The sequence below is a fragment of the Dyadobacter sp. CY261 genome, from assembly GCF_021440085.1.
In the GTDB taxonomy this organism is placed as follows: Bacteria; Bacteroidota; Bacteroidia; order Cytophagales; family Spirosomataceae; genus Dyadobacter.
The window spans coordinates 403,700-461,370 of sequence record NZ_JAKCPW010000003.1; the positions used below are offsets into that span (position 1 = coordinate 403,700).

General features: G+C 49.2%; 48 protein-coding genes and 3 riboswitches (2 of these 51 running past the window's edge). Of the genes, 17 read left to right on the forward strand and 31 right to left on the reverse strand.

The window, feature by feature from the left end; translation table 11 throughout:
• Window positions 1–218, forward strand: the end of a protein-coding gene (locus tag LZD49_RS11685; RefSeq protein WP_234667530.1) for an error-prone DNA polymerase. It extends 3,013 nt beyond the left edge of the window; the window shows 218 of its 3,231 coding nt (coding positions 3,014–3,231); its start codon lies beyond the left edge, outside the window; its stop codon occupies window positions 216–218.
• Here the strand turns inward: LZD49_RS11685 and LZD49_RS11690 are convergent, their stop codons facing one another.
• The 3 genes from LZD49_RS11690 to LZD49_RS11700 form a co-directional block, all read right to left on the reverse strand.
• Window positions 219–983 (reverse strand): oxygenase MpaB family protein, encoded by a 765-nt coding sequence (locus tag LZD49_RS11690; RefSeq protein ID WP_234667531.1) that lies wholly within the window; start codon window positions 981–983, stop codon window positions 219–221.
• Window positions 984–985: 2 nt separating this feature from the next.
• On the reverse strand, window positions 986–1,360 hold the full coding sequence (locus tag LZD49_RS11695) for a DUF2809 domain-containing protein (RefSeq protein WP_234667532.1): 375 nt from the start codon (window positions 1,358–1,360) through the stop codon (window positions 986–988).
• Window positions 1,361–1,572: 212 nt separating this feature from the next.
• Window positions 1,573–2,226, reverse strand: coding sequence for a hypothetical protein (locus tag LZD49_RS11700; protein ID WP_234667533.1), 654 nt, complete (start codon window positions 2,224–2,226; stop codon window positions 1,573–1,575).
• A 185-nt stretch (window positions 2,227–2,411) separates the two neighbouring features.
• On the opposite strand from LZD49_RS11700, the gene LZD49_RS11705 reads away from it, so the two are divergent.
• Window positions 2,412–2,708: a DUF1330 domain-containing protein gene (locus LZD49_RS11705; RefSeq protein WP_234667534.1), complete on the forward strand. Its 297-nt coding sequence runs from the start codon at window positions 2,412–2,414 to the stop codon at window positions 2,706–2,708.
• A gap of 5 nt (window positions 2,709–2,713) precedes the next feature.
• Here the strand turns inward: LZD49_RS11705 and LZD49_RS11710 are convergent, their stop codons facing one another.
• Together LZD49_RS11710 and LZD49_RS11715 are read right to left on the reverse strand one after the other, a co-directional pair.
• Window positions 2,714–3,328 (reverse strand): c-type cytochrome, encoded by a 615-nt coding sequence (locus LZD49_RS11710; protein ID WP_234667535.1) that lies wholly within the window; start codon window positions 3,326–3,328, stop codon window positions 2,714–2,716.
• A 464-nt stretch (window positions 3,329–3,792) separates the two neighbouring features.
• Window positions 3,793–4,539 carry a metallophosphoesterase gene (locus LZD49_RS11715; RefSeq protein WP_234667536.1) on the reverse strand — a complete coding sequence of 249 codons (747 nt, stop codon included), beginning with the start codon at window positions 4,537–4,539 and terminating at the stop codon, window positions 3,793–3,795.
• A 213-nt stretch (window positions 4,540–4,752) separates the two neighbouring features.
• On the opposite strand from LZD49_RS11715, the gene LZD49_RS11720 reads away from it, so the two are divergent.
• On the forward strand, window positions 4,753–5,721 hold the full coding sequence (locus tag LZD49_RS11720) for a DUF1080 domain-containing protein (RefSeq protein ID WP_234667537.1): 969 nt from the start codon (window positions 4,753–4,755) through the stop codon (window positions 5,719–5,721).
• Between the two features lie 19 nt (window positions 5,722–5,740).
• On the opposite strand, the gene LZD49_RS11725 is transcribed toward LZD49_RS11720, so the two are convergent.
• Entirely contained in the window at window positions 5,741–6,511 is a 771-nt protein-coding gene (locus tag LZD49_RS11725) for a DNA alkylation repair protein (RefSeq protein ID WP_234667538.1), read from the reverse strand.
• 124 nt (window positions 6,512–6,635) lie between these two features.
• Between LZD49_RS11725 and LZD49_RS11730 the strand changes: the two genes are divergently transcribed.
• Window positions 6,636–9,143 (forward strand): phosphocholine-specific phospholipase C, encoded by a 2,508-nt coding sequence (locus tag LZD49_RS11730; RefSeq protein WP_234667539.1) that lies wholly within the window; start codon window positions 6,636–6,638, stop codon window positions 9,141–9,143.
• A gap of 85 nt (window positions 9,144–9,228) precedes the next feature.
• Here LZD49_RS11730 and LZD49_RS11735 read toward each other — a convergent pair whose 3' ends face one another.
• Complete coding sequence (locus LZD49_RS11735) at window positions 9,229–9,633, reverse strand: DoxX family protein (protein ID WP_234667540.1); 405 nt, start codon at window positions 9,631–9,633, stop codon at window positions 9,229–9,231.
• 244 nt (window positions 9,634–9,877) lie between these two features.
• Here LZD49_RS11735 and LZD49_RS11740 point away from each other — a divergent pair, with 244 nt between their 5' ends.
• Window positions 9,878–10,180 carry an RNA polymerase sigma factor gene (locus LZD49_RS11740; RefSeq protein WP_234667541.1) on the forward strand — a complete coding sequence of 101 codons (303 nt, stop codon included), beginning with the start codon at window positions 9,878–9,880 and terminating at the stop codon, window positions 10,178–10,180.
• Between the two features lie 18 nt (window positions 10,181–10,198).
• Entirely contained in the window at window positions 10,199–10,543 is a 345-nt protein-coding gene (locus tag LZD49_RS11745) for a hypothetical protein (RefSeq protein WP_234667542.1), read from the forward strand.
• Here the strand turns inward: LZD49_RS11745 and LZD49_RS11750 are convergent.
• The 7 genes from LZD49_RS11750 to LZD49_RS11780 are packed head-to-tail and all read right to left on the reverse strand — an operon-like array spanning window position 10,540 to window position 15,791.
• A complete protein-coding gene (locus tag LZD49_RS11750; RefSeq protein ID WP_234667543.1) occupies window positions 10,540–11,112 on the reverse strand; it encodes a DUF1572 domain-containing protein in 573 nt (190 codons plus the stop codon). The genes LZD49_RS11745 and LZD49_RS11750 overlap by 4 nt on opposite strands.
• Before the next feature lie 54 nt (window positions 11,113–11,166).
• Window positions 11,167–11,691 carry an alpha-ribazole phosphatase family protein gene (gene cobC, locus LZD49_RS11755; protein WP_234667544.1) on the reverse strand — a complete coding sequence of 175 codons (525 nt, stop codon included), beginning with the start codon at window positions 11,689–11,691 and terminating at the stop codon, window positions 11,167–11,169.
• Window positions 11,676–12,467: an adenosylcobinamide-GDP ribazoletransferase gene (locus LZD49_RS11760; RefSeq protein ID WP_234667545.1), complete on the reverse strand. Its 792-nt coding sequence runs from the start codon at window positions 12,465–12,467 to the stop codon at window positions 11,676–11,678. The genes cobC and LZD49_RS11760 overlap by 16 nt, the downstream gene beginning before the upstream one ends.
• Window positions 12,468–12,490: 23 nt before the next feature.
• Window positions 12,491–13,522, reverse strand: a complete 1,032-nt coding sequence (gene cobT, locus LZD49_RS11765) for a nicotinate-nucleotide--dimethylbenzimidazole phosphoribosyltransferase (protein ID WP_234667546.1) — start codon at window positions 13,520–13,522, stop codon at window positions 12,491–12,493.
• 2 nt (window positions 13,523–13,524) lie between these two features.
• Window positions 13,525–14,037 carry a bifunctional adenosylcobinamide kinase/adenosylcobinamide-phosphate guanylyltransferase gene (locus LZD49_RS11770; RefSeq protein ID WP_234667547.1) on the reverse strand — a complete coding sequence of 171 codons (513 nt, stop codon included), beginning with the start codon at window positions 14,035–14,037 and terminating at the stop codon, window positions 13,525–13,527.
• Complete coding sequence (locus LZD49_RS11775) at window positions 14,034–14,618, reverse strand: cob(I)yrinic acid a,c-diamide adenosyltransferase (protein ID WP_234667548.1); 585 nt, start codon at window positions 14,616–14,618, stop codon at window positions 14,034–14,036. Before LZD49_RS11775 ends, LZD49_RS11770 begins: the two co-directional genes overlap by 4 nt.
• Complete coding sequence (locus LZD49_RS11780) at window positions 14,619–15,791, reverse strand: ABC transporter substrate-binding protein (protein WP_234667549.1); 1,173 nt, start codon at window positions 15,789–15,791, stop codon at window positions 14,619–14,621.
• A 29-nt stretch (window positions 15,792–15,820) separates the two neighbouring features.
• Window positions 15,821–16,053, reverse strand: a riboswitch (cobalamin riboswitch).
• A gap of 50 nt (window positions 16,054–16,103) precedes the next feature.
• On the opposite strand from LZD49_RS11780, the gene LZD49_RS11785 reads away from it, so the two are divergent.
• The gene (locus LZD49_RS11785; RefSeq protein WP_234667550.1) at window positions 16,104–16,988 is read left to right on the forward strand and encodes a hypothetical protein; all 885 of its coding nucleotides are present in this window, start codon (window positions 16,104–16,106) and stop codon (window positions 16,986–16,988) included.
• Here the strand turns inward: LZD49_RS11785 and cbiB are convergent, their stop codons facing one another.
• From cbiB to LZD49_RS11815, 6 genes are read right to left on the reverse strand one after another with little or no spacing between them, the layout of a single operon-like run.
• Window positions 16,989–17,921, reverse strand: coding sequence for an adenosylcobinamide-phosphate synthase CbiB (gene cbiB, locus LZD49_RS11790; RefSeq protein ID WP_234667551.1), 933 nt, complete (start codon window positions 17,919–17,921; stop codon window positions 16,989–16,991).
• Window positions 17,900–18,922 carry a histidinol-phosphate transaminase gene (locus tag LZD49_RS11795; RefSeq protein WP_234667552.1) on the reverse strand — a complete coding sequence of 341 codons (1,023 nt, stop codon included), beginning with the start codon at window positions 18,920–18,922 and terminating at the stop codon, window positions 17,900–17,902. The genes cbiB and LZD49_RS11795 overlap by 22 nt, the downstream gene beginning before the upstream one ends.
• Before the next feature lie 3 nt (window positions 18,923–18,925).
• Window positions 18,926–20,401, reverse strand: coding sequence for a cobyric acid synthase (locus LZD49_RS11800; protein WP_234667553.1), 1,476 nt, complete (start codon window positions 20,399–20,401; stop codon window positions 18,926–18,928).
• Window positions 20,402–20,406: 5 nt separating this feature from the next.
• Complete coding sequence (locus LZD49_RS11805; protein ID WP_234667554.1) at window positions 20,407–22,251, reverse strand: magnesium chelatase subunit D family protein; 1,845 nt, start codon at window positions 22,249–22,251, stop codon at window positions 20,407–20,409.
• Window positions 22,252–22,275: 24 nt separating this feature from the next.
• A complete protein-coding gene (locus LZD49_RS11810) occupies window positions 22,276–26,580 on the reverse strand; it encodes a cobaltochelatase subunit CobN (RefSeq protein WP_234667555.1) in 4,305 nt (1,434 codons plus the stop codon).
• On the reverse strand, window positions 26,553–27,932 hold the full coding sequence (locus LZD49_RS11815) for a cobyrinate a,c-diamide synthase (protein ID WP_234667556.1): 1,380 nt from the start codon (window positions 27,930–27,932) through the stop codon (window positions 26,553–26,555). Before LZD49_RS11815 ends, LZD49_RS11810 begins: the two co-directional genes overlap by 28 nt.
• 56 nt (window positions 27,933–27,988) lie before the next feature.
• Between LZD49_RS11815 and LZD49_RS11820 the strand changes: the two genes are divergently transcribed.
• The 3 genes from LZD49_RS11820 to LZD49_RS11830 all read left to right on the forward strand — a co-directional run bounded on the left by LZD49_RS11820 (window position 27,989) and on the right by LZD49_RS11830 (window position 31,986).
• Window positions 27,989–28,207, forward strand: coding sequence for a hypothetical protein (locus LZD49_RS11820; protein WP_234667557.1), 219 nt, complete (start codon window positions 27,989–27,991; stop codon window positions 28,205–28,207).
• A 381-nt stretch (window positions 28,208–28,588) separates the two neighbouring features.
• Window positions 28,589–28,745: riboswitch (cobalamin riboswitch) on the reverse strand.
• A 75-nt stretch (window positions 28,746–28,820) separates the two neighbouring features.
• A riboswitch (cobalamin riboswitch) is annotated at window positions 28,821–29,046 on the forward strand.
• 103 nt (window positions 29,047–29,149) lie between these two features.
• Entirely contained in the window at window positions 29,150–29,794 is a 645-nt protein-coding gene (locus LZD49_RS11825) for a hypothetical protein (RefSeq protein WP_234667558.1), read from the forward strand.
• Between the two features lie 2 nt (window positions 29,795–29,796).
• Window positions 29,797–31,986, forward strand: a complete 2,190-nt coding sequence (locus LZD49_RS11830; protein WP_234667559.1) for a TonB-dependent siderophore receptor — start codon at window positions 29,797–29,799, stop codon at window positions 31,984–31,986.
• Window positions 31,987–32,022: 36 nt separating this feature from the next.
• Here the strand turns inward: LZD49_RS11830 and LZD49_RS11835 are convergent, their stop codons facing one another.
• The 4 genes from LZD49_RS11835 to LZD49_RS11850 all read right to left on the reverse strand — a co-directional run bounded on the left by LZD49_RS11835 (window position 32,023) and on the right by LZD49_RS11850 (window position 39,042).
• The gene (locus tag LZD49_RS11835) at window positions 32,023–33,507 is read right to left on the reverse strand and encodes a SusD/RagB family nutrient-binding outer membrane lipoprotein (protein ID WP_234667560.1); all 1,485 of its coding nucleotides are present in this window, start codon (window positions 33,505–33,507) and stop codon (window positions 32,023–32,025) included.
• Window positions 33,508–33,518: 11 nt separating this feature from the next.
• Window positions 33,519–36,734 (reverse strand): SusC/RagA family TonB-linked outer membrane protein, encoded by a 3,216-nt coding sequence (locus LZD49_RS11840; protein ID WP_234667561.1) that lies wholly within the window; start codon window positions 36,732–36,734, stop codon window positions 33,519–33,521.
• A gap of 138 nt (window positions 36,735–36,872) precedes the next feature.
• Window positions 36,873–37,799, reverse strand: coding sequence for a nuclear transport factor 2 family protein (locus LZD49_RS11845; protein ID WP_234667562.1), 927 nt, complete (start codon window positions 37,797–37,799; stop codon window positions 36,873–36,875).
• Between the two features lie 394 nt (window positions 37,800–38,193).
• Entirely contained in the window at window positions 38,194–39,042 is an 849-nt protein-coding gene (locus LZD49_RS11850; protein ID WP_234667563.1) for a CHRD domain-containing protein, read from the reverse strand.
• Window positions 39,043–39,259: 217 nt separating this feature from the next.
• Between LZD49_RS11850 and LZD49_RS11855 the strand changes: the two genes are divergently transcribed.
• The 7 genes from LZD49_RS11855 to LZD49_RS11885 all read left to right on the forward strand — a co-directional run bounded on the left by LZD49_RS11855 (window position 39,260) and on the right by LZD49_RS11885 (window position 45,471).
• Window positions 39,260–40,336 (forward strand): sensor histidine kinase, encoded by a 1,077-nt coding sequence (locus LZD49_RS11855; protein WP_234667564.1) that lies wholly within the window; start codon window positions 39,260–39,262, stop codon window positions 40,334–40,336.
• A gap of 12 nt (window positions 40,337–40,348) precedes the next feature.
• Window positions 40,349–40,843, forward strand: coding sequence for a copper resistance protein NlpE (locus tag LZD49_RS11860; protein ID WP_234667565.1), 495 nt, complete (start codon window positions 40,349–40,351; stop codon window positions 40,841–40,843).
• 15 nt (window positions 40,844–40,858) lie between these two features.
• Complete coding sequence (locus LZD49_RS11865; RefSeq protein ID WP_234667566.1) at window positions 40,859–41,359, forward strand: copper resistance protein NlpE N-terminal domain-containing protein; 501 nt, start codon at window positions 40,859–40,861, stop codon at window positions 41,357–41,359.
• Window positions 41,360–41,383: 24 nt separating this feature from the next.
• Window positions 41,384–42,091, forward strand: coding sequence for a LytTR family DNA-binding domain-containing protein (locus LZD49_RS11870; protein WP_234667567.1), 708 nt, complete (start codon window positions 41,384–41,386; stop codon window positions 42,089–42,091).
• A 120-nt stretch (window positions 42,092–42,211) separates the two neighbouring features.
• Window positions 42,212–42,400 (forward strand): hypothetical protein, encoded by a 189-nt coding sequence (locus LZD49_RS11875; protein WP_234667568.1) that lies wholly within the window; start codon window positions 42,212–42,214, stop codon window positions 42,398–42,400.
• Window positions 42,393–42,857: a DUF6169 family protein gene (locus LZD49_RS11880; protein ID WP_234667569.1), complete on the forward strand. Its 465-nt coding sequence runs from the start codon at window positions 42,393–42,395 to the stop codon at window positions 42,855–42,857. Before LZD49_RS11875 ends, LZD49_RS11880 begins: the two co-directional genes overlap by 8 nt.
• Window positions 42,858–43,011: 154 nt before the next feature.
• Window positions 43,012–45,471, forward strand: a complete 2,460-nt coding sequence (locus LZD49_RS11885) for an ABC transporter permease (RefSeq protein ID WP_234667570.1) — start codon at window positions 43,012–43,014, stop codon at window positions 45,469–45,471.
• Here LZD49_RS11885 and LZD49_RS11890 read toward each other — a convergent pair whose 3' ends face one another.
• From LZD49_RS11890 to LZD49_RS11920, 7 genes are all read right to left on the reverse strand, one after another.
• Window positions 45,472–47,415, reverse strand: a complete 1,944-nt coding sequence (locus LZD49_RS11890) for a GDSL-type esterase/lipase family protein (protein WP_234667571.1) — start codon at window positions 47,413–47,415, stop codon at window positions 45,472–45,474.
• Window positions 47,402–48,934, reverse strand: coding sequence for a RagB/SusD family nutrient uptake outer membrane protein (locus tag LZD49_RS11895; RefSeq protein WP_234667572.1), 1,533 nt, complete (start codon window positions 48,932–48,934; stop codon window positions 47,402–47,404). The genes LZD49_RS11890 and LZD49_RS11895 overlap by 14 nt, the downstream gene beginning before the upstream one ends.
• A gap of 36 nt (window positions 48,935–48,970) precedes the next feature.
• Window positions 48,971–52,384, reverse strand: coding sequence for a TonB-dependent receptor (locus LZD49_RS11900; protein WP_234667573.1), 3,414 nt, complete (start codon window positions 52,382–52,384; stop codon window positions 48,971–48,973).
• A 38-nt stretch (window positions 52,385–52,422) separates the two neighbouring features.
• Window positions 52,423–53,433, reverse strand: a complete 1,011-nt coding sequence (locus tag LZD49_RS11905) for a FecR family protein (RefSeq protein WP_234667574.1) — start codon at window positions 53,431–53,433, stop codon at window positions 52,423–52,425.
• Between the two features lie 170 nt (window positions 53,434–53,603).
• Complete coding sequence (locus LZD49_RS11910) at window positions 53,604–54,191, reverse strand: RNA polymerase sigma factor (RefSeq protein WP_234667575.1); 588 nt, start codon at window positions 54,189–54,191, stop codon at window positions 53,604–53,606.
• Window positions 54,192–54,345: 154 nt separating this feature from the next.
• On the reverse strand, window positions 54,346–55,710 hold the full coding sequence (locus tag LZD49_RS11915) for an enolase C-terminal domain-like protein (RefSeq protein ID WP_234667753.1): 1,365 nt from the start codon (window positions 55,708–55,710) through the stop codon (window positions 54,346–54,348).
• 18 nt (window positions 55,711–55,728) lie between these two features.
• A protein-coding gene (locus LZD49_RS11920) for a PQQ-binding-like beta-propeller repeat protein (RefSeq protein ID WP_234667576.1) crosses the window boundary here: on the reverse strand, window positions 55,729–57,671 show its 3' portion. Its footprint extends 268 nt past the window's final position; 1,943 of the gene's 2,211 nt are visible here — the last part of the coding sequence; its start codon lies beyond the right edge, outside the window; it ends in the stop codon at window positions 55,729–55,731.

Consider the following 57,671-nt stretch of genomic DNA (forward strand, 5'->3'; position numbering starts at 1 on the left):
AAGAAGGCAAGGTGATCCATGTAGTGGTGAGCAAATGCATCAATGCATCCGGATTGCTACGTAAACTGGCCGCAACTGAGGACCAGGAGCCGCATGTGCTTACTTTATCCCGGGCCGATGAAAAAGATGAATATGATTCGCTGGCCAAAGCGAGAAAAACACAAGCGAGAAAAAATGTGCAAGCCGAGATTTTCCCTTCATCACGGGATTTCCGCTGATCAATGCGCAGCGACATCGAGCTCAACCACTTGTGTTTTGTAGTTTTCAGGCAAAAGTGCATTACGCATCAACACACCAACACCAAGAACTCCCGTAAACTTGTAGAAAGGAAGCAGCACATTGACAAGCCACGCATTACCCAACCCAAGCAACGCATTCACATGTTCGGGAACGAGTCGCATCTGAACTTGCCGCAGCAAATGGTATCGGAACCATCCCAAATGCTTTCGGTATTGTTTGTATAAATCAACCGTGAATTCACTTTTGAGCAGGTTCTCCTGCAAATGCGCGGCGCGCATACGCTCAAAATCCCGCAGATTGGCGGGTAAGCCAGCTATGCCCATTCCATCACCCACTGCATGAAAAACCGCAAACGCTTCCTGTTTTTCGGCTGGTGTCAGCCTCCTTTCAAGCAATTCGAAGGAGCGGATCGAATAGTCGATAAGCATGAAAAGCACGTCGCGGTAGGCGCTGTCCGGTATGCGTGCGTGGCGACTACGTTCGACACCCTGGTGTATGGCGGCGATCTGGTGAATGGCCTGCATGGCATCATCATACTCCGAAAACACGATCTGCCTTGCATAGGCGACGGTCGAAAACAGCCTTCCCAGCGGATCGGCCGGAAGCTTGCCGGTAAAATAGAGCCAGTCGACTGATTTGTTCAAGGCGAATTCCGCCGACGCTCCCGCAAATATGAAGAGGATCGTATCAGCCTTCCCCCAAATCTCCCGCACAATCGAATCTTCATTCACAAACCATTTCATTGTTAATCTATTTTTCCTGACATTTTCTCCAATAACAAAACAATCACCATGCCGACTGCATAAGCCGCCATATCCATCCATGAAAAACTAGTACCTATAACAGTCCGCGCAAAAGCATTTCCCCCCATACCCAACACCCTGACAATTTGCAAATACTGCAAACCTTCCACCAGACAAGCAAATAGCATCACAGAGAACGCCGCTAAAAGCACATTCAGCCGGGTGACACCGCGTAGCAAACAGTATAAGAGTATCACTACCAAGACGTCGCCACCCCAGGGCCGCACAAAGTCGTCATGAACGTATAATGCAATCAACACCTCTGTAAGGAAGATTGTCGATGCGGCAATCAAATATATTTTTTGTGTTAACAACATATTAATTTCAGCGTATAACGGCTCGTGGCTGTGATCATCATTTTTACACTTTCAGTTATAAAAAAGTACTTTGCATAACAAAGTAACTTAAAATTTTTGAAGCAAACAATATCGCTCTTCCATTACGCCTGCGAAAGCACACAGGTATAGACAAAAATAACCCCCGAAAATTCGAGGGTTATTTCAGCAAATCGGAAACCTGACTTAATACCTCATTTCAAATTTTCCAGACGATAACCCAGGTAATCGTCAATAACAAGTTTATAATTCAATTTTTTTCTCGGGCTGCTGATGTGAACACTGTATGCTCCTTTACCTAGCTTCGACATATCGAACCAGCGGCCATAAGTCGAACCACTTGCCTTTTCATAATAGATGGTACGCAAGTCACTATCGATAATCCGGATGTCGTAACTTTCAAGGGTTGGGTTTTTGAGAATGACTTTCATTTTACCATTTTGTACCACATACACATTCGACATCGCCGTTTTCATGTTCACTTCCGAAGCCGGCAAGTGTTCGGGTTCTGACATGCTCCGGAAATCGGTGCGACTATCGGCAACCAGATCATAGGCCCTTACTTTATCGGACAACAACTCGCGGGCCATTAGCTTGACCAGCAGATCATCGAACAACCGGACATTTCGTTTCGTCAGTTTGATGTACTTTCGCGACATCGACTCCTGGTAAAGCAAGTGATTGCCCGCATCAAAAAACTGCACGACGGTGTTGCGGGAGTTCGGATCGGTATGGACCTGCCAGTAACCCTTGTCGGGCTCGACGTACGACTGCGCGGAAATCGGCAGAAGAGATGCCAGCCAGAAGGCGGGCGCTAACAAAAGGGTTTGGATTCTCTTAATTTTCATGGCTATCTGGGGGTGAATAAATGAACATACAACACAAAACCTGCTCAATGGGAAGGACTTTCCCACTCACTTCATTCCTTTATCTTGATGGCCATCAATTTGTTGTAAAGAGAATCATTTGAAAACGAAAGTTGCAGCGAATGTAAATTCTTTTAGAGATTGGGTAACAAAACGAAACAGAAGCTATGGTAACCATTACACAATATGTCTATATCAGGGAAGGCAAAGAGGAGATTTTCCAGCAATTTGAGTCGCTGGTATTGCCATTGATTCCCCAATACAACGGAAAACTGCTCCTGAGGCTGAGATTGAGCCCGGAGCAGTTGATCGAAGGCGAACTGGAAGCGCCTTATGAAGTACATTTAGTCAGCTTTGAATCGGAAGCGGATCTAGCGGCATACATGTCGGACCAGACCCGCGAACAAAACCTCTACCTGAAAGAAGAATCGGTTTTAAAAGTAATTAATGTAAAACAATCCTGAAAGTCTCAGGGAGCTGGCGGAATATGCGACGGCACTGCATTGGAAACCGGTTTAATGGATTTCAAATAAGCAAAAATCGCACGCATATCACTGTCGGCCACATTTACATAATTGAACCAGGGCATTGGAGGCAACAATGGACGACTGTTTTCCAGGCCTTTGAACTTGCCTTTGCGCATCGCGGTATCGAACTGTTCGAACGTCCACGTCCCAATTCCGGTTTCGTCGGGTGTCAGGTTGGCGGCAAACGAAATCCCCCAAGGACCGGCAAAAGCAGTACTTTGGCCATTGAATACGACCCATTCGCCTGTTTTAAGAATATTTTTATCAAATGTACCCAGCGGCTGGCTGCTGTTATAACCCGACAGGAACCGGTCCATATCAGGTGCGGGCCCCTTCGGAGTCATTTTCTTGGGTGCGTGACAGTCAGCACAGCCCATAATAGTCACAAGGTATTCGCCCCTCTTGACAACGTCATCATTCGAAGCGACGATGGCTTTCTGATGCCCGGCTACTGAAACCGGCTGCTTACGAACTACTTGTTCGGAATTTTCGGGTGCGTTTGTAAAGGCACAAATTGACCATAGGGCCGCGGAAACGGCCAGATAAACGAGTTTCATGGTGAATAGATATTTAAGTTAAAACTGGCTCAGGCGAACATCATCTGCTTATCTGGTAGCCTGAAATATTGGAATTCGTCCTGGAAAATACTCGTGGGCACTTTGCCCAATATACGTCATCCACGAGCCGATTGATCTCCTTTCCGAAGCAACTCTCCAAATCGCTAAACTGATCAAAAAGCGGCGCAATAGGCACCTTGAAAAATTCCAGAGCACTCTCTGGGTGTATCCTGACACCAAACTTCCGGCACGAACCAACAGTTTTCCAATGCACCGCATAGCGATATAATCCCACGAAAAATGCCGAAAGCAAAACCTGATAACCTAACTTCATCGTTTATGAAAAAGGGCTTTTTGTATTGACGCTGCAAAACTAAGGCTATTTTCGAAAGTGTGTATTGTAAAAAAGCGATATCAGACGGCAAATTACCTGCAAATCAAGGCATTGGTAAGGAGTCCAGTTATTAACCGGCACGAAAAACGGTTATGTCAAACCTATCCCCATGGTTCAGCACCACCTCAGTCCGCACCGTGTGCCCATCCAGCTCGATAATACGGTAACCATAATAACGACTGTGGACCACAATCTCCAACGGGCTCTTTTCCATCTGCACCGACGCGGCTGGTGTTACGTATTGCATAATATTCTCTTCTTTGGTAAAGTCATCCGTATGATAATGCCCGCTAAAAACAGTAACATCACGACCGCTCCGCACTAACACATTCTTCACCGCATCACGGGTTAGTAATGGGTATTTAAAATCGACTGCCGTAAGCACCTGTAAAACCGGGTGATGTATAAAAAGAAGCACTTTCTTTGTCGTAATCAGTTCGTTTGCGAGCCATTGTAGTTGCGCTTCACCGACAGAATCGGAAGATGAATCGAGAAAAATATATTTAAAATATACGTCCTCTTCGGAATGAAACATTTCGTTCTTAGTGCTCAGGTATGCCGGATGATAATGCGGCTTAATGTCGGCAAACTTGTCATGATTACCGGGTATTACTATAAAATGAAAATCTTTGAGCAATGCAAAAAAACGCTCAAAAGCGTCGGGATGACCGATATCGCCTGTAAAAATTACATCTCTTATCCCTCGCGCGCCAACGTCCTGCAAGATCAGTTTCAGGTTTGTATCTGTATCAGCTCCGTTTTTGGCCGACCATTCTTCCATTAAATGGATATCGGTTATTTGCGCAATGCGTTTCATAGTTTTCTCTTTATTACCTACAAATTTCAAAAGAAATTTGCTGCAATGACGGATCCAATCGGACGATTCTTGCGGTACCAGTAACGAAACGTCGAAACTTCCCAAACGAGTAGATAGGCTGCCTTCCATGTTTCCACAAATGGCTTTTTGATCATTCAAGCAACAGTTGATTTTTATCTCTAACTTTCCCAATCTTTAATACCTAAAAAATTTATGAAGAAAGTATTTCAAACTAACCTGTGCCGGGCATCCCGGAGCCTAATGCTTTCGGCAGGCGCACTGCTGATGGCAACCTTTTCGACAAAAGCCAATCCCGCTCCCCTTGCTTCTCCTATCGAAGGCCGCTGGGACATTTCAGTAGATGCGAATGGCAAAACTTTGCCATCGTGGCTGGAAGTGCGGCACTCGGGCAACAAAACGCTCGTGGGGCAATTTACAGGCTTCTCCGGCAGCGCACGACCAATTTCTGTGGTACATTTTCAAGAAGGCAAATTCGACTTTGCGATTCCCCCACAGTGGGAGCGCGGAGAAAGCGATCTAAAAGTGGAAGGAACGGTGTCTGGCGACGCCATTACGGGCTCACTAACCACCCCCGACGGCAAGACATACAGCTACAAAGGCGTCCGCGCTCCGTCGTTACGCGGAAAAGCGATGCCAGCCTGGGGCGCACCTATCAAACTGACGGCCGGCAATGAAATCAAAGGTTGGCATGCTAGCGGCGAAAACCAATGGATTGCTGAAAATGGCATTCTCCGGAGCCCGAAATCGGGCGCTAACCTGGTTACCGATCAGAAATTCGGCGATTTTAAACTACATATCGAGTTTCGCATTCCGAAAGGCAGCAACAGCGGTGTCTATCTGCGGGGCCGCTACGAAGTGCAGATCACCGACGGCAAAGGCATGGAGCCGTCTCTCGATCAGATGGGTGCTATTTACGGCTTCATCGTGCCAAGCGAAATGGTAGCCAAGGACGCGGGCGAATGGAATTCATTTGACATTACATTGGTAGGCCGCATGCTGACGCTGGTTGCGAACGGCAAAACCGTCATCAGCAACCAGGAAATCCCCGGCATTACCGGTGGCGCGCTCGACAGCAATGAGGGCGAACCCGGCCCACTCTACATCCAGGGCGACCACGGTCCGGTTGAATACCGCAATATCGTGATCACACCCGCAAAATAATCGCTTCGGAAGTCGCACTTCAAAAGCCGCTACCCTGCCCCTTCAAACCCATATAATGACTGCGCAATGGTTTGTCGAAATGCTCGATGGAATACCGCAGCAAGGTCCGGGGCATGGTAGCGGCGTGTTTATCGAGAAATCGTTGTAATTCTGCACGGTTTACCTGGCCTGCGCTTCGTAGCATCCAGCCGGTGGCTTTATGAATGAGATCTTGCTTGTCATTCAAAAGCAGTTTCGCGATCCTAAAAGTATCTGCTATATCTCCTTTTTTGATAAAATACCCTGTCGCGACGATGGCAGTACGACGCTCCCAAATACTTTCCGATTCAGCCAGTTTGTAAAGCACCTCCCGCGGCTCCCTGGAAATGTAAAGGTACCCGCCTACTACATGCGGTGCACAGATGTCCACCAGGTCCCAGTTGTTGATCCTGTGTGTGTTACGCAAATACAACTCAAATAGCAGCTTCCGTTGATCGGCCGTTGTCTTTTTGCTTCTCGCCTGCTTGTCGATAATGCTCAACGCACCCGTCCTTATTTCATGGATCGGATTTTCGAGCATCAATTCGATTTCTTCCAGCGGCATATGGATGTAAGCTTTGGCCAGTTCGAAAATCTGTCCCATGCGCACGCCCATGAAAATATCCCCTTCCCCATATTGCCCCTGACCGGTTTTAAAATAACGCATCAGTTTTAATGCTTCTACCGGCGAACGGAATTTTTCCATGTGTTCGGCAAATTCCTGGGCCGTTGGGTTCGACGGCTTTTCCTTAATAGCCTCGATAGCTGCCATAGATCTGTTGTTGAAAGTGCTTTTCTCAAAGATAATGATATAAAAATGATGAAATCATAACCCTCGGGTAACAGCCGGAGCTGATCCGTGAAATAAATTTGAAGTCCTAAATTCACCGGTATTAATGGATTCAAGAAGAGATTTTCTTAAAAAAGCCGCTCTGCTTGCGGGTACGGGCGCAGTGGCCAATACACTTCCACCTGTCATTCAAAAGGCACTAGCCATCGACCCGGCACCAGGTAGTACTTTTTACGACGCCGAGCATATCGTATTCCTGATGCAGGAAAACCGCTCGTTCGATCACCAACTTGGCATGTTGCAGGGCGTTCGCGGTTTCAACGATCCCCGTGCGATCGAGCTGCCGGATAAAAATAAGGTATGGTTCCAAACCAATAAGGCAGGCGACACTTACGGACCTTTCCGCCTGAATGTAAAAGATACCAAAGTGGCCTGGATGGGTTCCATCCCGCACGGCTGGACCGACCAGACCGACGCCATGAACAACGGCAAATACGACCGCTGGCTCGACGTAAAAGCCCCGCGCAACAAACAATATTCGCACATTCCGCTCACTATGGGATATTGCGACCGCTCGGACTTCCCATTCTATTATTCGCTCGCCGACGCATTCACCGTTTGCGACCACAATTTCTGTTCGAGCATTACCGGCACGCACCCCAACCGCTATTACTGGATGTCGGGCACAGTTCGGGAGAAAAACGAGCCGTCGGGCATTGCACATTTGTGGAATATCAGCAATTATGAATATCCCGAACTCGAATGGAAAACCTATCCCGAACGCCTCGAAGAAAACGGCATTGACTGGAAGGTTTACCAGAATGAAATCACAATGGGTTATGGGCTTAAAGGTGAAGAAAGCGCATGGCTCAGCAACTTTGGCACCAATGTATTGGAGTATTTCAAAGCTTACAATGTGCGTTTCCACGAGGGCGGATTCGCCAATCTTGAAACTAAACGGCAAACAATCGTCCAGACCATTGCCGATCTGGAAAAAGAAGCAGGCACCGATGCCCGCGCCGCCACACGGCTCGCAGCGGCTAAACGGCTTTTGAAGAACATTGAAACAGCACAGACGAAGTTCAATAAGGAAACGCAAGCCCGCCTATCCGACAGGGAGAAAAATCTGAATGACAGGGCGTTCACAACCAACATCAGCGACCCTCATTTCCATGAACTGACGTCGATGCAGTACGCCGACAATGGTACTGAACGGACATTGAATGTACCCAAAGGCGATGTATTCCACCAATTTAGAGAAGACGTAAAAAACGGCACATTACCGACCGTTTCTTGGCTCATGCCGCCGGCGCATTTCTCCGATCACCCGGGCGAGCCCTGGTTTGGGCCGTGGTATGTAAGCGAGGCCATGGAAATCCTTTTGCAAAACCCGGAAGTTTGGAAGAAGACCATTTTCATTGTGACTTATGATGAAAATGACGGCTATTTCGACCATGTGCCTCCATTTACAGTTCCTAATCCTTATCAAGAAAACACTGGTAAAGTATCCGCCGGGATCGATCCAAAGCTCGATTTCGCATTGGCAGACCAGCAAACCAATCCGTCGGCCAATCCTGCCAGCATTCGTGAAGGCTCCATCGGGCTTGGGTATCGTGTACCGATGATCATCGCTTCGCCTTGGTCGAGGGGTGGATATGTCAATTCAGAAGTCTTTGACCATACTTCGTCGCTGCAATTCCTTGAAAACTTTTTAGAAAAGAAGTTTAAGAAAAAAGTCCACGAAGAGAACATTACGCAATGGCGACGGACCATCTGCGGTGATCTGACTTCTGTTTTCCGGCCTTATAATGGAGAAAAGATCGAGAAACCGGTTTTCCTCCAACAAAAGCAATTCATCGAAAGCATTCACCAGGCGCAGTTCAAGCAAGCTCCCGAAAATTTCAAAAAGCTCGACGCGACGGAGCTTGGCGACCTTAACGCAAATCCGGGAAAATCACCGCTGTTTCCGGTTCAGGAAAAAGGGGTGCGGCCGGCTTGCGCATTACCATACGAACCACTTGTAAATGCACAGGTAGGTAACACTGGTAGTGCGCTTCAAGTGTCATTCAAGGCTGGTAACAGACTTTTTGGCACAAAATCGAGTGGAATTCCTTTTCGGGTGTATGCGATGAAACCTTATAAAAACGAAACGCTCCGCTCCTGGGATTACAGCGTGGCCGCAGGCGACCAGCTTACCGACGAATGGCAACTATCTGGTTTTGACAATAATGCTTATCACCTGCGCATTTACGGGCCAAACGGCTTTTACCGCGAGTTTCTGGGAAATGCCGCTAATCCCAAACTCAAAGTGAGTTGCGATTATGAGGTAAAATCTTCGAAACCAACCGGCAATGTCATGGTAACAATTGAAAACCTGGATTCGAAAGCGCATGAGGTGACTATTGAAGATAATAGTTATAAAACAGGTGTTAAAAACAAGTCTTTTGCCGTTGGTGGCAAAGCATCGCTCGTGCTGGAACTAGGCAAATCGTTTCAATGGTACGATTTCAGCGTGAAAGTGAAGGGGTATAAATCATATGAGGAGCGTTTTGCCGGGCATGTCGAAACCGGAGCTGTTACCAAGACGGATCCGTTAATGGGTGGCGTTGTGTAATTTCCTTTGTTGATATAATAGCAAATGGCCGGAATCGATCAATTGTTCCGGCCATTTGCTTTGCTGACGAAATGTAATTTGACGCTTATTTCTTGAATGGAATCATCGCCCGCAACTTCTCGTCACGCAGGTACAACCCGACCCAGACAAGTACGCCAAATACTGCCGCGAAATACAAAGGCTGACCCACACGCACCATGATCGCGATGGCACCGCCGAGGTAACCGGTGATTAAAATAGCGCCCAAAAAAGCGGTACGCGGGATGATATAAAGGATCGTAGAAATCAGCAAAGCTGTTCCAATGCTCTGCACCTGATCCACGGGCCAGCCCAGCGCCGCCGAACCTTCAATCGAATGGGACTCCTTGATTACCTTCATAATGGCATCGAAAAGCAGGAACAAAATGCATAATGCGCTGATGATCTTGCCAGCGAGCACCCCTTTGTTACCCTGGCTTTTTACGTTCGAATTGACGAGTGTAGCTTCCATGATTTCTTTTGGTTTATATAAGTTTTGTTTGACTGATTGGTTGATACAAAACTAATGGGTACCAAAAGGATAGGCGCTGTGTGAAAACGGCATTGTTAGGGGGCGTTTACGCCAGTAACAGAACCATTCTACTGACTTACGGGCAATTACCCTGCATTTATTCCGTTGTTGGTTACAAAAAGTAGAAATTATTAGTAACTTGCTTTTAACTGAGATTCCATCGTAGCCCGCAACAACTGTAAATATGAAAGAACCGATCATGCAGGATGACATCCTTGCAGCAAGCATTCGTAACGGCGACATACCCTCTTTCACAAGGGTTTACGAAACCTACCACGCTTATCTGTTCCGCTTTGCACTTCGCTTCCTGAAATCTACCGAACATGCCGAAGAAGCTGTGCACGATGTATTCCTGAAATTATGGGAAAACCGCGATTGCCTGAACAATGAATGTTCCCTGAAAGGTTACCTGCTCAAAATCTGCAAAAGCCACATTTTCCAAATCCTCACACGAGCGGGCAGAGAGCAAGCCGTACTGCGATTCTGATCAAACCGGGACAGACGCATGGACAAAGAACTTCACATCAGAAACCTCGTTTACAAATACATTTCGAACCAGTGTAATGGTCACGAGCAGGACGAATTGTTCCGGCATCTGCAAACACCGGCAGGCAAATGGGTTTTTGATGAGGTGATGACGTCCGAAGCCGGCAAAATCTTCACAACCGAGGAAGATATCGAACCGGCCGTTTCCAATCGGTTGTTGGGACGTTTGCGTCAAAGCGTACTGCTGGAGCATGATGTCCAGACGCAGCCCGTACCGTTCTATCGCCACAGCAACTTTATTTGGGCATCCGCAGTTGCCCTGGCATTGTTAGTCGGCCTGGTGCTTTATCGTCTTTGGACCTAATACCCTTTCTTTTTGATATACTCGTCTGTAAAATGCATTCTCGCCTTCGGTTGAGCGAATTTTTCGCCATTATAATCTTGTGACTTCCCACGTGGTATTGATAGCGACGACCATTTTTCATTCAACGCCATTTTACCGATAAACACGATCTGGCCTACATGATAAGGATAATGGGCCAATTGCCTGTTAATGGCCTCCATCACTGAATGTCCCTGGTTTCGAATGTAAATGACAGTCTCCCAATTCGACTCATTGAGTGAATCCAATGCATGGAAAAGACGGTTCCAGCCCTCGTTCCATTTCGCGAGGAGATCCTCACGACCATCGATATCATTATCAAATTCGGTATCGCGGCTTCGCCATTCCTTTTCCCCGTCGGTGGTCAGGAAATCGGTCCAGCGGGAAAGCATATTTCCCCATAAATGCTTCACAATGCTGGCAATGCTGTTACTTTCTTCGTTGTATTTCCAGAAAAGCTGGTCGTCGCTTAGCTGCGCGATGGTCTTCTCTCCCAGCATTTTATAATATTCAAATTGTTTTCTGACACTTTCAAGATATTCCTGGTTCATAGCGCGGCAATTTGAGTGGTTTATATAAAATTCAAATTACAAATTGTTGACGATTTAATGAACTTCAACCCGAATCACCTCACCGTAGCTAACGTTAATATTAAATATATCTTGCAAATCGATTTGTCTTACAATGGAAAGGATCAGGCGAATCACTCCGGCGTGCGTCACGATTGCTACCTTATCATAACCCGATTGCCCCAGCTCCTTCCAGAATGCCTCCACGCGCGCATACATTTGCATCATGCTTTCACCTCCTGGCGTACACACGTTCACGAAATCGTCCATCCATGCCTGCAATGCCTGCTGGTCCACAGTATTCCACGTTTTGCCCTCCCAGCCACCAAAATCCAACTCCTGCAAACGAGGATCTGTCAAAACATCGGTGTAAAGCGCCCGGGCAAGTTGAATGCAACGAAGAGCCGGACTTGAATACATGATCTCAAAGTCTTTACCAAGCTTTGCCCGGACAGCTTCCAACTCGGCAGGAAAATCGGCATGAAGCAAAAGTTCTGTACGACCATAAATCATTCCAGGTTCGAAAATGGGAGTCGTATGCCGGATCAGACAAACTTCCATAACACCACAAGCAAAAAGTAGAATGCTATTTCACAAACCTGCTGAATAGCGCCAAGACAATCGCCCGTGTAGCCACCGATCCATTTTCCGAAATAACGTGCGAGCATGGTGGTGATCAATCCCAAGATCGGGATAACAGCGAAAATCAATGGTTGTGCAAGAAGGACCGCCAATGGAAACAGCGGCAAAACGCCAAAAATAATGGCTGCTATCAATACGGAAAAAGGGGGCTTTTCGGCGACTGGCTTCGCCTTGCTATCGGTATCGCGCGAGTAAGGCAGCATATAAATGACGAAAACCGGCATGAGCCTGCTCAGCGCATGCGCGCTCACAAGCGTTGCGATAATCCCAAATTGCGAAGCATGTGCTCCGATGGATTGAAGAAGTGCGAATTTTAGCCCGAGGATCAGAATCAGTCCGACGGACGCATAGGTACCCACCCGACTATCTTTCATGATTTCCAGAATCTTATCCCGCGTCCATCCGCCTCCAAAACCATCGCACGTGTCGGCAAAACCATCTTCGTGGAATGCGCCGGTCAGTAAGATCGAAATGATCATCGAGCAGAGAATAGCTATCGAAGGGTTGGTCAGGTAGTCGGTCAGAAGCCATGCAGCTCCTGCTACCGCGCCTACAATCCAACCGACAAATGGCAAATAGGCCGTCGCGAGACTGAGGTATTCGGGCCGGTAAGCCACCCATGTCGGCGCTGGCAGACGGGTGTAAAATTGCAATGCAGTGAAAAACAGCGTGAGCTGCTGACGGATATGCGACATCTGTTTTCGGCTATAAGCTTTCGTTACTGGCCCTCCATTTTCTGGCTTACGCCCGCACTTTCGAAGCTGGCCATTTCATTCAGGAATGCGACGGCGCATTGTAACAGCGGATAAGCAAGCGCACATCCGGTCCCTTCGCCGAGACGCAGATCGAGTTTCAAAATTGCATCGGCTTCCACGGATTCAAGCAGCAAACGGTGCCCTCTTTCATTGGATTGATGGCAGAAAACTGCGTTTCGTGAGATAGCAGGCTCCATTTTAAATGCAGCTAAATAACTTACCGAGGCGATAAAACCATCCACCAGAACCAACATTCCCAGCTTCGCGGCTTCCAGCATAGCCCCACACATCATCGCGATTTCAAAGCCACCAAATGTCGTCAGCACCGATTCCGGGTCGTCATTTACATCCTTATGACGTTCCAATGCATCGGTTAATACCGCTATTTTTTTCGATAGTTGCGCATCGTTAAGGCCCGTTCCCTTTCCTACACAGTCGGCTATCGGAATATGCAGCAGCCGGCTCATAACCGCCGATGCCGATGAAGTATTTCCAATACCCATTTCACCGAAGCCGATCACATTACAGCCGGTTTGGTAAACTTCCCTGACCAATTCCGTCCCCTTTTCGAGACATTGCCTGCATTCCGCCGCCGTCATCGCAGGCTGTTCAGCAAAGCTTTTCGTACCGAAATTGACCTTTGCATCGATCAGCTTTTCGTTCTTTCCAAAATCATAATCCACACCCGCATCCACCAAAAGCAGGTTAATGCCGTGCTGGCGTGTAAAAACATTGATCGCCGCACCTCCTCCTATAAAGTTGAGTACCATCTGTGGCGTTACTTCCGACGGATAGGCACTCACACCCTGCGCCGCAATTCCGTGGCTGGCCGCGAAGACCATGATATGCGGATTGACCAACTTCGGCGACAAGGTTCCCTGTACAGAGGCGATCTGGAATGCCAGTTTTTCCAGTGCTCCCAGCGCACCCAGCGGCTTCGTTTTCAAATCGATTTTCGCCTGGATTTCCTGTTTGGTTATAGTGGATATATGCATGGTTATTTCATTGATTTTAATGTTAATGGAATACCGGAAACCATCATAATTGCTTCATCGGCAACGGCAGCTACATGCTGGTTTGCCCAACCTTGCAGATCGGCGAATTTCCGTCCCGCCTCAGTTTCAGCATGAACGCCCATGCCTATTTCATTAGAGATTATGATTAATGTCGCATCAATTTTCACGAGTGCATCGATTTCTGCTTTAAATGCAGCCAATGATTTTTCAATATCAAATTCAAAGGCAACAAAAAGATTGGTCAGCCACAAAGTGACGCAATCGATCACCGCCACTTTGCCCGTCAATGGGAGCAAATGAATGTCCTTTTCACTTTCCAGTGACGCCCATTCCGGCCCGCGTTCGTCCTGGTGACGTTTTACGCGTTTCGCAAAATCTTCGTCCCAAATTCTGGATGTGGCTACATACACGGGATGCTGGCTCTTTTGCAATGCCAATTCCATCGCAAAGCTGCTTTTTCCGCTGCGCACACCGCCTGTCAGGTACACGATCATGAAGGCTCCGCGTTTTTGAAACGTTTGTACAGAAATAACTGCCACTTTTCCTCCGCCACTCCCGCTTTATCCATTTCAGCTCGGGCCAATGTAAAAAACAGATCGGAAAGCCGGTTGACGTAAGCCGGAATGGCTTCATGCACCTCGTCTGTCTTGATCAGCGACACCAGCCTACGCTCTCCCCGCCGCATTTGCGTGCGCACCATATGGCATAATGCCGAAACTTCATTTCCCCCCGGCAATAGAAAATAATCCGATGGCGAAGTCATAGCCGCTTCCAGCGCATCGATCCATTCCTCACAAAAATTGGCCCCATCGATCGGCATCGGGTTTTTGTTCTCCTTTTTTGCATCCGACGGACGTGCAAGGTGCGACATCATGTCCATCAGGTCTTTTTGGATTTTATGCAAATTCTGCTGCCACTCGTGTCCGTTCCCTAATTTCACGCGCAACAACCCGATCGTCGAGTTAGCCTCATCGAGCGTCCCGATGCATTCGATCCGAACATCATCTTTGCTTACCCGACTGCCGCCAAACAGACCCGTAGTGCCCTTATCACCCTTTTTGGTATATATTTTCATTTAATTGATTGATTTATAGTAGATCAATTTGTGCTCAGGTAACAGCTCGGGATGGACAATATGGATCAAATCGGCGAGTACCAAATGCGGATTTACCGCACCGGATTCCCAATAATCGTTCGCTCCCTGCGCATTCATGCGGTTATTATAACTGTAAATGTGGTTGTTTTTGAAGGCCTTAAAGTCGGCATACCTGATGTCGCGGGCAAGCACATCCTTCTTGGTCTGAACGTTCCCAATACTCACATTCAGCCAGTAATCTGCCTCCAATGCGACAGGATATACTGTTTCAAAGCTTAACGGCAGGCTTCCGGTCGCTTTTGTATCGGACCAATGATAAGACGCCCCTGCATCCTGAAAAAAACGGTTCACATAGCTATCCCCGTTCGGTACATACCAGGCATCCCTTGAATTCATCCCGATAATGAGGCTTGGATGCGTTTTTACCTGACTCGTCAATTGCATTAGTTTCCTGTACTCCTTTTCAACGAAGGCAAATTTCCGGTTCACAAGATCTTCCTTGTTGATCAACGCGGCCATCAGCTTCACCCATTCCGCGCGGCCCAATGGCGTCGTCTCGACCCATTCCGAATTCACCATGACCGGTATCCCGGCCTGATACAGCGACTCGTACCGGCTCACTTTTGCAATCGGGCTCCCGGTTGCCATGACCAGGTCGGGATGCATACCCACCAGCAGCTCTTCATTCAGCCCCTGATCCTTCCCCACCTCGGCAATTTTGCCGGATTTAATGCGACTGATGACTTTCGGAGAAGAAACATAATTGAGATTTCCCATGCCTGATAGGATATCCTCACAACCCAGGAAACCCACCAGCCCAATGTGCAGCGACGACATGGCCACCATGCTCCGCACGGGAATCTCGATCACCTGGCTGTCTTTATAACCAATGGGCCGTGACGTCCCGCGTTGTACAAGTATATAAGTAAGCGTATCCGCCAGTTTCTCGAACGGGCTCATGATTTTTACCACTTTATAATGCCCGTGATAAGTAATCGTAAAGCCTCTGGCGTGTGCCACCTTAACCTTTTCCGGAAACAGGTCTTTACCCGAATAATGAGAATCGCTTTTCTCGTAAAGCGACGAAGAAGTGCTGCAACCGGCCATCCAGCCGCACAGCAGAAGAACTGCAAGTAGTTTTCTAACAATCATTTAGTCATCGGCCTTTCTTCCGAAAGCCATGTTAGCAAAGTTTTGCAGGCAGGTCTTCTGACTCGTCCAACTCTTGCGCCTTCCCGGAAGTAATTTCGAATAATTGAATAAAACATTCGGTCATTCAGTCATTCGAAACTGATTCCAGTGACATTCTACAAGAGCCTCTTAATGAACTCACAGCAGCGGAGACTGTTCCGGATTCACACCGGATTCCCTTTTAATCACGCGAAATGCGTGTACCTGGTTGGCGGCAAAACTAGCAATATTTTATTGCTTATCATTGCATGCATTCATTTCCACACACGCTGCATGAAACGAGATGACACCCTCTGGAAATCAATTCTGGAAGATATTTTCGACGACTTCCTGCTTTTCTTTGATCCGCAAGCCGACGCGATATTCGATTTTTCGAAAGATTTTGAGTACCTGGACAAAGAACTGGAACAATTATTCCCACCGGAGGATAATTTATACCAAACCCGCTTTGTCGACAAACTTGTAAAAGTGCATTGCAAAAACGGCGACAATGAATGGATCCTCGTGCATATCGAAGTACAAGGCTATCACGATCCGCATTTTAGTCAGCGGATGTTCACATACTATTCACGCATTCTGGACAAGTACAACAAGCCGGTCACGGCGTTCGCCATTTTTACGGATGGAAATGAGGCCTTTCGTCCTTGTGAATATTACCGGGAATTTATGGGAACAAGTATTCTGTACCGATATAATGCCTTCAAAATTCTGGATCAGGATGACGAAATGTTGCGGGATAGCAACAATCCATTTGCGATCGTGATATTGACAGTTAAGACTGCGCTAAAACGCAAATCCCTCAATGAAGATGAGCTCCTTGATCTAAAAATCGAGCTGACCAAAAGTTTACTGGAAAAGAACTTTCTAAAGCATAAAATCAGAAAACTAATGGCATTTCTGCGTTACTACGTGCGCTTTGAAAAGTATGAGACTGTTGCTAAATTTGATCAAGTACTCGATGCATTAACGAAACGAACCAAGAATATGGGAATTGAAGAATTTTTGCTGGATAGAGCCAAAAAAGAGGGCCAATATGAAAAATCCCTGGAAATCATCCGGAAACTCTTGAAAGACAAAGTCTACTCAATTGAGGAAATCGCGAGGGTGGTGGGTGAGCCAATCGACCTTATTAATAAAATACGGCTTGGGAACCAATGACTACCGCGCAACATAAAATAGCATGATCAAAACGGCCATTCCAATGCAAACGAGTTGATTAACAGTGCTTGCCTTTACAATTTCGGCCGGTCCCATAAACCTGTCATTCTCCCCAATAAACGGCTTCTCCACTAGTTTCCCATGATACACATTCGGCCCGCCGAACCTGCAATTCAAGATGCCCGCCAGTGCAGCTTCGGGATATCCGGCATTAGGGCTTTTATGTTTACCTCCATATTTAATTATAAATTTTAGCCCTCTTCTACTTCCCGTCACCAACACCATCAACAGCGCCGTAAGCCGAGCTGGAATAAAATTAGCAACGTCGTCCATACGCGCGGCAAACTTCCCGAACCACTCGTAACGGTCGTTGCGGTAGCCAATCATCGAATCCATGGTGTTGATCATCTTGTAGGCCATCATCCCCGGGACACCCGCAATGGCGTAGTAGAATAATGGCGCAATTACACCGTCGCTCAGGTTTTCGGACATGGTTTCCAGCACCGCAATGCGAATCTGCTGCGTGCTAAGTTGTGAAGTATCTCTTCCAACAATCCGCGAAAGTTGCTTCCTACCAGCTTCCAGACCTTCGGTTTCCAGCACTGAAAAAACCTTTTTGCCTTCGGCAATCAGTGAATGGTTTGCCAGACCATAATAAACCCAGATACTATTAATAATGAGATACAAATAGGGTACTCGGCGCAATAGAAAATCCAATCCCAAAAAGAAAAAAAACACCGCTAAAACCGACAGGAAAGCCAGTGTAGCACCTTTACAAAACCTGAAACTTCCGCGGTTCAGAAGTTTCTCTCCCAACGCAATGGCATTGCCGAAAACACGCACCGGATGGGGCCAATGATCAGGGTCGCCAAGCCACAAATCCAGCAAATAGCCTGCGATTAACGGCAGGATCAATAGTAAAGCGTCTGCCATTCCTTTAATGCATTGACCATCTTGTCATTGTCCTCTGGCCGCTGTGTCGCAAGCCGGAAATGTTGGCGCGTTAAACCACGAAAATTACCGGCGTCGCGGATAAGGAGGCCGTGTTTATCAAGCAGAAATTCCTTCAACTGGGCAGCATTCCGCACCAATGTCCGGGCCAGAAAGAAATGCGTGTCACTATCCATTACTTCGAGACATTCCAGCTTGCATAATTCTTGAACGAACATTCTTTTATCGGACAGCAACTGCTTTATCGGCGGCTGGACCTTATCAAAATGGTCATAAATGAAATGCCCTGCACCTATCGCGAGCGTATTTACTGTCCAGGGTTGTTTGATATTGACAAGTTGCCCGACCCAATCTTCTCTCGCAAGCAGGTAACCAAGCCGCATGCCCGGGATTGCGTAGACTTTTGTCAGTGAGCGCATTACCAACAAGTTGGGAAATTTCGATACCAGCGATAAGACAGCGATTTGATCTTCTGTGAAATCTACAAACGCTTCGTCTACCACGAACAGGCATTGGGGATTCAGTTTCAACCAATATTGCAAATCCTGAAAAACCTGTCCGGTCGGGTTATTAGGACTGCAAATGAATACGAGATCGCTCTTCAGTCTCGGCAATTCCAATGCATCCTGCCAGTTCAGGCTCGTTATTTCATGATCGAATGCCAGGCACGCATCCTCATACTCCGCAAAGGACGGTATGACAATCGTTGTCCGTTTGCCGGTGAACAGCTGGGCGATCAGGTAAATGCTCTCTATCGTTCCGTTACATACCAGAATTTGTTCGGCAGGCACCTGATGGTGACGGGCAATTTTCTCCCGCAAACTTTCGGCGAGAACTTCGGGGTAGCGGTTTACTTCGTTCCAGCGCTCAAAAACATATTCTTTCAATCCGGCAGGTTCGCCTCCGTACCAGACATTTGTACTAAAATCCGCAACAACTTTCGTTCCGTAACGATAACCATCGTCGCCATGGCCGTGTAACATACCTTATTCAGCTATACTTTTGTAAATCAAATCCATATCGATATGCTCGCGCAGTAGATCCGCCAGCTTGTCGTATTGCTGCTCCTTAAATTGCTGATAGTCATAGTGCATTCCCTTCTCGCTGGTGTACGGAGCCAAAATGCTTTCGATCACCACTTCATTATCCAGAATGCCATGCAGATAAGTGCCCCACGTTCGCGCATTGAGATAGTACCCGTCCTTGCGCCCATCGGCTAATGTAGCTACCGCATTACCCGCTTTCAATGCAGTGGTTTCTCCCATATGGATTTCATATCCCAAACAGACTTCACCATTCTCTCTGAAATCAAAAGCACACTGCAATGTCGTTTTTTCAGCTTGCAGAACGGTTTTCACAGGTAACAGGCCCAATCCAGGCATTTCCTCTATTTCACCTTCTATATGGAGCGGGTCGAGAATGTTTTCGCCAAGCATCTGATACCCGCCGCAAATCCCAATCAGCGTCCTACCCGCTCTGTGGGCGTTGTAAATCGATTCTGCAACACCATTGTTTTTGATTGCCAGCATGTCGGCAATGGTATTCTTACTGCCCGGAATGATGATGACCGAGGCTTTGGCAATTTCCGAAGGCTCATTGGTATAATACAAATTCACTCGCGGGTCTTTCTCGAGACGGTCGAAGTCTGTAAAATTCGAGAGGCGTTTCAACAGGATCACGGCTACATTCACTTTTCCCTCTATTGCCGAGCGGTATTTTAATTCGAGCGACACCGAATCCTCCTGCTCAATATGAATATCTCTGAAATAGGGCAAAATACCCACCACAGGTAAACTTGTTAGCTCTTCCAACATTCGCTTTCCTTCTTCGAACAAGCGTCCATCACCCCGAAATTTGTTGATAATAATGCCCTTCATACAGGCTCGTTCCTCCTCCGTAAGCAATGCAATGGTGCCATAAACGCTACCGAAAACACCGCCCTTATCAATATCGGCGATCAGGTAGGTTGCCGCACCCGCGTGCGCGGCCATTCGGAGATTAGTTATATCCCGATGTTTGAGATTTAGCTCGGAAATACTGCCTGCTCCCTCCATCACGATCGGAGAATACCTGGTCGCAAGCCGGTCAAATGCATCCTTTACTGCCGAAAAGAGCTCGCGACGGTCGTTGACCATGAAATACTCGTAAGCCGACTGATTACCAACCGGTTTACCATTCAGGACTACCTGTGATAATTTGTCGCTCGTCGGTTTCAGCAACACCGGGTTCATGTCCGATTCGCAGGGAATTTGTGCCGCTTCGGCCTGGACGGCCTGCGCGCGTCCCAGTTCGAGGCCGTCCGCTGTCACAAAGCTGTTAAGCGACATATTCTGGGCCTTGAATGGCGCTGGTTGATAGCCGTCTTGCTTGAAAATCCTGCAAAAACCGGCTGCAATTACACTTTTGCCAACGTCGGAGCCGGTCCCGACAAACATGATGGGCCGTAGCTTTCTGGTGTCCATTTAATTTAAATAACGATCCGCTCCGAAACGGTTTCCATAACCTGATCAGCTGAAAGCTCCTCCAATGACAAATATTCTGCGCCCAACGCTTCCGCCAAAGTTCTTGCTTTCCCATAACGGACATAACCACTTTCAGTATCCAACACCAGGGCCTGACAATTCAACTCCCGGGCGATTTGCAACGACTGCCCCCATGCGTCGCCGTTTCCTCCTTGCAAAGGTACATTAGCCTTCCCATCGCTCAATATTACCAGGAATGGTTGAATTCCGCCTGCTCCGGGAAGCGCCGACAACATTTGTTCCGCGAGCTGCAATGCATGTGGCAATGGCGTACGCCCGCCAGTCGGAAGCTTTTCCAATGCCTGCTCAGCCAACTCCGTGCTACGTGTCGGTTCGAGCAAAACCGTAGCCTCTACCCCTCGGAATGAAATGACGGCAACCATATTTCGTTTTTGATAAGCGTCTTGTAGCAAATTCATTACACTTCCTTTTACAGCCTCCATACGCTTGCCAGCAGCCATGGAACCGGAGGCATCTACCACAAAAAGGATCAGGTGACCGGTCTTATCATTCCGGATTTTCTGATGCAAATCCTGCCTTTCAAATCCTGCACCATCCGGATCGCGTATTATCGAATGTAGGACGGTTTCAGTAACGGCAATATCCGTAACATGATCACTTTTGATTGCTCTGACCTGGTATCCCTTCGTGGTTTGCTTAGCCTTTACGCTCCGCCCGTTCGAAAGATCCGAGCGTTCGGCAGACATAGTATTGAACAATTCAGGAACGTTTATTCCAGAATAAATACCCACGATCTGTTCGTCTATATCTTCCCCGCACTCTCCGTCGTCGCATTTAGTATGATCATCCTCATGTTCAGCGTCCTCATTTGGGAGAGAAGAACTTAAACTGGATGGCTTGCCCTCTTTCGGGCTCAAATCATCTTGTTTGTCGTCCGAAGATTTATTGGGTTGTGGTGGCAATGCTTTCTTGCCCTTGCGATGCGTTAATACCAGCTCCGCTGCCTCGCGTACATCATCTGGCGTTACAGTCGTGCGATTATTCAATGCCGCAATCGTGAGCGCCGTTTTGTACATGACAATGTCGCCCCGAAGACTGCTCACCCCCCATTCAATGCACAATTGGCTAATTATTTTCAGCAATCCGTCAGCCACTTGCACCGACGGCAGTAGCTGCTGAGCCCTGCTTATCTGCTCCTTGATAACCTCCTGACCACTGACCCACTGATCTACGAACCCCATCGGATCCCGCTCAAATGCGATCCTCCTTCGCACCACCTCCGTTCGCGCGTGCACATCGGTTTGCGCGCTCACTTCGACCATCATTCCGAAACGGTCGAGAAATTGTGGGCGAAGGTTTCCTTCCTCCGGGTTCATGGTGCCGATGAGCACAAACCTGGCCGGATGACTCACCGAAAGGCCTTCACGCTGCACGGTATTTACACCCGAAGCCGCCACATCCAGCAAAACGTCCACCAGATGATCCGCAAGCAGGTTTACCTCATCGATATATAAAATCCCCTGATGTGCCCCCGCGAGCAGCCCGGGCAATAATTTCTTAGTTTTATTGGCAAGAATAGCTTCAATATCCAGACTGCCCAGCACACGGTCTTCCGACGCGCCTAGCGGCAGATCGACAAACGGCACCGACTCACCATGAGAGCCCAAAGGTGGCATTACTGCCGCCAATCCGCGCACCGCCGTGCTCTTCGCCGTCCCTTTATCACCTTTGATCAGCACCCCGCCAATGCCAGGATTGATCGCACATAAAAGCAGCGCCTTTTTCAGTTTCTCCTGCCCAACTATGGCGGCAAACGGGTATAGTGTCATTTCAATTTTAATTACAAATAATCCCTATTCTGCCCTTGATTCAAGCAGCGCCTCACTTTTGAGATACAAATTTTTCAAACCTTCCAGCGCTTCTTCTGAAGGCTTTTCCCAAAGCCCCCGCTGCGCCGCTTCCAGTAAACGCTCGGCAACTGCGTGGAGCGCCCAGGGGCTGTTCTCTTCAAAAAACTGCTGCATGGCAGGATCCAGCGCGTAGGTTTCAGCCACTTTTTCATACATCCAATCGTCGACAACGTGCGCAGTGGCGTCGTAACCGAAAAGGTAATCCACTGTCGCGGTAAGTTCCAGGGCACCTTTATAGCCATGTTTCTTGATGCTTTCAATCCATTTCGGATTCACGACTCTTGACCGGAAAACGCGCAACGTTTCTTCCTTCAAGTCCCTTACAACCGGACGAGCGGGATTTTGAGAATCACCAAAATAATGTCGCGGCTGCTGGCCCGTCAGATTACGGATCGTCGCGATCATACCGCCGTGAAATTGCAGGTAATCGTCGCTATCGAACAGGTCGTGCTCCCGGTTATCCTGGTTATGCAATGCTACTTCGACGCTGGCCAGCCTTTGCGTAAATTCCTTTCGCGCATCCACTCCCTGCACGTTTCTGGAATAGGCATAACCACCCCAGTTGATGTAAACTTGTGCGAAATCACCGTCCGTTCGCCAGTTCTTTTCGTTGATCAGCGGCAGAATCCCGGCTCCGTAGCTACCCGGTGCTGCACCAAAAATGCGGAATGCAGCCCGCTCCTCCGCCTCTTCAATGGGTAAAGAATCATCTTTTTGCAGCTCAGCAAGCTCCTTTAAATAATGCTTTTTAATAAAATTCATTTCCAAAGGCTCATCAGCGGCAATAACCATCTGCACTGCCTCGTCCATCAATTCGATCAAATGCGGGAATGCATCCCTGAAAAAACCGCTGATCCGTGTCGTGACGTCGATGCGCGGCCGCCCTAACTCTGCAATGCCGATCATTTGCAGTCCTGTAATCCGTCGGCTTTCGGCCTGCCATACGGGCTTTACACCCAGCAATGCCAACACCTCAGCCACATCGTCCCCGTGCGTACGCATCGCACTGGTACCCCAAATGCTGATCCCGACACTTTCCGGGTATCGTCCGGTTTCTTTCCAATGGCGGTCGAGCACTTCTTTTGCTAACTGCTGGCCTACTTCCCACGCTGCTTTGGAAGGCAACACCCGTGGATCGACCGCATAAAAGTTCCTTCCTGTGGGCAGTATATGGGCCATCCCACGCGTTGGTGCACCGCTCGGGCCGGCAGGAACATATCCACCGGAGAGCCCGTGCAGCAGATGAATAATTTCTTCATCCGTTCGTGCAAGATTGGGCACTAGCTCTTCTGCCATAAATTTCAATATCGCACGAAGGCCTGCCAACTGTGGCAAAGTCGGATTTTGATTGATCGCCTCGAATATGACACGATCAATGGTTTTGGGATCAAATCTGTGATATTCGAAAAGCCTGATCAGGTGCAAGGCCATTTCATCCAGTACTTCCAACGCGTCGGCATGGGTCGCTACCGGTCTGCCCGCCCATGACGCAAAAGCTTCCGGAAGCACCGGCAATCTTTGTCCTTTTTGTTGATGCAGTGTTTCAATATCAAAACCATGCAATGCAGCCAATGTGGCTTGCATACCTGGCACAGGGCCGTTAGGAAGACGTGTCAGGGATTGCAGCATATCGATTAGCGCATCGCCTACCGGCATTTCACCCAGCGTATGCAAGCCGTTCCGGATCTGTGCAGCGCCCAGCTCACATAAATAGCCGTCGATATCCTCAATCAAATGCGCTATGTCTTTCCCGTCCATCTCCGCGAGGCCCACCGGTACACCTTCTGGCGTCATTTCATCATCCCAATCATGCTTATGGTCGCCGTGATCTCGGCTAAGCATGGCCGAAAGGTCGGCGTCGAGATTCGTTTGTTTGATGAGATCCCAAATTTGCCTTTGCAGCAATGGTAATTTAGAAGGATCGAGGCTTTCGACCTGATAATATTCATCCACGAGTTGGGTAAGCTGCGCGAGCTCGCCATAGCTGTCGGCCGACGTCATAGGCGGCGTCAAATGGTCAATGATGACCGCATGCGCGCGTCGTTTGGCCTGCGAGCCTTCACCGGGGTCGTTAATTATAAATGGGTAAAACAATGGCAAATCGCCCAAAAATGCATCCGGAAAGCAATTTTCAGATAACCCGATACCCTTTCCAGGCAGCCATTCCAAAGTGCCGTGCTTACCCACGTGCACAATCGCGTCGGCATCCCAGCTATCGCGGAGCCAGCGGTACAATGCATAATAATGATGGGTAGGTGGCAAATCAGGCTGGTGATAAATCGCGTCGGCGTCCATGCCATAGCCACGCGGCGGTTGCAAGGCTATAAATGCATTCCCCAAATCGAGCCCGGCGAGTGCAATATGGCCTTCATGCACATAGGTTTCACCAGGCGCAGGCCCCCATTGCTTCAGCATCTTTTGCTGCGCTGCTTCGGGCAACTCATTGAACCAATCTGCATACTGAGCAGCAGGCACCCGCGCGGCAGCCTGAGCGAGTTGTCCGGGCGTCAGGAAGTTCTCGTCATAGGCGCAAAGGTCGATCAACGCATGAATGAGTGCGGTGCCTGTTGGAGGCAATTCATCGATCCGGTAACCTTCGTCCTGCATTGCACTTAGGATATTGAGTAACGAAGCCGGTGCATCAAGCCCGACGGCGTTTCCGATCTGCGATGCTTTGGTATTGGAATTGGTGAGAATGAATGCCACTTTTTTATCGGCATTCCGCAAATGTCTTAGCCGTGCAAAACGGATCGCCAGACTGGTAACTCGCTCAACGCGGTCCTCCAACGGCACATAGCCGCGTGCGTCCCTGCCCTTCTCCTTGAAAGAAACAGGAACGGTGATAATCCTGCCATCAAATTCGGGAATAGCCACATTCATGGCCGTATCCAGCGGGTTAAGGCCCTGCGCCGACCATTCCCATGGCCCGCGGCTCATTCCGCTCGTAATCGCCTGTAACACCGGCACGTTAAAATCCTGCAATACTGTCACAACACCATTCGCATGCCCCGCCGGCTTAATGTCACTCATCGCAAACGAAATAGTATTGATCAGCACATCGATGCCCATTCCGGCTTCACGTTCGAAATATTCGAATGCAAAAGGCTTACCCGTTTCTGCGTCGATTGATTTGAGCGAAGACGTAAATACAGGCAGCGCATTTACGCCACGGTCTTCCAGCGAGCGGATGATCGCGTCGACAAAACCGGTATTGCCACTCAGCCAATGTGCCCGGTAGAATGAAATGCCGATCGTCGCCAATGCTGGATCGCGGTATTTCAGCCAGTCCGACTTGTCGGCAAATTCCGGCAGATCGGGATGGTAAATGCCATGTTCCGGCAAATGCATGGGAGCCCCGGCCCCGAAACCGGTCATCAGCAAATGGTCGGACAGATAGCTTAGCATGGCGATCAGGTTATTGTACCCTCCCGCCTGCAGATAGGCCAGCGTTTCTTGCAAAACAGCGGGTGAAACCGTCGAAACCGCTGCAAACTCCGGATTTAATTCCCCGGTACCGCTTACGACGATCAGATGCTGCCCCCGTTGACCGGCCAGCTTGACCAGCTCATTAAAACCAGGAATGCTGCTCAGCCGCCCATGAATGCGGATAATAATGATCCTTGCCGCCGCAATTTCCCTTTGCAAGAGCTGCTGCATTTGCTCCTCGCTCTTGATCGCCATCAGGCTGATGCCCGTTGTCTTTGGGAAATCATCGGGCAGAAGTTGCAACGCCCGATCGAGCGTCAACAAGTCGGTGTCAGCGTGTGTGAGAAATACGACCCCGTCGGCCGGAACGGCGGTCTGCCCAAGTTCAGTGGAGGTTTCCGAACCTTTCCAGGTGTAAAATTGAAATACATATTCAGCCAGGTCCGAGGGCGGCACCAGGTATCGGTCGGCCTTCACCATACTTTCGATATAATCAAAGATCGCGATGATCTGCCAGTCGTAATTAACGGAATGGAACCACACCGAATGCCCGTCGAACAGCAACGTCACCACATTCGCGAGCGTACATGGCCCAAGGCATCCTCCCTTGGTCATGTGTACGACATTTCGTAGTTTTCTCCGTAACCATTCACTTTTGTATAACTCGACCGGAATCGGTGCATAACCGCGGTCGACGCGCCCGCAGCAGCACGCGTTATAGCAATAGGAAAGATGCCCACGCCGCTGCACGAGGTTAATGGCTTTTCCGTCGGACCGCGTAACGCGCTGACGTTTCATTTTGGGCGATGGGCTGTCTGCCATTTCCTTGCGGTATTTTGAATGGATTTGTTGATGAAGTGTTGAATGAAATCGGGTTTATCGGCCCAGTAGAAGTGTGTATAGGAGGCAAAAGTGTTTTGTTTGCGGAAAAGTTGTGTATCGACCGACATGCCCTTTGCATTGGTCAATCGCGCATTTTCTGCCTGCATCTGGTGTTCTTTCAATGCCGAGTAATGAAATTCGTGGCCATTTATTTCCAGTCCGTCCCAATGCATCGTCCGATAACCCAGCGTCATTCTTGATTGTTGCAACGTAGTCTCGCAATCCAGCACACCAGCCATTGGAAAAACATCGCCGCTGCTGGTAATGATCGACTTTCCCAGATACATCATCCCGCCACATTCGGCGTAGGTCAATCCACCGTTTTCACAATATCGTTTGACGCTTTCCAGCATCGAAAAATTATCGGAAAGTTCTTTGGCGAACAGCTCTGGGTAACCTCCGGGCAGGTATAGCAGATCTGTTTGAGGTAATACACGGTCGTTTAAAGGACTGAACCATTGCACTTTACCAAACTCCTTCAACGACGCTATGTTCTGGTGATATAAAAAGGAAAACGCCTCGTCCTGCGCCACCGTAATCTTCAATTCCAGGGAATTGTTCTCCTGGACTAAGGTGTCTTTTTGACTTAAAACAACCTCATTTTCAAACGGATCAGCCGACGAAGTGATTTCCAGCAACCGGTCGACATTCACCGTCCGAGGGATAATTTCCGCCAGCCTTTCGATAACACGTTCGTAATCAATTTCAGCGGTGATATGTAACCCCAGGTGCCTGGAAGGAATGCGCAAATCCTCGTTTTTAGGCAAATAACCCAACGCCTCCACGCCCGCGTCCGCACAAGCATCCTTTAAAAAGCTATAATGCGATTCGGTATTCACAAAATTGAAAATCACCCCCACCACGCGGATTCCGGGAAAGAAGTTTTTTAACCCATAAATCAGCGGCGCGGCGGAATAGGCCATCGAACCGGCATTGATCACTAACACTACGGGCATATTAAGCAACGCCGCGATCTCCGCGCTGCTGCCCCGCATTTTATCCGCCCCATCGAAAAGCCCCATTACGCCCTCGGTCACGCTCACATCCGCCCGGGATGCGTAATGCGCGTACACTCCCCTCACGTGCGCCTCCGAAGCCATGAAAGTGTCGAGGTTCAGGCCGGGCCTGCCTGCCGCCGTGGAATGGTGAATAGTATCAATATAATCCGGCCCGCATTTGAAAGGCTGCACCCCCAATCCCCTGTTTTTCAGCACACGCAAAAGCCCCAGGGTCAAGGTCGTCTTGCCCGAATTACTCGAAGGAGCGGAAATGAGGAAATTGGATTTTGTCATAGTTCAGGTGTTCCCGGCGGCTATTTATTTAAGCTGAGTGATTGCTACTTTGAAATATGAGAAAAACAAAAACATTGAAAACCAACTATGCGCTTCCAGGTCAGCCCATGGCCGGCGAAGAAGCCAAACGCATGGTAGAAGAAGCTCAACAAGGAAAATTTCATTCTATGGACGATTTAAAACGGAAAATCGCTGAATGGAAGTTGAAATTCGCCCGGCAGTTATCAGCGATCTCGCCATCGAAAGCCTTGAGAACGTTTACCTGTATGGTCTGAAAACCTTTTCCCACTCCTCTGCAACAGTTTTCGTAGAAGAACTCTACACCCGCATCAACCAGCTTTCTTTCTAATATCTTCACCATTCCATTTGTCTTTTCATCCCGACGAAAACCGGCATTTACAGAAACCTGCAACACGGCAAGTACCTGGTCATTGACCGAATCAGGTCGGAACGGATTGAAGTTCTGAACATCATTCATAGCAGTCGCATGCCATCGAAGATTAAAGCCGCGAGAAAATCAGGATTTGACATGCGTTAACCCGCAATCAGAGAAATCAGCAAGAAAAAGAAAGGCATACCCAGGCAGCACCGCCACCCGGCAATCGGGTGATAACCCGACAAATATCCAAACCAGACCCTGCTTCATCCCGCGAAAGCATTGTCAACAAGAAAAGGACCGGTGCTCTGGCTTGGAAATTCAATGAGTGAATGTTCACTCATTGAGCTTCCCTTACAGTTGCGCGACAGCTCGTGATTTTCACACGATTCCCCTGGAATGCGTTGATACGCAATACCTTTTCCTGTTGGAGAAGTATGTTAAAGAACTTTTTGTATCGTAAAGTTAGCGGTATTCACCTATTTTCCGGGTTTATCTCCAACAAAAAACCATAGCTTTGCGCATTCATTGGTTCGCGCCTCCGGCGTGATTAAAAGGGAATCCGGTGCAAATCCGGAGCAGTACCCGCTGCTGTAAGTTCACTAACGATATCCTGGCAAGATGCCACTGGGGATTTTAATGAGTGAATGTGCAAATGAGACACATTCACTCATTATCCCGGGAAGGTGCCATGGATTTGAACGAGCCAGAAGACCTGCCGTTGAAATGATCCGGTTTTGCTTTCGGGAAGAAAGGCAAGAGGAAACGGCAGGCTGCATCGTGGCCGCGCTACTCCCTGCATTCTCCCATAAGTTATTTTCTAATTTATGCGGAAATCCAAATGATTCATTATCTGCTTATTGATTCACTGCTCCTCGGCGTGCAGCATTCCTTCGAGCCCGACCATATGGCGGCAGTTTCGGTCCTTGCGACAGAAGAAAACAAGAGCGCTGTCCAGCGGGGCCCTGCCCTCCGTTGGAAACTTATCTGGCGGTCGTCGCATTGGGCGCTCGGGCATTCACTTACGCTCATTTTGTTTGCCATTCTCGTGCTATTGCTCAAATCCACGTTGTCGCTGCAAATTGCCGATCAGGTGGAAATGCTCGTGGGGCCGCTTATGATATGGCTGGGTATGCTGGCCATTAGTAGAAATTTCAGGAAAAAGATAGTTCCGGTCGATCGGGGGGAGCGTAAAGTCAGCCGTTCGTTCTGGGTCGGGATGGTGCACGGGCTTGCGGGAACAGGCGGGGCTTGCGCAGTGGCGCTTACACTCGCGGCACGCGATGCCATGACAGCCGTTTGGATCATTATTCTGCAAAGTATCGGCATTATCTTCTCCATGTCGGCATATGGCTACTTCTTTGCGTTTTCTATCGGCCGTTTTTCCGGAAAGCGCGAGCGTTTTCTGATGATCGTCAATTACCTGGTCGGTGCATTGTCGATCATTATTGGTGCAATAACCCTTTTTGAATCATTTCCATTTTAATAATGCATTCCCAATTCTACCAGTTCGCCAGCGTGTCCGCAAGGGGGCTGCTTCTTTCGTTAGTCGCATTTCATGCTGCATCTGCACAGGAGAATGTCGCCGACTCTGCCAGCCGCAAGTTGCTGGATCCGGTTGTCGTTACCGCTACCCGTTTTGAAACCAAAAAGGAAAAAATCTCCCAAAAGCTCGACATTATTCCCAAAGAAGATATTCAAAACACCCCTTCCAACGACCTGACCGACATTGTCAGGAAAACTGCGGCTGTGGATGTCATTCAATACCCTAACCTTTCATCTGGCATTGGTATACGCGGTTTCCGCCCACAATTTTCAGGCCTGAACCAACGGACGCTATTGCTGATCGACGGTCGTCCTGCCGGAGCTACCAACCTTTCGCAGATCAACCTGAATGGCATCGAGCGCATCGAAGTGCTGAAAGGGCCCGCGTCGTCGCTGTATGGGTCCCAGGCGATGGGCGGAGTGATCAATGTGATTACCCAGCATTCCAAAGGTGCACCGGGTGGCAATGCATTTCTGGAATATGGCAGTTTTAAAACATTGCAGGCCGGGCTCAATACCGGCGGGAATCTGACATCCAAATTCGATTATGATCTGTCTTTCAGTTATTTTGAAAGGTCAAAGGATTACAAAATCGGCAAGAATAACTGGCTGCGTAATGCATTGGGCTACCAGCACGCACGAAAGAATTACACCGACAGGCCGACCGTCGAAACGGATGAAACTACGGGTGACGGATTACGACGTGCTTTCACGGAGCTGCATTACTATTCCGGTGCATTGCGGCTGGGCTACCAGATTGCAAAAAACTGGCGCATAGATGTGCGCGGGGAACAGTTTCAGGCAAAGGATGTGGAATCGCCTGGCGAGCTGTCGTCGGGAAGCACCGAGGCTAGTACCAAGGATGTCGATCGTCAGGCGGTGGACATTTCATTGTCAGGGCGGTTGGGCCAGCACAGCCCATCTGTGAAAGTTTATGCCTCGGAAGAGAATACTAAAAACTACACTCAAAATGTATCGGGCAAACCCGTTATTCCTTTCCGCTCCGCGCAAGGCCATAATGCATGGAAGGGCATTCAGGTCAAAGATGTATGGAAATTAGGGCAACATTCGGTGATATTAGGCTACGATTATCTCAATGCATCCACCAACAGCCGCCGCTGGACGAACGACACCACCGAGCGTGCTCCTACTCAGCCCGAATATGCCCTTATTTCCAGCGCATTCTTCGGACAGGCATTGCTGAATTTGGGTAAACTCACCCTGCAACCCGGCATCCGCCTTGACCACATTACTTCCGATGTCCGTGAAACGCCGCTGTTGCCTACCTATAAAGCCGGCAAAAAGTCCACCCCTTTCACCAGCCCAAGTCTTGGAATCACCTACGCATTGCTTCCGTCAATTCGCGCTAAGGCGAACATCGGTCGTGCATTCGTTACCACGGATGCATACAGCGTAGCGGGATACAATGAAATCCGAGATTCCAAAGGCCGCATAGCAGTCACGGCCGGAAACCCCGATCTGAAAAACGAAAGCAGCCTCAGCTGGGATCTGGGACTGGAATTCACCAAACCGAAATCAGGCTTTGCTGCGAATGTGACATTCTATACTACCAAAGTCGAAAACCGAATTGCGAAAATTATCAGCGTCGTAAACGAACCATTAGAAAACGGTGACCTAATCACTTCGCGCGCAACGTTCGTCAACGCGGCAGATGCGCACATCACCGGTTTGGAAACCGAATTCTCTTACGATTTTGGTGCGCTGAGTAATTACCGCTACTCATTGAAAGCATTCTGGAACGGTAATTCTATAATCAAAGCTAAAGAACTCATCGTCGGCACCGACGCGTCCGAAGTCCGCCGCGACATTCAGAATGTAGCGCGCAATACGTTTAATTTCGGAATAGCTTATGATAATTTGAAGTGGCTGCAATTAAGGCTTTCCGGAAGGGCGATCGGCACGAGGAAAGATATCGATTACACTGATCCCATTAATCCTGAAATCGAATATCCGCAATACATGGTACTTGATTTCGTAGCACAGTTTAAAATCGCAGGCGGGCATACCATCGCATTGAAACTAAACAATGTGACAGATGAAAATTACTACGAAAAGCGCGGCTACAACCTACCAGGCCGTGCGTTGTCGGTGCGATATTCGAAGAGTTTTTAAACATGTGGCCAGGCTAAATAACCTGGCCACTTTCATTCAGTATTTATCCCACCAATTCTTAGCACCCTTACTATTTCTACCTCCCAGTTTCTCCAAAGCCGTCCGATAATGTGCGCCGTTGAGAGACGCTTCCACGAGCGGATAGCTCATGCGTTTCGAAATATCCGTCACGTCCGGGTCGAGGGAGCCGTCCGCCGGAAGGACAAAGATCGCTTTTCCGGTGTTGGGATCTTTGAAATCAAGGCGGAGGCGTTCGAGCCAGCCCTGAATGCCCTGAGTGTACATGGCGATCCATTTCTGCGAACCGATGCAGTCCTTCCATTTGGCAGCGTTGTAAGGCACCTTTTTGAGATAGGTCGCGATGTTTTCATCGCGGATGCCCGCAAAATGCATAGATGCAGCAACACCTTCCTGGTAATACTGCGCAGCCGTGCCGGTAAGCCCGACTTTCAGGTCGCGGGCCTGGATTTCGGCAAGCATGAATTTCACTTCTGCCAGGTCTAGCCAAATGGTCGGAGCGGTGGCGCCTACGGCATAGTTGGCTGGAAGGCTCACGAGCGTCGGGTCGCCATTGGAGCTGGCATCGCTGTTTTCGAGGCCGTATACCTCTCCTACGTACTCGTCGGTATCAAGCAATGGCTGTGCAAAAACCGGCAGGCGCGGGTCGTTGTACAGTTTGAGGTAGTCGATGAATGGCTTCGACATGGAGAAGTCGACGCGAACTTTGAATGACTGGTTAATTGGATTGTTGTTGGGCGGCGAAGGTAGCCAGCGGAACAATGCACTCTGTTCCTGCGTGGTGATAATGCCGCCATTGGCCGGGTCGAGCGCTTTTTTGATGGCCTTGGTAGCCTCAGCTGGTTTTACGTCAATCATCCGCAACGCGATCCTCAGTCGAAGTGAATTGGCAAAACGCTTCCAGGCATTCACATCGCCGCTGTAAATCACATCGCCGGTTGCATAGCTCGGTTCCGATGCATTCAACGTTTTGATCTGCTCTTCGAGCGTTGCCAGCAAGCCCGCATACACTTCCTCGCCGACGTTGTACTGAGGTGTCACGTCGTCCGCATTCAATGCTTCCGTATATGGAATGGGGCCGCCGTAAATATCAGTCAGGAAATGATAGGTATAAGCCTTCACGATCTCGGAAATGGCGATGCGGTTTTTGAAACCCGGCCATTGAGATTCCTGCTCTACTTTCTGAGATTCCTTCAATTCATTCAGCACGTCGGTGTAAAAGACGTTCCACATGATCTGGTTGATGTTCTCGCGAATCTGGTAACGGCTTTCGTCGGAATAGTAGGTCGACGACCAGTATTGCGCATAATACATTCCGAAGCGGCCATTGTTCCACTCGTCGGTAATGTTGGTAGAAAAATTGTATTGCGCATTTGTGAGCAACTGCTCCGACCTGGCTTGCTCGGCACGGTTCGGGTCCTTGTTCATTTCCTCGAACCCATCGGTACACGCCAGCATCGATGTCATGAGTAATGCGGCGCTTATTTTCCTGAAATTTTTCATAGCTGTTTGAATTAAAATCCGAAAGAAACATTCACGCCCATCGAGCGTACGGAGGGTAATGCGCCGCCTTCGAGCCCCTGCCAGTTGGAAATAGAGTTGGTGATCGCCGTAGGATCCACATGCTGCGAATTCGACTTCATCAACCAGAGATTACGACCCACGAGCGACAGACGTACTTTACTGAAAGGCGTTCGTGAGATCCATCCGGCGGGCAGGCTATAACCGAGGCTTATTTCACGCAGGTAAATGTAGCTGGCGTCGATCACGTCGATGGAGTTGATGTTATAACCGCCGTTTCCATTGCTGCTGTAATGCGTACGGGCTGTGATGACCACGTCGTTGGGTGTGCCGTCCTGCTTCACTCCTTCCGCGATCATGCCATCTTCGCGGATACTGCCTTCTGCGGTTTCTTCAAGGATACCGGTTTCGCGGCCAAACATTTGTGTGGTCGAGAAGAAACTGCCGCCTTTCTGAAAATCGATCAATGCTGAAAAGTTGAAACCTTTATAGCGCAATGCGTTGATCAATCCGCCGGTGAAGGATGGCAACACCGAGCCCAGCACTTTCTGATCGTCCGAGCGCAGGTACACGCCATCTTCGTTGACGACCTTCTGCCCTTTTTCATTATATACAAAGTCAAAGCCTACAATGGACCCGAACGACTCGCCCTCCCGCGCTTCGAGCTGCACAGCGAAGGGTGCATTTGTGAGCACCATTGTCTTCTGGTCGGTGGTAAGACGGACGATCTTATTGTTGTTTTTGGCCCAGTTCAGGGTTACGTCCCATTTGAAATGCTCTGTCGAGACCGGTGAGGCGTTCAAACTAAGTTCGATACCTTTATTTTCGAGCAAACCTGCATTGATGTATTTGAAAGTCGCACCCGTGGCTGCCGAGCGGCTTAGCGGGATGATCTGATTTCTGGTGCGACGGTTGTAATACGACAAGTTGATTCCCAATCGATTGTTAAGCACCTTGATTTCAGTACCAAACTCATATTCCGATGTAATCTCAGGCTTCAGATCGGGATTAGGCAATGTATTAGGCACCGAAACCCGCGAATCGCCGCCGAAAGGCTGGTAAAGCAGGTATGAAAGAACCGTGTTGTAGGGATCCGTATCATTTCCGACCTGTGCCAGCGCGCCGCGGAATTTCAGGAAGTTCAACCAGTTGGCATCGATGATACCGGACGCAATCCAGGACACCGAACCCGATGGATAGAAGTAAGAATTGTGCTTCACCGGCAATGTCGACGACCAGTCGTTCCGCGCACCCAGATCAAGAAAAAGCATGTCTTTATATCCCAGCGAAGAGCTCGCAAACACCGAATTAATCCGCTTTTTAGTCTTTAAATCAGTAATATCAGGCCGACCCATCGACGCTTCCAGACTAAATACATTGGAACTCAAACCATCCACCGTTTTAGAAATCAGGTTCGAGCCGGTGCGGGTCATTTGATTGATCCCGAGGTTGGCATTCCACGAAAAATCTTTGTTAAACGGCTTGTTATAGGACAACAATCCCTGGAAGTTGTTTTCAAGATGCCCATATTTGCTCAACCAATATTGCGACGTGTACTGTGAGCCAATAGCCACGCGCTCTTCCTGCGTTTCGAAATAAGTATCTGTCATGTATTTCACCTCCGCAGTGAGGCCCTCGGCCAGTTTGTAGTTCGCGGCAAGGTTCCCGAAAAAACGCGTACGGCCATCGGATTCATAGTTTTTATGCCTTACCCAATAGGGATTATTGGAATACCGCGGCGTCGGGTTGAACCATGCGGTACGGTTCCAGGTAAGCTGTGTCCCATCGGGCAGTTCGTACTCCTTCATTTTGGTAAAATCGACCTGCCGCTGGCCCCATTGCGTGAACTGCACCATTACATTGGCACCGTCGTCGCCATAACCGGTGCCGGGCCGTCCTGTGGCCGAATGCGTGACGAAGTTAGCCGCCCCGGAAATGGTCAGGTTCTTCAAGGCTTCATAACTGGCATTGATACTCGCATTGTGGCGTACTAGCTTGGAATTGGGCAGAATGAATTTCTGATCCAGGTTGGAATATGAGACACGGTAAGAACCCTTTTCCGTAGCGCCGTCAAGTGAAATGTTATGGTTAAATGTGCCTCCTGTTTCGAAAAAGCTCCTGATATTATCGGGTTGCGCCTCCCAGGGCACCACTTTTCCGAAATCAGGGTTTTTACGTTCCTTATCCCAGCTCCAATACGGCCTGTAAAGCTGGCCTTCAAACTTCGGCCCCCACGATTCGTCGGTGGCATATTGCGGAAGAAGGTCATAACGTCCGAGGCCGTCGTTGTCGTCGTAACTGCCCTTGCGGTCTTCCGGGAAAGCTTCGGGATTATCGTTGTAATAAAGCTTTGTGAAGCGGTAACCACCTCCGTATTTATTCTGGTAACGGGGCAGTTTGTACACCTTGTCAATATTGTAGCCAAATGAATAGGACAAATTCGGCTTCCTGGACTTACCTCCCTTTTTGGTAGTGACCACTATGACGCCGTTCGATCCGCGGCTTCCGTACAATGCCGTCGCCGCCGCGCCTTTGAGCACCGTCACGTTTTCGACGTCGTTGGGGTTAAGGTCTTGAATGGAGTTACCAAAATCATAGCCACCGGAGCCGCGTTGCTGTTCGAGCGAGTTGGTGTTGCGGTTCTCCATAGGCATGCCGTCCACTACAAAAAGCGGGTTATTGTTGCCGTAAATAGAGTTGATACCACGGATGTTGATCTTCGCCGAACCACCCATCGAGCCTGTGTTACCCGCCACTTGTACGCCAGCAAGCTTACCCGACAGCGAGTGCACAAGGTTCGTTTCGCGCACGTTGCTAAGTTCACCGCCATCGATCTTCTGTGCGCCAAAACCGATCGATTTTTCCTCGCGTCTGATGCCCAGCGCCGTCACAACGACTTCGCCCAGCTGCCGCATATCCTGTGCGAGCGCTATGTCCAGCCGCGACCGTGAGCCTACCTGGAGTTCTTGTGTTTCAAAACCGATGTAGCTGAAAACCAACACCGTGGTATCGGTCGTGACTTTGATCGTGTAGGTACCGTCAATATTGGTTTGCGTACCAACGTTGGCATTCCTGATCTTGATGTTAACCCCCGCGAGCGCGGTACCATCGTCTTTGGCGGTCACCGAGCCGGTCACCGTCCGATCCTGTGCGATCGCATGCATTGCCGGCAGCAACAGCATGCACCATAATGAATAGATATTTCTCATGGAATATATGGATTGGTAAAAAAATACGGTACCTGCTGCCTGCGGGAGGGACGCGGCAAATAAGTGAAGCGATAAATCGACACAATGCTTCCTTTCACCGGCTGAATAGCCGGTGTGAAAAATAGTTTGCGTTAATGATTAACGAAACAGACTGACCTGTTCGGCAACGATCCGCCAGCCTTCGGGCCGCTGTTGCCAGACACGCGTAAAGAACCCTTCAACAGTTTTTCCGCCTTTCACCGCTTTGGCCTTGCCAAAACAATAGGCCAGATCACCATCCTTGGCAATCCCTTGTCCTGATCTGATAAATTGGTATGATTGAATTTCCTGTTGGGCAATCGTGGCAAGCGCTTCTGTTTTCGTCCTACCAAACGGGCGGTCGCTTCTCAGCAAAACGACTTCATCTGCCAAAAACTGCTTGTAAGCTTCGCCGACATTCGTGCCGGCTGCGGCTAAAAAGGCCTCTTCGGCCTTCCAGGGTTGTGGGTTATTGTCTTTTACTTTCGCAACCGGCAGAATGTAGTCATACGCCGTGTTACTTTGCGGCTCGGGATCGCGGATGAATGCTTCCTTGGGGTCCTGTGAATGAATAACACCGCCATCGAGCATCACTTTGAACCGCCCGGCCGCATTCTTCCTCCAAACCGAAAAAAAATAGCCCGAGCCAACGGCGTCCTGGCCACGTTCGGCGATAAATTGGAATGGTCCCGACGTGAAACCAATATCTCCCGACTGCGAAACGTGGGCTATCAGCGGGTACCATTTGAGCAGATCCTTTCCACCCTTTGGCGACTTGCCGTATTCCACGATGCCATTCACGGCATCGACACCATTGAAAATCATTCCGGCGCTATCCAGATATGTCAGGAATGCCGTCGGAACATCGGAAGCTTCCGCCTTCGCCGCGAATGCCTTTTCTTCCCGGATCATCAAGGCCAGGTCGGGGCTTATCTGTTGTGACCTCACACTATATACGCAACCAATAAGCAACGCAGCACACAGGTGCCACCCATAGCAGTAACGCCTGGTGTGAGTACGATTGAGAGTAGGTGCAGGACGGGGCATTCTGATTAATTTAGCTAGGAGTTATCGTACAATAATACAGCATCTTACAGAAAAGTAAAAGCCCGCGAAAAGCTTATCGACCAACGACGTCATGTATCGGCGAAATGCATTTATAGAATAAAAACGACGTACTAATACGCATTTACGGCATTCGTCTTCCATATTCTGATTACTCATTCTGCAAAAAAAGCGATTTATACAAAAAAGCCTGTCAAATCGCCATTTACTGGCAGCGCAAATTGTAGCAGTTTTGTAACGAGAGTTTTTTAACCGAATTACTTTTTCCACTTTCTCTGGAAATACCGATAAGGTAATAATGGTGTAGTACAGTTGTTGTAATAATAATCCCGTCCCCAGGCATTGAGGACGGGATTTTCATTCAGAAGTCTTCATGCTACCACTCTATCTGACCGCGTATTTCGCCAGAAGGGTAAACAATGTTGTGAATATTAAAGTAATATAACCCGTTAAGCAGTTCCGTTTCTTTGATTTTGACCTCATCCACCATCACTGAATTGGAATACTCGCCGGACAGCGTTTTAGGAAAATTGGCAAAAAAGTCGTGCTGGATGCCGGCGTTGGCGCCTTTGGCAGCTGTTCCATGAATGTGCGCACCGGTTGGGATGCTCGTCAAATCTTTCCATTTGATGAAATAGCTTAGCAAATGTGTCGATTTGTTGTACATCACATCCACAGTTCCCCACGCATTGGTCACGATAGGCGGCACCTGTTGCGAACCCATCAGTGGCAACCCCTTTTTGACCACAACATGAGGCTGGTCGTAAAATTCGATCTGCCCGCGGATCTCACCGCCAGGGTTCAGCGGCGTGTGGATGTTGAAGTAGTAAAGGCCATTCAACAAATCCGACTCATTGATACTCGTTCCGTCCACCAGCACGGATCCCGAGTAAGAACCTGTTGTAGTTTTTGGAATGGACGAGTAGAAATCGAATTTGATACCGGCATTGCTCCCACGCGCTGCCGTGCCGTGTATGTGCGCGCCCGAAGGATTGCCTGTCAGGTTGGCCCAATTGAGGGTAAAGGTAAGCATATGCGTGGTTTTGTTGTACGAAACGTCGGCCCAGCCGGTAGCATCCGTCTGCTTGGCCGGAAACTCCTGTGAACCACTCAGCGGCAATCCATTCTGCCTGACAACATCCTGTGGAGTCTCGTGATCGTCACAGCCCGCGAAGAGCGCAACAAGCATCCACACCAGTGTAAACTTGCATAGAACTTTCATCATTTGGTTCGTTGGGTTGAGTTAAGAGATTTTTATAAACTACTCTTATGAAATTACAATAAAATAAGCAGAGTCTGTGAAAATACACATCAATAAAACGTTAAGAAATAGCCACTTACCAGTTCTCTGCATTTCCTCTACTTTTTGACACGTTCGTCGATATAATTTCGACGGCTCGCCGCTTTTCTGTTCATTTACTTCATCATTTCAATTCGCCTTTATGGAGACGCCCTTTCTGGAAACGCAAATCCGGTTTCCACTTTCAAACCGGCCGGTAACAGTCAAATATGCATTGGTGCATGCGTGCTACTGGGTGCTGGTCACCGGTTTTTTCCTGTACGAGAAGCGCTACCTGATTTACAAGGCCAGCCTCAACTACTTTGCCATTTGCGTGATCGCCAGGGTGGCGTTGCTGATCGTGATCGCTTACCTGAACCTGCATTATTTTTTACCTAAATACCTTTTGCAAAGAAAGTACGGCCAATACTTCGGGCTCGTGCTGTTGTCGATCCTTTGCTATCTGCTCGTCCAATGCCTTTTCGATTATTACCTCTACGGCTACGTGATCGGGCCAATGCGGAATAGTAATATAGTTGAAGCACTTTCCTACAATTTTCTCAGCACGCTATGGTATCTGGCGCTGATGGTGGCCCTCAAACTGAGCATCGACTGGTACGAGCAGCAACGTATCCTGCAAAGGATAGTGGTTGAAAAACTCAATGCAGAGGTTAATTTTCTGCGCTCTCAGGTCAACCCTCATTTTCTTTTCAACATCCTGAACAACCTGTACGCACTGACATTGAAGAAATCGGACCTGGCACCGGAAGTGGTGCTGAAACTGTCCGAAATGATGGAATATATGCTTTACGACAGCGACGACAGCACTGTATCGCTCGATAAGGAGATCAGCTATTTGCACAATTATATCGAGCTGGAAAGGATCCGTTACGATAACAACCCGGACATTTCACTGGAAGTCGCCGGTAATCCCGATGGAAAAGAAATCGCCCCTTTGTTGCTGCTTCCGCTCGTCGAGAATGCATTTAAGCATGGGGTAAGCCGCAAATCCGACCCGGGCTGGCTGCACGGGAAGATCCATGTAAGCCCTTCCTCGCTGGAAGTAACTATCGAGAACAGCAAATCAAATACAATAGCGAAAGAGGGAAAGGGTGGTATTGGTCTGAATAATCTCCGCAAGCGACTGGAACTCTTGTACCCGTCGCGCCATAGCCTGCGCATTGACGATCAGCAGGAAAGTTTCAGTGTGTTTATGAAAATCAGTCTTATCAATGCATAATGTTAATTAGTCATGCAAAAATCCATTTGGCTTCCGCTTTTGCTACTCTTTTCATGGACTACTCAGGGCCATACCACGTCGCCCGAGCCCGATATTTTCGTTGCTGCAACGCCTTGCGACGCTGTGCCGAGGGAATTGCTCTCTATTCCGGGTGATATGGATTGCGAAATGATCAAATGGCGCCTCACGCTTCGTCACGACCCGCGTAACCTTGGCCGGGACGATTTCAAATTGCAATATACCTACGGCATGACCAAGCCCGGTACGCGCGGGTTTATGGGTGATGGTGTCGGCAAAGAAATCACCGGTAAGTGGCACATGGCCGAAAATACAGGAAAAACACCGGGCAAACGCATTTTCACTTTGGAACCCGGCGCATCGAAAGCGCCCGTTACGTTCTTACAACTGAACGACAAGCTGTTACACCTGCTCGACCAGCAAGGCAATCTGATGATCGGAAATGCGGGTTTCAGTTATACTTTTAACAAACAGAACGCCAACCTTTAACATTAATTACTAGCCATGAAAACCCTATTCCTGCTTGCGGCCTGTTTTCTTTCATTGCAAAAGGCAGCCGCACAATCCGCCGCCCCGGCGAATATACCATCCAAAACCACGACCCGCCAACCCGTAGCCGAAGGTCCTAATGTGTGGGGCGTATTCCACGGCCGCGTGCCTTGCCAACCAATCGCCCAGGTAATACACATGGCCGTGGGCGCCAATTGCGAAAAACTGAAATGGGGCTTTACGTTCTATCAGGACCCGCAAACGCAAAAACCCGCCAGATACCGATGGGACGGCTCGCTTTTCCGCGACAAACCCCGCACCGGCAATTGGGCGCTCGTCCGCGGTACAGCCGACGATCCCGATGCGACCGTCATCCAGCTCGACCCCGACCAGCCCGAAAAATCTATCTATCTGTTGAAAGGCGATGAAAATGTATTATTTATACTTGACGGAGCGAAAAAACCCATGGTTGGTGGTGATTACCTTAGTTATACTTTCAATCGGGTAAAAAACTAATATTGTTGAAAAGAATTACAACGTATGCTGCAATGCGTGATCATCGACGACGAGCCTCTTGCGAGGGAGATCCTGGAAGAATATCTTCAAAAATCGGGCATTACCGGTGCCCGCCAGTTCAGCAACGCCCGTGACGCGCTTGCACACTTGCAGACGCGCGAGGCCGATGTGCTTTTTCTTGACATCGAAATGCCCGAAGTGAATGGCATCGACTTCCTGAAATCGCTCCCACATCCACCGGTGACCGTTTTCACAACCGCCTACCGTGATTATGCTTTTGAAGGTTACGAACTCGGTGTCATCGATTTTTTACTGAAACCCATTTCCTACGCCCGCTTCCAACACGCCCTCGAAAAAGTGAGGGACTTTTTGCAACTCAAAGAGCAAAATACTAATCTCGAACAAAACCTGTCGGAAGAAAAACCCGATTTCATATTCGTCAAAAGCGGCGTCCAGCGCGTTCGCCTCGCATTCGACGACGTTTCTCACATTCAGGGCCTGAAAGACTATGCCATCATCCACACCGGCACCGGCAAAGTCGTCATCAAAGGCTCCGTCAAAGCCATGCTCGACATTTTTCCTCCCACCCGCTTCCTGCGCGTGCACAAGTCATTCATTGTCGCTATTGACAAAATAAGGCGCATTGAGCGTAACCGGATTATCTGGGGTGCTTATCAAATTCCGATTGGGAGGAATTATCGGGAGGAGGTGATGGGGTTGATTGGCCGGTAGATTGTTGAGGCATACTCATTGATCATTTCGTCGACTTCCGAGCAAGAAATTTATTTATATTGAGCTACGTTTAAAGAATCAAGACATTTCATTTTCAACGGTTCCAAAAATCATAAGCATATGGATGAGTTCAATAAATATCACCTGGAAAAGCTAATGCAAGAACACCCGGAAAAGGTGATCAAGATCGATGGACCGATGCCTGAATGGATCAAAAGGGCAATTATTGAGAAACAAGAGTGGGCCGAGGAAGTACGGTCACGCGGGAAGATTGATGTAACCAAATTAAAACAGAAAATTATTGTCTGAACGCTACCCGACCAACCTTTATCGACACACTAGTCAATTAATTGAATATTTCTTCGAAACTGAATTTGGCGCGCAATATTACGTCAGATTCAGACAGGCACAATATCAATTTAAGATAGATTGTAAACCTTGCCGGAGTATTTTTGAAGTATCATTTAACCCGGAGTCCGCCTCTCAATTTCCCGATTACCGGGTGAAAAACACCATACTTCATTTGATCAGGGAATTCATGGAAGAGCAACGGGCACCGATTCTATATATTTGTGATAACCTGGACGGAAGAGAGTCAGAAAGGCAGCGTTTGTTTTATCGATGGTTTGCAAAATTACAAATTGCCGAACTTCAACATGACTATCGGATTGTAAAGCTCGAAGACTACACGCTTATCCTCGGCATAATTGCTTTCAAGTGGGATACTCACTTCAATCATTATTTTGAACAAATTGAGCACATCTAGCTGCATCAGTTGCCAAACAAACCGAACAAACCCCGTCCGAAACCGGACAGACATTTTCCGTTAAACCGCATTTCCAGCAGAAAAACACGGTTTTTAAATTCTGGTACAATTGTTGCGACCGCAGGCAGTGACACGCTGACAAACCAACTGCCTCATGCTGATCAATTACCTAAAAATCTCTTTCCGTCGGTTATGGACTGATAAAACCAGCTCTGCTATCAACATCCTCGGTTTAGCGCTCGGGATGACGTGCTGCCTGGTTATCTTCATTTTTGTCAGATACGAGCTAGGTTTCGATAGCTTTCATTCCAATTCGGAGCGGACATTCCGAATAGTGGAGCATAGCAAGAAGGCAGACGGTATTCAGCATTGGCCAACCACAGCCTACCCCCTCGCCGCCACCATCCGGGAAAACATCCCAGGTGTAACGGTAGCCCAAACCGTCGGGCCATTAGCCAGGATCATTAGTTCTACCGACAGCAAGGGCAATGTGCATCGTTTCGAAGAAAACAGGCTCATGTTCGCTGACAACCAATATCTTAAAACATTCGATTTCAGCAAGCTTCAACACAACGGGCTCTGGCTGGCCGGTAACGCCGAGACGGCTTTTGCCCAAACAAACGCCGTGGTGCTGACACAAAAACTGGCGGAACGTTATTTTGCCGAATATAAAAGTGATTTGCAACAAATTATCGGCCGGAAGCTGATGCTCAACAATACCGATCCTTTGGTCGTTTCCGGCATTATCCGCAACCCTCCCGGCAATACCAACCTGCTTTTTGATATGCTGGTGAACTATCAGTTTTTCAAAGTCAACAACACTTACCGGGCAGGAAACTGGTCGGGAAATTACCTGGGGACTACTTTCGTGACGCTAAGTAATGCCATCGATCCGGCAACATTCGAGACGCAACTGGCGACGATGAAGAAGAAATACATGAGTAAGGAGGATGACAACCGAATCAGCTATCTGCTGCAACCGCTCATGGAAATCCACACCGAACCACTTTATGAGGACTTTCTGGGCGGATACCTGGTCAGTCGCAACATGTTGTGGGGCCTTGCCAGTTTGGGGATTTTCCTCATCCTGATCGCATCCTTCAACTTCATTAACCTGAGCACCGCCCGCGCGCTGCGACGTCGAAAGGAAGTGGGCGTGCGCAAGTCGGTCGGAAGTACGCAGACGCAGCTTTTCTTACAATTTGTAGGCGAGACATTCATCGTGACGGCGCTCGCGGGCATACTTTCTTTGCTGGCAATGGGGTTTCTGCTCAACTGGCTCAACCATTCGCTGACGATCATTCATCTGGATCTGCGGCCGGATGCCTATGTCTGGATTTTCAGTGCAATGCTGATCGTCCTGGTTGCATTGCTGGCCGGGTTTTACCCCGCAATGGTGCTATCCCGTTTCCGACCCATTCAGGCGCTCAAAAATACAGCGGCCCCCGAACGTAGCCGTTTTTCGCTGCGCCAGGGACTGATCGTCGGCCAGTTTTGCATTACCTATGGTTTGCTGGTAAGCACATTCGTGGCGTCGGGACAAATGAATTTATTCAAAACCAAAGAACTGGGCTTTGCCAAGGATGCGGTGCTAACGATCAATGGACCGAAAAACCAGGTTGTGAGCAAAATGGATGCCTTCCGGCAGCAACTTCTGCAAAATTCGTCGGTCAGGGAAGTGAGCTTTTCATCCGGTGCACCGATCACCAAAAACTACTATGGGACCAATTTCAGGTTGAAGTCGGAAGACCAGAGCATGGATCGCCAGGCCGAAATGAAAGTTGTTGATTTGCATTACAACTCGCTTTTTGACTTAAAAACGCTGGCCGGGCGCTGGTTTAATCATGGCAATCTCGTCCCGAACGGCTCTGCCTTCAATGGTTTTGTTGTAAATGAAACCATGATCAAAATGCTTGGACTGACGCCCGGAACGGCCATCGGTAAAACCCTGACAATCAGCGAAGGTGAGGCGCCTATCATTGGCGTAGTAAAAGATTTCCACAATGTATCCTTGCAGCAAACCATTGCCCCATGCGTGTTTATGTGCTGGAATTCAGACTTTTATGAACAAATTCACGTGGCCATGAATTTCACCGAAGGTTCATGGGTGCAAACCGGCGCCACGCTCAGGAACATCGAGCAGGCCTGGAAAAGTATCTTTCCGCAGGATGTTTACCAATACACTTTCCTGGATGAATCGCTCGCCAAGGGTTATATGGTAGAACAACTCGTTTTTGACGCATTTCGCATTTTCGCCGCCATTTCGATATTCATTTCCTGTCTCGGACTGTTCGGGCTGGCGACATTCGCCGCGCAGCAGCGTACCAAGGAAATCGGCGTCCGCAAAGTGCTTGGCGCATCGGTAGCAAGCATTATGTCGCTGCTATTCAGCGATTTTCTGAAACTTGTAGTAATTGCCATTCTGATCGCCTCGCCTATTGCGTGGTATGCCATGGAAACCTGGCTGGAAGATTTCGCTTACCGCATCGACATGCAATGGTGGATATTCGCCGGTGCCGGCTTGCTTGCTGTCGGTATCGCGTTGCTGACAGTCAGCATCCAAAGCCTGAAAGCCGCGCTGATGAACCCGGTGAATTCGTTAAAAAATGAATAATTAGCGAGAGCGGGTAAGCATAGTGACTAGTTGCAATGCTGCCTGGTCATGTGCATTTAACTGCAACACCTTCCGTGCGTAACTTAGGGCGCCGTCCCGGTTATCCATTTTGTAATAAGCCGAAGCAATGCGGCTCAGTACCGAAACATTGGCAGAATCCGTAGGAAATCCGGAACGAAGTGAAATCACTTCCTGCGTAAGCGCCCGTATGGGCGTGAGATTCAAACCCGAAGCATTGTTCCTTATGGCATAATCCAGATAGGGAATGGCTTTTTCCGGCTCGTCCATTTTCAGCAATAATACAAAAAGATAACGCGCAGTTTCGAACGACGGAGCGAGCCGGAAGGCCTTTTGAAAGCTAAACAAGGCGTCCCGCTCTTCACCCAATTGACCGCTTAACATCGCCGATTTAGCATACAGAGAAGCGTCCAGCGGCTGTTCCAAAATCAACGATTCGACTATCTCGCGTGCTTCGCGGTAGTTTTTAGTTTCAATGTAATGGCTGTAAGTCTGATCCATGGCATTTTCCCATGAAATGCGGCGGTAGGCAAGGTCAAATGCAACCCGCTCCTCGAATGTTTCGCTTTTCACAGAATCCTGATCCAACGCTACATTGAACGGCCAGCTCCTTTTCAGATTCGCTACTTTGTAAGCCCCGGCGAGTGAGTCGATCACCGGAATGGGCATCTCTTGCTGCAAGCGTGTGAAGGAAAGCTCTTTACCCGTCTCGGGACGAATAAATTGCGCCTTTTTTAATGCCTCATAAAACGCGTCGGACATCAATGCATAACCTTTCAAATCGGGATGGACATGTTCAAGAATCAGTTCTTTACCAATAATTCCACCCGTCGAATGGGCTTCAAAAATACCAAGTGTTTCGACCAGATGCGCATGGGGATGGCTCTTAACCAATTGACTGATGATATTATTGAATTCTCCGGGCGCCCTGAAACGCAAGCCATCCAGGTCGCGCGCTTTGGAAAAGTATTCGTGCGCTGCTTGGGTGTTGCCGTGTGCATATTCCTGTTTCCCCAGATTATAATTTAAAATTGCATTGGCTTTATAGTCCTCCGGAAAACGGGGATTTTTTAAAGGAAAGCTAACAAACGGCTTTAAATCAGCCTCATTACTTACAAGGTTACTAATAAAAACAGGCACGCGATACCGTTCAAATACGTCGAGCACCTGCTCCATATTTGACCTGAATTGCTTCACCCCTCGGAGATAAAGATCCGATTGAAAAGGGATCTCCTGCTCGGCCACCATCCGCTGCATGCGGGTACCGTCGTTCTGGTCGGCGGTATGCATTGCCAGCAGTTCCTGATAGAGATTGGTGCCCAACTGCATGACCTTCAACGATCGCAAACGCAACAACAAATTAGCCAATGCAGGATTTCCACCAAATTGCTCTGTAGAACCTACTCCCATCGCACCATAATATTCGTTATGCCCGGTGTAAATCAATACGGCATCAGGCTGAAAATCGACGACTTCGCGTGCAAAGCCGAGCACCGTGTATGAATTAACAGCCGTAAGCGCAATGTTGACAATTTCAAAATGCTGCTCCGGAAATGTGTGGGCAAGGCGGTATTGTAGCCAGCGATGAAATGAGCCATTATGAAAATAAGGATAACCAATGGTCGTAGATTCTCCCAAAACAAAAATGCGACGGGTACCGGGAGCCTTTACCTTTCGGAAAGGCTCCACATTACCGGTCGTCGCATTCTTCTGATTGATGAAGTAGCGTTTGGAAGCGTCAGGGTTTAGGAATAAATAATCTTTGTCTTGCGGGTATTCGATAAAAAGGCTGAGATCGTAACCGTAATGGAGCAGCCGCAAGCTGCACTCGAGCAATGCCAAAAGGCAAAAAGGAAGCGCAACGCCGATGATTTTGAACACCAGCGTGCGGTTACTTTTTACCTTGCCCGAATCAATACCCTTCATTCTGCTGCCACTTCGGATTCCGTGCCATCTCGTTAACCGGTATCGGTGCCAGGTATTTCTGAGCAAAATTGGTATTGGCCGGAATAGGGTTTTCCTCCTGGCTGCGCTCGGCTACGATCTTTGGCAAGAGCTGCAACCGAACGATATCAAACCAGCGCACGCCAAATTCCCCGGCAAACTCATAAGCACGCTCGTAGACAACGGAATCCCGGAATGCTGTGGCGGACAATCCAGCCGTCAGATTTGGCAGTCCGGCACGCTTCCGCACTTCGTTGATCGCCGCGTAACTGGCCGCCGTAGGGCCGCCACCCGACATAGCCGATGCCTCTGCATAGGCCAGCAGTACGAGCGGATAACGGATAATATCATATACCTTATTGGTGCTCGGATTGATCGAATTAATGGCCGTTTCGGTCTCGGAAACACCGTCGCCATTCAAGCCGGCGCGGAATTTCTTGTAGTAAGGATGCCGCGCATGGGTTTCGGGAGAATCCCAGGAAACGAGCTTGAAAGTCTTACCGTCAGGCTGGCGCAATTTGAGCGTCGTGTAGAAAGTGTCGTCGGTACGCTTGCACTTTGGCGCTCTTTTGTAAAAATTGATTTCGGGATAATAGTCATCCCAGCCACTTGAACCGTTCGTTGCCACTTCATCCAGGGGCACACACGACGAGCCCGCACTGCGCAATGGCAAACCGCCATTTACATTGTATTGCAGGCCAAAGATCGATTCCGGGCCATTGTTAGTTGTAAAAACCTGCGCATAAGGTGTGCTCAGATTGAACTGGCCGGATTTGATGACAGCATCCGCTTCGGCCGCGGCCTGCGCATAATTGCTTGCCTGGTTCAATGGCCAGCCGGTCATATTCAGGTACACATCTGCCAGCAGCGAACGTGCCGCCATTTGATCCGCTTTTCCAGGGGCATTGTCAAATTTCGCAGGCAACAATTCTTTCGCTTTTTGCAAATCGGCGATAATGGCTTCGTACACCTTCTCAATCGGGTCACGGTCGGGACGGTCATCGACGTCAATCGGCGTCAGGATCACAGGTACCGGGCCAAACGTGCGCACAAGATAGTAGTAACCCAATGCACGCAAAAAATAGGCCTGCCCCGCCGATTGGTTTTTCTGCTCCTCGGTCGAGTTGACTTTGGCATAATTCGCAATCACATTATTGGCCTGGTAAATCCCCTGCCACGGGCCTTGCCACTGCGCTACCATGCTGAGGTTACCGCTACCACCACTCAGCCGATCAAAAAGACGAAAATCTTCCTTGTTCAGGCCCGGATCGGTCGTAAAATCGTCGGAACCGAAATAGGATGTGCTCCGATTGGTAAAGCCCCACGCACCATCACGGGCGAACTGAACGTAGATCGCTGAAACCGCTCCGTCCAGATCGGACTGTGTCTTGAAATAGGTACCGGGCGTCAGGTTGGCCTTCGGGTCCTCGGTCAGGTTCTGGCAACCCGAAAATGCCGCGGCAGCCAAAAGAATCGATAATATTGAATATTTGATTTTCATAATGCTCTTTTTAAAAATGTCATGAAACCGGTCCTGTTACAATCCCAGCCGCAAACCGACCGTATAAGTCTTGGCATTGGGGATCACACCCATTTCCAAACCTTGCGTAATGGCATTGAACCCATTCGAAACCTCAGGATCATAACCTGGATATTTGGTGATCATAAACAGGTTCTGGCTGCTCAAATACACTTCCAGGTTCCGTACTTTGACCTTATTCAAAACCACCGCAGGCAGTTTGTAGGTAAGCGAGACGTTTTTCAGCTTGATATAGCTCGCATTGTAGACATACCGGCTACTGTTGTTGAAATTCTTGCTGGTATTGCTGAATGCCGGATTGTCGGTCTCATTCTGCGGCGTCCAGATATTGAGCGCATCCTGCGTGGTGGCATTGCGCTGGTCGCCCAGGCCGCCCCATAGGTAGGCCAATGTCTGTGAATAGATCTGGTTACCATGCGTGCCCTGGAACATGAAGCTCAATGAGAAATCGCCATAGCTCACATCATTGATAAACCCGAACGAATACTTCGGCGTACCATTCCCAATTGGCATCCGGTCGTTCGCGGTGTAAGCATGGTCGCCGTCCACATCGGTATACTTGGCATCACCGGGTTTCATACCGAATTTGGTCGCCTCTTCGGCTTCACTGGTTTTCCAGGTCCCGAGGAACTGATAGCCGTAAAATTCGCCCAATGGCCGTCCTACCCGCAAAATAGAGGCACTATTGCCCGCGGAACCAATGCCATTTACGATCACGTTGTCGAGCCCGCCCAAATCAGTCACTTTATTCCTGTTAAATGAAATGTTGAAATTCGTCGTCCAGCGCAACTTGCCCGTGCTTACCGGCGTGCCGCCTACCGAGAACTCGATACCTCTGTTCTCAACGCTTCCGATATTGCGCAGATAATCGCCGCCACCCATATAGAATGGTGCCTGGTAGTTATAAAGCAGATCGGAAATGTTCTTCTTATAGGCATCGGCGGTGAATGTCAGTCTGCCTCTGAGGAAAGATGCGTCCAGACCAACGTCAAACTGCTCGGTCCGCTCCCATTTCAGGTTTTTGGAAACCGGCGCACCCAATGGTGTGGAAACACTCGGTGTCGTTCCATCGAAATAATAGGCCGGTTGCTGGCCGCCCGTTGTGATTTGCGCAATGGTTGCGTACGCTCCCACAGCCTGGTTACCCGTTTGCCCATAGCTGGCGCGGAGTTTCAAATCGGAGAAGATTTTAGAATCCTTCATAAAATCCTCATTAGCGACATTCCATCCCAATGCGAGCGAAGGAAAAGTGCTGTATTTCTGTGTTAAATGCGAGGAACCATCGGTACGAACGCTGGCTGTGAGCAGGTATTTATCCTTGTAAGAATAATTCACCCGGCCCATATACGACTGCAACGCGTCCTGCGAATAGCCGGAATTAGTCAGCTGCGTGGCGCCGAGGCTGAGATTGTAATAGCCCAAAGCATACGACGACAAGTTATTGGCGCGCGCATTGATAGAATTGTTAGTTCCATTCTGCTGCTCATAAAGGGCTGTTAAGGTAAGCGAATGGTTCCCAAAATTGGTTTTATAGGTCAAAAAATTGCTATTCTGAAAAAATCCGCCGCGTGATGCATTTCCTTCCGCATACAGAACACCATTGCCTGTCCCTGGGCCGGCCAGATTCTGACCAAATTGCGAACGAATTTCGTAGGTATTGATGGTTGTAAATGAAAGCCCTTTCAAAATACGGTAGGTAAGAACAGCTGTGCCGGTCACATTGGCCTGGCGGTTGTCAAACTGCTGATTAGTAGCTCTAGAAATAGGATTGTATTGAATTGAACCGTAAGGGGCTGTGTAAATAAACTGACCAGTCGCCGGGTCGCGCACGGGCGAGGTCGGATCCCATTCGGTAGCTTGTGTGAATGGGTCGGTGAGGTCGCCGGAGTAGCCATTGTTACGGCTGTTTGGCAACATGGCGGCGACGTTGAATTTAAGGTCCATTTTGTCGTTCAGCTTCGCATCGATGTTCGCCCGTAGGGTGGTCCGTTTGTAATATTGGTTTAAAATGAGGCCCGGCTGGTCGAGATAATTGGCCGAAAACAGGTAACGGATATTGGAAGAACCTCCTGAGACATCCAATTGATAATTCTGGATCCACGGCTCCTGATGCAGCTCATCCTGCCAGTCGGTGCCACCGTTGGCTTTCAGCTCTGCCAGACGCTGATCCGAAAATGCAGCTGTATTACCCGTGGAGGCGAACTGCGCATTCACGGTTCTTGCAAAATCATACGCATTCATCAGGTCCAGCTTTCTCGGAATACTCGCCTTGCTGAACCACGTGCTGAAATTCACCCGTGCTTTGCCTTCCTTACCGGTTTTGGTAGTAATTAAAACCACGCCATTCGAACCCCTGGAACCATAAATCGCAGCGGATGAAGCGTCTTTAAGGATTTCCAACGACTCGATATCGTTCGGGTTGATAGATTCGATATTACCACCGACAAAGCCATCGATCACATACAAAGGTTCGTTGGAACCGGTAATGGAATTGGCCCCTCGGATTCGGACATTCAATCCCCTGCCTGGCTGCCCGCTCGAACTCGATACGGTCACGCCGGACGTCGTCCCTTGCAAAGCCTGTTCCACACGCACCAGCGGCCGCTTGGCGATTTCCCGGGCCGAAACACTGCTCGACGCCCCGGTCACATCACTTTTGCGTTGCTCACCGTAACCTACTACCACCACTTCTTCGAGCCCGCGCTCACTCACATGCATACCAACATCAATGCTCGTGCGACCGCCCACAACGACCTCCTGGCTCTCGTAACCCACAAAACTGTACACGAGCACTGCGCCAGAAACCGATTCATCGGAGATTTCCAGCTCATACTGGCCGTCGGTGTTCGTCGTCGTGCCACGCTGGGTACCTTTGAGCACAACGCTCACGCCCGGCAAGGGGTCGTTCTTTTCGTCGGTCACTTTACCCCGGATATTGATCACTTTTGGAACGTTTTCAGGGCTAACAGTACTTGCGCCCGGCTGCGTTTCGACAGAAGATTCTCCATTAGCGGGTGCTCCACCCGGAGGAGGCAACTGGGTCTGTTTCAAGCTTTGTTTCAGTTCACGGACGGAACCTGCGTCGGCATCTTTCGGGAAAATGGCGTAAATCTTGCCATGCTTTTTGTATTCCAAACCATTGGTTTTCAAGACACGGTCGAGCGTTTCCCCGATCGCCTCGCCGTTACGGCTCTGGTATTGCACCTGCAATGACTTAATTTTATCATTGTGGTACATAAAATAGACGGAATGCCGCTTTTCGAGGTCGTGCAAGACCTGATCCAGGCTTCGGTAGGAAGGCTGTTCGCTACGCTGGGGCTGGGGGACCTGCCCTCTGGCGAACGTTTGCGCGTGGGCTACTGAGCCACCAACGCATAGCAATCCCATCATGAGTAAGTTGATCTTTTTCATGAGCATTGATTGAAGGTTTCGATAAAAAGTTTTAGCTGCTAGTTAGGGCGGCCCCGGATCGTCACCCGTTGCTCCTCGTGGGTAATGGTAATAGGCAGGATGCTTTCCAGCGCGCTGAGAAGGTCTCCCATGTTGTCGGTCGGGACAACGCCGTTTACGGTCTGCTTTTTTAATGAATCAGTTTCGATATTAACGGTAACACCATACGTTTCCCTGATCAGTACGGCAATTTCGGCCAGCGAAGCGTCATTGAGCGTCCAGCGGTTATTCTTCCAGGAATACATCGGGCTGGCGTCGGGCAGATGCCGCATGCGCAATTGTTGTCTGTTTCGGGAAAAATCTACGAGATCACCGGGCTTCATTTGAATTTCTTTCGCTGAGCGGTCATTCAATTGCAAATGCACCAACCCTTCGCTCAGCACCACGCGCGTCTGGTCTTGCCGGGTATTGACATTGAACTCCGTACCGCGCACTTCTACATTCAAGTCATGCGTATGAACCGTAAATTTGACGGCATGACCCGCTTTTTTTAATTTACTTACACTAAAAAATGCCTCGCCTTCCAGCCACACCTCGCGCTCGGTACGCCTGCCCCAGCGATCCGCTACACGGAGGCTCGAATTGGCATTGAGTGTTACGAGAGAGCCGTCGGGCAGCAGCACACGCCGCGATTCGCCGAATGCAGTGTGATAGATATGGCCCTGGCTTTGCCGGTAGAAATAGCCCCCAAAAGCGACCAGAAGCAATATCACTGCCGCAGCGACTTTCAGCCATAACACCCGGTTTCCGAACATGACGGTCTTTCTGCTTTTGCCATCCTCAATACCCTGCCAAATCCGCTCGATTGTTTCAGAACCGGGCATCGCGCCTTCATCGGAGGAGGCGAGTAACACCATTTGCCTGGCCAGCTCGATATCGCGGGTTTTGGAAGGATTGTTACGCAGCCAGTCGAGCCAGAACAGCTCCGCTTCGGGAGTGGGATGAAGCACCCAGCTGCAAAAAAATGCATCGGTTGCAAAATCCTCAGGTTCAAATGACTCGTAATGCATGGAAAAGTCTGGTTTTCATCCTCAAACATCAAATGGGGAAAAGCCGGGCGGATTACCCCAGGAAATGGGATTTTTTTTTGAAAAAATTATAATAGCCTAAAATGCTACCATTTCACTCATTCCGTCATTTAGAAATGACGGCAAAGGATTTGTCTGATTCCGAACCGGGATTAATGAAAGATGAGGAAGGTTAATGCGGTCAAAATAATCTCGGAATAGCCCGATAACAATTCCCGCAGGCCCTTCATAGATTTTTGCAGCGTGTTATGCACCGATTGCAGCGAAATATTCATGATCTCAGCGATCTGCTGATGGTTGAACTCGTGGTAATAGCGCAGGTTTACAACTTCCTGCTGGCGCGGCGGCAGTTGGGTCAGTGCGCGACCGAGCGCACGCGAGCGGCCCAGTTCGTTTTCGGTGTCGATAAGCTCGCTTTCGGTGGATGCGGAAAAAAGCCGGTGCTCGAAGGCGGATATCTCCGCCCCGGCACCGGCTACGTTTCGATTGAGCGGGTGCTGCGTGATCTTGCGGCGCAGCACCCGGAAAAGATAGTATTTGATGCTATCGGTGTCGGACAGTCGCTTGCGGCTGTTCCAGAGCTCGATAAACATATCCTGGATCGAATCTTCCACTAATTGCGTGTCAGTAGTCAGTTTATGGCCATATCGGTAAAGGACTTCAATATGCGATTTGTAAAGCATTGAAAAGGCCGTTTCATCCCCGCTTCGGAAACTTCTCCACAAGTCTGAGTCATTCATAGGAAATGGTGCCGGAAAAATAGTCTGTAAGTCCGGCAAACCTAAACCCCTACCCTTAAAAAAAGCTTAACAAAGCATTAACAGACCCCGTTTTCGCCCGATTTTTTAAACAATTTCAATAAAAAATTGGCCATAAACTTTTAAAAGCTGATTATCAAGGTTTTAAAAGGGTCCCGTCGCTCTTCCGTACCGTCCAGCGCGACTTGGTTCCAATCGGGTATTTGGCCGCCTCTTTTTCGTTGATGTCGATCCCGAGCCCCGGCGTTTCGTTCACATAATAGTAGCCATTCTTGATAGTCGGGCAACCCGGAAAAACCTCCTGTACTTTTTCGCTGAAACGCTGCGATTCCTGGATTCCGAAATTCCACACCGCAATATCGATATTGTTGTTGGCCGAATGTCCTACCGGCGAAGTATCACCGGGTCCATGCCACGCCGTTTTCACATTGAACCATTCCCCGAGGCGCGCCACTTTCATGGCTGGCGTAATGCCACCGATCTGCGAAATGTGGCAGCGGATGTAGTCGAAAAGCTGATTGGCCATCGGGTCGCGGAACTCGTTGATATTGTTAAAAAGCTCGCCCATGGCGATCGGCACTGTAGTACTTTGGCGGAGCTGTTTGAACCAGCCCATATTTTCGGGTGAAAAGGGGTCTTCGATGAAGTAAGGGCGATATTCTTCCAGGCCTTTGATCATATTAATGGCGTCCATCGGCTCTACGAGCTCGTGCATGTCGTGGAGCAGCTCGATATCCTCCCCACATCTTTTACGCACCATTTCAAACATCTTGGGAACGCGTTTCAGATACGTGCGCTGGTCGCTGAAATCGTCGGTAGACCGGCCAAAACCAGCCGCTTTGAAATCGGGCTTGATCTCGTCCATGGCCCCTACCCCGCCATAGCCGCCCTGCTGAATGCGGACATGCCTGAAGCCTTCTGACATATATTGCTGCACCTTATCGGCAATGGCTTCTGGTGTGGGGCCGCTCGCGTGGGTGTACGTATCCACCGCAATGCGCGCTTTCCCGCCCAGGAGCTGGTGGACCGGCACATTAGCGCGTTTTCCTTTGATATCCCAAAGTGCCTGATCAAGACCCGACAATGCGTTGTTCAGTACGGCATCATTGCGCCAATACGAGCTCACATATGCCGACTGCCACATATCTTCTATGTTATCGACGTCCTTACCCACACAAAACTCATCCAGGTAAATATCTATTGCGGGAATCACCACTTTCGCCCGCTGCGTGAACGTCGCGCAGCCTAATCCGTAAAGACCGGGCTCGGAAGTTTCCACTTTCACGATCACCAGATTAGCTCCGCCAGGCGCGGTGGTAATGGCTCTTACTTTTTTTATTGTCACCGGCGCTGCTCCTCGGGCATATTGGGGCGTCACATAGCGTTCGGCTCGGGCCTGGGGGCTATCGAAGAGTGACAGGAGCCCAGCCGTGGAACCTGCTGCGAGCATTTTCATCGCATTCCGGCGGCTGTTTTCGGTGGAATTTTCTTTCTTGTTCATCATGTACAGGTTTAGTGTTTATTTTAATGCAAAAGCAATGTAATTCCCTCCGATCTTCTGGCCCCGTCCGCCGCCGGCCGCGATCACGATGTACTGTTTGCCATCGATCTGGTAACTGATCGGCGTCGCGAACCCACCGGCAGGTAATTGATATTCCCAAACGGTTTTACCCGTCTTTTTATCGAATGCGCGGATCTTTTCGTCTTTGGTACCGGCAATGAATACTAATCCTCCGGCAGTTGCGAGCGGACCGCCATAGCTATCTGTTCCGGTAATGGGAATGCCTTTTTTAGTAAGCTCGGGATATTCGCCGAGCGGCACGCGCCAGAGATATTCGCCCGTGTTCAGGTCAATGGCATTTAATGTGCCCCACGGTGGTTTGATACCCGGATACCCATTTTGATCGGTGAAACGCTGCCAGGTTTTACTCACATAGGCCGGCATATATGGGAAGCCGTCCTTTGAAGCAGGCTTGGCAGTCGCATCAGCCGTTTTAACCGATGCCGACCCTGCTTTTTCGCGGTTCAAAAGAAAATCGACCAGTGCATCATGCTCCTTGTCCGACAAATGCCCGAAAGATGGCATTCTACCGCTACCGGTTTTGAGAATGCCTTTAATCTGCACAGGATTTAGTTTTTTACCAATATCGACCAATCCCGGCAGTTCCGGGCCGCTGCCTTTGCGGTCCTGACCATGGCAAGCCGCGCAATTGGTAAGGTAAAGCGAGTTACCCAATGTCCGGGGCGCTTCGGATTTCTTCTGCGCGGCATCGGCCATAATCAGCTCCCAGGGTTCCTCATTTACATTTTGGTAAAATACACCATCAGGATCGACTGCGTTACCACCCCATTCTGCACCGCCGCTGTAACCGAACAGTAATGTGCCCGTAGTATTCGGCGGAGTGAATTTATGGTCTGTTTTTATCTTGTTGTAACGCTCCTTCACGTAGGCGTGTGCCTCGGGCGAGAGGTCTGTAATGTCCGCTTCCGTGTAAACTTGCCTTGAAAGCGGTGCCGGTTTTAGTGGAAATTTTTGTGTAGGAAAAGGATGCTCCCCGGGGAGGCCATTAACCGGCACTTTTCGTTCCTCGACAGGAAAAATGGAGGTGCCTTTATCGCGGTCGAGCACATAAACAAGGCCATCCTTCGTGCTTTGAACAACAACATCAATGCGTTTGCCATTATGAGTAATGGTAGTCAGGTTCGGCGGGCTCGGGTGGTCGCGGTCCCAAAGGTCGTGGTGAATGGTCTGGTAATGCCAATTTCGCTTGCCCGTTTCCGCATCCAGGGCCATAATGCAGTTGGCAAACAGGTTGCTGCCTTCTCGATCACCACCGTAGAAATCCGAAGCGGGAGAGCCCGTTCCGAAATAGACGACACCGCGCTTTTCGTCCAGGCTCATGCCGCTCCAATTGTTGGTCGCGCCAATTTTTTTGTAAGCATTCTTGGGCCAGGTGTCATAACCATATTCGCCCGGTTGCGGGATCGTATGAAAAACCCATTTCAATGTCCCGGTTACCACGTCAAATGCCCGAATATGCCCTGGCGCTGCATCTCCGGATTCGGAAACCGCCGAGCCGAGGATGAATGTATTTTTAAAAACGATACCCGGGCTCGTCGCATTCACCGAAAGCTTGCTTATATCATGGTCCATGCCGGTCTGCAAACCGGCATGAATATCCACCCGACCTTCCTTTCCAAAACTTTTAATGATCTCGCCTGTTGCCGCATTCACCGCATACAAACTCGACCCAACTGTGTAAAGTATACGTTTGTCATCACCATTTTCCCAATACACTACGCCCCGGTTCGAATTGAGCCGATCATCTCTATACGGCTCAAATTTCCAAAGTTGCTCACCCGTACCGGCTTTCAAAGCAAAGAGCTTTAATTCTGGCGTCGTGCCATAAAGCACACCATTCACCACGATGGGCTGGCACTGGATAGCACGGTTACGCTGCC

Excerpts from the sequence above, each read along its gene's own strand:
- LZD49_RS11690 (WP_234667531.1), bottom strand. The coding sequence starts at position 983 with ATGAAATGGTTTGTGAATGAAGATTCGATTGTGCGGGAGATTTGGGGG.
- LZD49_RS11695 (WP_234667532.1), bottom strand. The coding sequence starts at position 1,360 with ATGTTGTTAACACAAAAAATATATTTGATTGCCGCATCGACAATCTTC.
- LZD49_RS11700 (WP_234667533.1), bottom strand. The coding sequence starts at position 2,226 with ATGAAAATTAAGAGAATCCAAACCCTTTTGTTAGCGCCCGCCTTCTGG.
- LZD49_RS11705 (WP_234667534.1), top strand. The coding sequence starts at position 2,412 with ATGGTAACCATTACACAATATGTCTATATCAGGGAAGGCAAAGAGGAG.
- LZD49_RS11710 (WP_234667535.1), bottom strand. The coding sequence starts at position 3,328 with ATGAAACTCGTTTATCTGGCCGTTTCCGCGGCCCTATGGTCAATTTGT.
- LZD49_RS11715 (WP_234667536.1), bottom strand. The coding sequence starts at position 4,539 with ATGAAACGCATTGCGCAAATAACCGATATCCATTTAATGGAAGAATGG.
- LZD49_RS11720 (WP_234667537.1), top strand. The coding sequence starts at position 4,753 with ATGAAGAAAGTATTTCAAACTAACCTGTGCCGGGCATCCCGGAGCCTA.
- LZD49_RS11725 (WP_234667538.1), bottom strand. The coding sequence starts at position 6,511 with ATGGCAGCTATCGAGGCTATTAAGGAAAAGCCGTCGAACCCAACGGCC.
- LZD49_RS11730 (WP_234667539.1), top strand. The coding sequence starts at position 6,636 with ATGGATTCAAGAAGAGATTTTCTTAAAAAAGCCGCTCTGCTTGCGGGT.
- LZD49_RS11735 (WP_234667540.1), bottom strand. The coding sequence starts at position 9,633 with ATGGAAGCTACACTCGTCAATTCGAACGTAAAAAGCCAGGGTAACAAA.
- LZD49_RS11740 (WP_234667541.1), top strand. The coding sequence starts at position 9,878 with ATGAAAGAACCGATCATGCAGGATGACATCCTTGCAGCAAGCATTCGT.
- LZD49_RS11745 (WP_234667542.1), top strand. The coding sequence starts at position 10,199 with ATGGACAAAGAACTTCACATCAGAAACCTCGTTTACAAATACATTTCG.
- LZD49_RS11750 (WP_234667543.1), bottom strand. The coding sequence starts at position 11,112 with ATGAACCAGGAATATCTTGAAAGTGTCAGAAAACAATTTGAATATTAT.
- cobC (WP_234667544.1), bottom strand. The coding sequence starts at position 11,691 with ATGGAAGTTTGTCTGATCCGGCATACGACTCCCATTTTCGAACCTGGA.
- LZD49_RS11760 (WP_234667545.1), bottom strand. The coding sequence starts at position 12,467 with ATGTCGCATATCCGTCAGCAGCTCACGCTGTTTTTCACTGCATTGCAA.
- cobT (WP_234667546.1), bottom strand. The coding sequence starts at position 13,522 with ATGCATATATCCACTATAACCAAACAGGAAATCCAGGCGAAAATCGAT.
- LZD49_RS11770 (WP_234667547.1), bottom strand. The coding sequence starts at position 14,037 with ATGATCGTGTACCTGACAGGCGGTGTGCGCAGCGGAAAAAGCAGCTTT.
- LZD49_RS11775 (WP_234667548.1), bottom strand. The coding sequence starts at position 14,618 with ATGAAAATATATACCAAAAAGGGTGATAAGGGCACTACGGGTCTGTTT.
- LZD49_RS11780 (WP_234667549.1), bottom strand. The coding sequence starts at position 15,791 with ATGATTGTTAGAAAACTACTTGCAGTTCTTCTGCTGTGCGGCTGGATG.
- LZD49_RS11785 (WP_234667550.1), top strand. The coding sequence starts at position 16,104 with ATGAAACGAGATGACACCCTCTGGAAATCAATTCTGGAAGATATTTTC.
- cbiB (WP_234667551.1), bottom strand. The coding sequence starts at position 17,921 with ATGGCAGACGCTTTACTATTGATCCTGCCGTTAATCGCAGGCTATTTG.
- LZD49_RS11795 (WP_234667552.1), bottom strand. The coding sequence starts at position 18,922 with ATGTTACACGGCCATGGCGACGATGGTTATCGTTACGGAACGAAAGTT.
- LZD49_RS11800 (WP_234667553.1), bottom strand. The coding sequence starts at position 20,401 with ATGGACACCAGAAAGCTACGGCCCATCATGTTTGTCGGGACCGGCTCC.
- LZD49_RS11805 (WP_234667554.1), bottom strand. The coding sequence starts at position 22,251 with ATGACACTATACCCGTTTGCCGCCATAGTTGGGCAGGAGAAACTGAAA.
- LZD49_RS11810 (WP_234667555.1), bottom strand. The coding sequence starts at position 26,580 with ATGGCAGACAGCCCATCGCCCAAAATGAAACGTCAGCGCGTTACGCGG.
- LZD49_RS11815 (WP_234667556.1), bottom strand. The coding sequence starts at position 27,932 with ATGACAAAATCCAATTTCCTCATTTCCGCTCCTTCGAGTAATTCGGGC.
- LZD49_RS11820 (WP_234667557.1), top strand. The coding sequence starts at position 27,989 with ATGAGAAAAACAAAAACATTGAAAACCAACTATGCGCTTCCAGGTCAG.
- LZD49_RS11825 (WP_234667558.1), top strand. The coding sequence starts at position 29,150 with ATGATTCATTATCTGCTTATTGATTCACTGCTCCTCGGCGTGCAGCAT.
- LZD49_RS11830 (WP_234667559.1), top strand. The coding sequence starts at position 29,797 with ATGCATTCCCAATTCTACCAGTTCGCCAGCGTGTCCGCAAGGGGGCTG.
- LZD49_RS11835 (WP_234667560.1), bottom strand. The coding sequence starts at position 33,507 with ATGAAAAATTTCAGGAAAATAAGCGCCGCATTACTCATGACATCGATG.
- LZD49_RS11840 (WP_234667561.1), bottom strand. The coding sequence starts at position 36,734 with ATGAGAAATATCTATTCATTATGGTGCATGCTGTTGCTGCCGGCAATG.
- LZD49_RS11845 (WP_234667562.1), bottom strand. The coding sequence starts at position 37,799 with ATGCCCCGTCCTGCACCTACTCTCAATCGTACTCACACCAGGCGTTAC.
- LZD49_RS11850 (WP_234667563.1), bottom strand. The coding sequence starts at position 39,042 with ATGATGAAAGTTCTATGCAAGTTTACACTGGTGTGGATGCTTGTTGCG.
- LZD49_RS11855 (WP_234667564.1), top strand. The coding sequence starts at position 39,260 with ATGGAGACGCCCTTTCTGGAAACGCAAATCCGGTTTCCACTTTCAAAC.
- LZD49_RS11860 (WP_234667565.1), top strand. The coding sequence starts at position 40,349 with ATGCAAAAATCCATTTGGCTTCCGCTTTTGCTACTCTTTTCATGGACT.
- LZD49_RS11865 (WP_234667566.1), top strand. The coding sequence starts at position 40,859 with ATGAAAACCCTATTCCTGCTTGCGGCCTGTTTTCTTTCATTGCAAAAG.
- LZD49_RS11870 (WP_234667567.1), top strand. The coding sequence starts at position 41,384 with ATGCTGCAATGCGTGATCATCGACGACGAGCCTCTTGCGAGGGAGATC.
- LZD49_RS11875 (WP_234667568.1), top strand. The coding sequence starts at position 42,212 with ATGGATGAGTTCAATAAATATCACCTGGAAAAGCTAATGCAAGAACAC.
- LZD49_RS11885 (WP_234667570.1), top strand. The coding sequence starts at position 43,012 with ATGCTGATCAATTACCTAAAAATCTCTTTCCGTCGGTTATGGACTGAT.
- LZD49_RS11890 (WP_234667571.1), bottom strand. The coding sequence starts at position 47,415 with ATGAAGGGTATTGATTCGGGCAAGGTAAAAAGTAACCGCACGCTGGTG.
- LZD49_RS11895 (WP_234667572.1), bottom strand. The coding sequence starts at position 48,934 with ATGAAAATCAAATATTCAATATTATCGATTCTTTTGGCTGCCGCGGCA.
- LZD49_RS11900 (WP_234667573.1), bottom strand. The coding sequence starts at position 52,384 with ATGAAAAAGATCAACTTACTCATGATGGGATTGCTATGCGTTGGTGGC.
- LZD49_RS11905 (WP_234667574.1), bottom strand. The coding sequence starts at position 53,433 with ATGCATTACGAGTCATTTGAACCTGAGGATTTTGCAACCGATGCATTT.
- LZD49_RS11910 (WP_234667575.1), bottom strand. The coding sequence starts at position 54,191 with ATGAATGACTCAGACTTGTGGAGAAGTTTCCGAAGCGGGGATGAAACG.
- LZD49_RS11915 (WP_234667753.1), bottom strand. The coding sequence starts at position 55,710 with ATGAACAAGAAAGAAAATTCCACCGAAAACAGCCGCCGGAATGCGATG.